Here is a 40,382-nt window from a genome sequence, read left to right on the forward strand (position 1 = left end):
TTCAATTTGGCTCAGCGTTTCAGTAATCAGTGTTTCTGAAGTAGAGATCAGGATGGCCTGGCTATCAGTGCCATGTTCGGCCTGAGCTAAAAGATCGGAAGCGACAAAAGCCGGGTTAGCAGTTTCATCAGCAAAAACCAATACTTCTGAAGGGCCTGCAGGCATATCAATTGCAGTGATTCCTGAAGCCAGTACCTGCTGTTTTGCCTGGGTTACATACCGGTTTCCCGGGCCGAAAATCTTGTAAACTTTAGGTACGGTTGCTGTGCCGAAAGCCATTGCGGCGATCGCTTGTGCACCACCCGCCAGGTAAATCTTTTCTATCCCTAAAAGCTGTGCACAGTAGGCCAGGTAACAATTGGTTTTGCCGTCCTTTTGTGGGGGAGAACATACTACAATTTCCTGGCAGCCTGCCAAAGTTGCGGGGGTAGCCAACATTAAAAAAGTGCTGGGTAAAACTGCCGTTCCGCCCGGGATATACAGACCCACACGTTCTATTGCCCTGGACTCCCGCCAGCAGGAAACTCCCGGCATGGTTTCAACTTTAGCTTCTTTGTAAAGCTGTGCCGCGTGGAATTTTCTGATGTTCGCATAAGCCGTATCAATAGCAGCTTTGGCTTCAGCAGGAATGGTAGAGGCAATCTTTCCAATCTCTTCTTTTTCGATGAAAAGTTGTTCCAGGTTTACCTTGTCAAATTGTACGGCATAGCTTTTCAGGGCTTTATCTCCATCCGCTTTGACCTGTGCAATGATCTCTTTTACGCTTTCTGCAATGCTTGCATCATCAGCGAGTTGTCTCAAACAGAGTTCTTCAATATTCTGTTCAGATAAATCAGTATACTTATAGAGTTTCATCAGTTAAATATTTTTTTTCAATGGTGATGAAGCTTGCATGAGCTTGTGCATTGTTGTTTGGTAGCTGTAAGCTCATGCAGGGTTCAATGTTTTACGTTTTTATGTTAACCAATAGTTAACGTTAAAAAGATATTTATGGATTAAAAGCGTGGCTTAGGAGATGATCTTTTCGATCGGCATCACCACAATTCCTTCAGCACCAGCAGCTTTCAGACTGTTGATCTTTTCCCAGAAATCCTGTTCCGCAATAACCGAGTGCACTGCTACCCAATCTTCTTCGAAAAGAGGTACAATCGTCGGACTTTTAACTCCCGGCAATAAGCTCACCACTTTTTCAAGATTTGATTTTGCAACATTCAGTACCACATATTTTGTTTCCTTGGCACGTAATACCGAACGGATTCTTTGCAGTAATTCAATGACATCTTCATTCAGTTCCATGCCTTTACTGGCAATCAGGACAGCTTCAGATTTCATCACTTCACCGAAAGGTTTCAGACCATTACTTTTTAAAGTTCCGCCTGTAGAAACGATGTCGCAGATTGCGTCACTCAATCCAAGGCCGGGGCCGATTTCTACTGATCCTGAAATAGTGCGGACTACAGCATTTACATTGTTATCATCCAGATATTTCTGAAGAATTACAGGGTAAGAAGTAGCAATTGCTTTACCTTCCAGTCCGCTCACATCAGTGATGTCGCTTTCGTTCGGAACAGCAATTTTAAGGGTACATTTTCCAAAACCTAACTTTTGAAGATAGTTAACATCAGCATTTACTTCTGTGATTACATTTTCACCAACAATACCCAGATCGGCAATGCCATCCTGAACATATTCCGGAATGTCATCGTCTCTCAGAAATAGAATTTCTAAAGGGAAATTAGTAACTGTTGATATCAGGGAGCTTTTGTAGTTTTCGAATGATAGACCACAATTTTTAAGAATCTCTACGGATTTTTCGTTTAGCCTTCCAGATTTCTGGATAGCAATTTTAAGTGTTTTCAATTGATTGAAATTATTGAATGAAACAGGAAAATAATTCGGAAACAAGTTTTGAAGTACAAAACATTACATATCTATCGCCATAACTGGCGATGGTACAAATGTGAGTGATGGTTCAAAATATTGTTCATAATTTATGTCTCTATTCAATAATGCGTTGCACACTGAGTAGCACAAATATATAGATAGAATTGACAAATCAAAAATATATGGCATTTTATTTGATCGACATGGGTATACAGCATAAAAACAAAGCTGAATTTAATTAAAGAACGCTCATTTTGAAAAAAGCAGTAACCCTTATTTTACCCCTTTGCATCTTCTTATCGTCCTGCAACTGGTTTAAAACTACGCCAGAGGTCGGTGTCATCTTATCAGAACATTTTAAGAATAAACTTTATAAAGATTTTGATACCGCGGCTTATCATGTAGTTTTTAACCGTCACCTTGATTCTTTACAGTCTAAATTAAGTAATCCTAAAGTAATTAGTAATTTTTATGCGAATGATGAGCGTAAAAATCTGCTGGTTACCCGTTTTTTTATTAATGGGGAATTAGATACCCTGAAAAATTACCTGGAAAATAGTAAAGCGCATGGATTTAATCCTGAAATATTTAAATATAAAGACCTGGACCAGGCTTTAGCCGCTTTAACTGCCAATAATTTTAAAACTATCAGTGAATTATATCCTGTACTGGCTGATCTGGAGTTGTTTACCGCTTCCTCTTTGCTGAAGTATGATACTTTTATTGGGTATGGCAGTGTCAATCCGAAAAAAGTATTAAACAGGTATTATGTCACGACCAGCAGACCAGACAGCGCGGTAATGAATCAGGTTTTAGAGACAAAAAGTCTGGCTAAACTATTAAAAGATATTCAGCCTGCCGGTGAAAACTATAAAGTATTACAAGCAGCGCTGGCCAGCCTTGAAAAAGATCCTTCCCGTAATGCAGTAGCTATTAAAGCGATTGAAGTGAATATGGAAAGAGCCAGGTGGAAAATTCCCGGATTAAGCTCAGAATATGTAGAAGTTAATATTCCTGATTTTTCCCTGACCTGGTTTAAAGAGAAGGATACAGTAACCCATATGAAGGTTTGTGTAGGTGCCAGACGCGAAAAAGCTTTTGAAGAGAAGCAGAAAATCTATGCAAAAACCCATTCATTGGATGATAAACCAAAAAATCACCAGACACCAATTTTGTTAAGTAAGTTTAGTGCGATTGAGGTGAACCCTGTCTGGAATATCCCGGTGAGCATTGCCAAGAACGAAATTTATAACCAGGCCAGAAGAGATCCATATTATTTATCAAATAATAACATGAAGGTCTATTACAAAGGTAAACTGGTTAATGATACGGATACTATTCAATGGGAAAAGTACTCCAGAGAGAACCTGCCATTCCAATTTAAACAAGGCTCGGGGTCAGGAAATGCACTGGGTAAGTTCAAATTTATGTTTGATAATGGTGCAAGTATCTATTTGCATGATACTAATAATAAATCGGCATTTAACTCAACCAGCCGCGCAATCAGCCATGGTTGTGTGCGGGTAGAAAGACCTTTGGAGTTTGCACAGAAAATGGTACATAATAATGCAGAATATGATCAGTTAAGAATGGAAGTCAACTTACCGCCTGTAGATACTACGAAAATGGGCATTTACAGAAAAAAGCTGGCGAAAAAAGCAGATACCCTGAATGTATTTCAATTGAAACCGAAATGGTTTGGCACCAGGAAAAATATCTCTGTGTTTATCAATTATAAAACTGCCTGGGCCGAAAATGGAAAAATTGAATATCGCAATGATGTTTATGGCCTGGATGACGCATTGTATGCTGCAATGAAAAAATACCTGTAAAATTTACTGAGGAATACTTTACGGCCTGCTTTTATAGCGGGCCGTATATCTGTATAGTAGACTCGTAACCTGGTCAATACCTGTTCATCTATTAGTTCTCCTTTAGGAAAAAGAGCTTTTTTTTGTGCCGGTTCAAATTCTATTCTTTGGAAATTTCTGTTTTTTACCGAATGATTGTAATTAAATTTATACCTTTGGTTTTTAATGAATTTCCTCTACCCAGGTTTTCTTTTTTCACTGCTGGCGGTAGCTATACCTATCCTTATTCATTTATTTAATTTCCGGAAATTTAAAAAGGTATATTTTAGCAATGTGTCTTTCTTAAAGGCTGTTACAGTACAGCATTCTTCCCGCGAAAAACTCCGTAACTTATTGATCCTGGCTTGCCGGGTACTTGCAATCATCTTTTTGGTGCTCGCTTTTGCACGCCCATATTGGTCATCAGGATCAGCAGGTAGCCCTGAAAATGGAAATCTTGTAAATATTTATATTGATAATTCTTACAGCATGGAGGCGGTCAATAAAGAAGGATCTTTATTAGACCAGGCGAAGCGGAAAGCAAAGACCATTGCTAAACAATTCCAGCTTAATGATAAGTTTCAGCTAACCACCAATGATTTTGAAGGCAGGCATCAGCGCCTGGTTAATGCAGAAGAATTGGCAAACCTGGTTGATGAAGTTAAAGTTTCTCCGGTAGAACGTAATTTGCAACAGGTTATTAACAGGCAAAACGCTGCAGACGCAGGGAAAAGAAATCAATATAACTATGTGATTTCTGATTTTCAGCAACAGTTCGTTGGAAAATCAGCCATTCACACAGAAAAAAATAATTCGCTCAACCTCGTCAGGTTAAATGCAAATACCATCCCTAATGTGGCTGTAGATAGTATCTGGTCTTTTTCACCCGCACATAAACCTGGTGATCAGGAGAAATTTGTTGTGCAGCTGCGAAATTATTCAGCTGAAGCCAGTACTGGAATTCCCTTAAAACTGACCATTAACAATCAGCAAAAAGCATTGGCTACTTTAAATATTCCAGCAGGAAAAGCAGTGCGCGATACTTTAAGCTTTAGTGGTTTATCCGCCGGGTGGCAAAAAGGAATGGTCAGCATTAAAGATTTTCCAGTCACTTTTGATGACAACCTTGCTTTCACTTTTAAAGTCAGTACTGAATTAAAAGTTTTACAGATTACCGGAGAGAATTCTGGCAAATATATCAATGCACTGTTCGGTGCAGATCCTTATTTTAAGCTCAGCACCATGCCTGAATCGGCCATAGTTTATGCTGGTTTTCATCCCTATAACCTGATTATAATTGCTGGTTTAAAAGCGCCTTCAAGTGGTTTGGCTCAGGAACTCAAAACTTATATGAAAAATGGGGGTACTGTCGTTATTTTTCCGGATCTGGAAGCTGGTGCGGCTGTTTACGCTTCCTTTTTACAGGCTTTAGCCATTCCACAAACCGTTTCTTTAAGTAAGGATACAGTTACTGTAAATACAATTGCTCTTAAAAACAAGGTATTTAACGATGTATTTGAAGAGATACCTGCAAAATTAGACCTGCCGAAAGTAAATCAGCGTTTTATCTATTCAGGAAATAGCAACAGCGGCAGGGAAGATTTAATGGGACTGCCCTTGAATCAGCCATTTTTCAGCAAATACCGCTCGGGATCAGGGCAATTGTATTTATGTGCCACTTCTTTAGCCACCAAGGACAGTAATTTACCTCAGCACCCGGTATTTGTACCCTTGCTTTATAAAATTGCTTTAACCAGTGTGCAGGAGCAGCCTTTATATTATACGATAGGGAAAAGCAACTACCTGATTTCAGCACCTATTGCCTTAAATCCCAATCAATCACTGCGTTTAATTTCTGGAAAACAGGAAGTTATACCGGAAGTAAGACAAGCACCCGGTCAGACTTTATTGTATGTTGCTGATCAGATTAAAACACCTGGGATTTATGAATTGTATAAAACTGATGCACTGCTCAGTACTTACGCATTTAACCAAAGCCGTGCAGAATCAGATCTGCATTATGCTGATGATAAAGCTCTTCATGCAGTTTTTGGGTCTGAAAAAGTAAATATGACGAAACCTGGGGATGATTCGTCATGGAAGGCTGTGGAAAATAACCACACAGAGTTATGGAAACTTTGCCTAGTTTTGTGTGCTGTTTTTTTAGCCGTTGAAGCCCTATTGATTCGATTTTTTAACAAATTAAAAATATAAAAAGACATGAACCTTCTCCTCACAGGCGTAACCGTTACCGATCCGAATAGTAAGCATAATCAGAAAATCTGTGATGTTCGTGTGGTACAGGGAAAAATCGCTGAGATAGAGCGTACTTTGAAGCCATTCGAAAATGAGCAGGTGATCAATGGTCAGGGTGCTTTTCTGGCACCAGGATTTTTTGACCTGAACTGTTCTATTGGAGATCCTGGTTTTGAAACTAAAGAAGATATTAAAACAGCAACCGCTGCGGCACAGGCAGGAGGATTTACTGGTCTTGCCGTTTTACCGCATACCAAACCTGTGGTGCACTCGAAAGGGGAAGTAGAATATATTATCAATAAAGCTAAAAATAACCTGGTCGATGTTTATCCGCTGGGCGCAATCAGCCATGATCTGGAAGGAAAAGAACTGGCTGAACTTTTTGATATGAAAAATGCAGGTGCAGTCGCTTTTACGGATGGCAATAAACCAATCACAGATGATGGTTTTATGAGCCGTGCATTGCAATACTGCAAAGGAATTGACGGCTTACTGATCGTATATCCTGAAAATAAAGCCATCGCTGGTAAATCGCAGGTGAATGAAAGTAAAACCAGTGTATTGTTAGGGATGAAAGGTGCCCCTGCGCTGGCAGAAGAAATGCACATTTCAAGAGATATTTTCCTGGCTACCTATCACCAGGCACCAGTACATATCACCAGTATTTCTACTGCAGGATCAGTTGCACTGATTAAAAAAGCAAAAAAAGATGGTTTACAGATCTCCTGTGATGTTGCTGCACATCATTTAGTTTTCACAGAAGAACTTTTGAACGACTTCGACAGCAATTATAAAATTAAACCACCATTACGTGGTAAAACAGATATTAAAGCTTTACTGGCGGGGTTAAAGGATGGAACTATTGATGCCATTTCTTCACAACACCGTCCGCATGAACCAGAATTTAAGGATGTGGAGTTTGAGATTGCGGCTTACGGAATCACAGCTTTGCAAACGGTATTGCCTTTATTGGTGAAAGCCGGGCTGGATGCTGCGCAGATTGTAGAGAAGCTTTCCATTAACCCGCGTAAATTACTTAAACTACATGTTCCTGTAATTGCTGCTGGTGAAACTGCGAATTTTGTCGTATTCAACCCGGCAGAAAAATGGGAATACAATAGCACTACTAACTTCTCGAAGTCGAGAAACACCCCTTTATTAAATAGTACCCTGACCGGGAAAGTTCAACTCGTTTATAACAACAATCAATTTCAAGTATATGGATAGTAAAGTACAGAGCGCTCTTGTAGCCTCATTAGATAAATTTGCAGCACTTTCAGGTAATGATTCTTTAACATTACAACAGGATTTACTGGATGTTTTCAATAAGGACCTGGGCTTTTTAGAGAAGGTAGAAGAATTTGATGGCGTATTTGATGAATACCCGGCTTTTGATGAGCTGAGAGAAGTTTATTTTGATTTATTAATGATCAACTTCTTTGCGAGCGATATTAAGAAACTGGAAGAAGATTACCTGGATACTGATGAGTGGGCAGATATTGAAGAAGATACCATTGACCGTGGAACTGAGTTATTAAACTTATTGTTATACATCAATGAGTGTCATGACGAGCAGATCAAACCTGAACTGGGAGATTTCTTAAGAGAATTCTTATTGGTAGAGGAAGATGAGTTCCAGGATGAATTCCATATCTATGAAGATTTGATCAGCAATCAGCAATTAGCGGAAAGCAGCATTGAAGATATTATCAGCCACAAAGGAATGATTGAGCTTGGAGAAGAAATGGAAGAACTGTTTGTTCCTTTCATGAGTTTCTTCAACCAGCCAAAAGCGAATGAGCAGGCGTTTAAAGATTTAGAACAGTTCAGTGCAAATAAAGAATTTGATACTGCTGTATATACTTTGATTGCTGTTTTTAACGAAAAAAACTAAGCTGTTTTATGGAACAACAATTAAGAGAAATAGAGCATAAACCGAATAAAATTGCTTTTCAGGCGGCCATTGTCTTTTCGCTTTATACATTAGCGCTGGTATTTATATTCAAATTATTGAATATTGATACGCAGGATGAACATATCAGTGTACCTACACGGATTATCAGTATGATCTGCAGCTACGTGCCTTATATACTGGCAATTTTGTATGCACAGACCCGGTACAGAACTGAACTTGGTGGTTATATGAGTTTCGGCAAGGCATTTTCTGCCGGATTTAAAGTTGCAGCCTATTCGGGTTTATTTATTGCTTTGTTGTTCGTCTTATATTATAAAGTATTGGATACTTCAGCTTTAGATCATTCTGTAGAAGCAGCCCTTGAAAAGGCTGGTGACGACCCGAAAGCAGTGAAAGGTGTAGAAATGATGAAACCTTATCTGGCTATATTTATAGGATTTGGAGCTGCAATTACTTATACTCTTTTTGGCCTGGTATTAAGCCTTATTGGTGCTGCGGTATTGAAAAAAGAGAACCCTGCTGTTTAGTAGATTGTAATCACAATCTCCTGGCTGATCATCGCCCGAAACAGAAGATAAATACCAAACGTGCAGGTTTTATCATTTTAATTGATAAAATTTGCACGTTATTTTTACTTGAATTTATACTGCATGGACATTTCTGTTGTCATTCCCCTGTTTAACGAAGACGAATCATTGCCCGAACTGACTTCCTGGATCGCCAGGGTAATGTCTGACAATAATTTTTCTTACGAAATCCTTTTTGTTGATGATGGCAGTACGGATACCTCATGGCAAGTAATTGAGGAATTGAAAAAGACTTATCCGGCTGTAAAAGCCATTAAGTTCAGACGTAATTATGGGAAATCTGCCGCACTGAATGTTGCTTTTGAAGCTTCACAGGGCGATGTGATCATTACCATGGATGCAGATTTGCAGGATAGTCCGGACGAGATTCCTGAACTATACCGCAGATTAAGGGAAGAGAAATTCGATATTATCTCCGGATGGAAAAAGAAACGTTACGACCCGATTACCAAAACTATTCCTACTAAGTTATTCAATGCTGCAACCCGTAAAATGTCTGGCATACAGCTGAATGATTTCAACTGTGGCTTAAAGGCATACCGTTCTGATGTAGTGAAAACAATAGAAGTTTACGGTGAAATGCACCGTTATATTCCTGTAATTGCTAAATGGGCAGGATTTAAAAATATTGGAGAGCAGGTTGTAGAACACCGTGCACGTAAATACGGGGTAACCAAATTTGGTTTCAGCCGTTTTATCAATGGTTTCCTGGATTTGCTGTCTATCTTTTTTGTTGGAAAATTCGGTAAAAGACCGATGCACTTTTTTGGTTCGCTGGGTGTATTGAGCTTTATGGTCGGTACAATTATGGCCTTATGGATTATCGGTGAAAAATTATATCACATTTCAATGAACCTGCCAATCAAAAGAGAAGTTACAGATCAACCAGGATTTTATATTGCATTAGTAGCCATTATTGTAGGTTCGCAACTCTTCCTTACTGGATTTGTAGCGGAGCTGGTTACCCGAAATGCACCTGAACGCAATGACTATCTGATAGAAAAAGAAATACTTTAAGCATGTTTTTTTCGATCATTATCCCCTTATATAACCGGCCACAGGAGATAGACGAACTGCTGGCCACCCTTTGTCTGCAAACTTATACGCAATTTGAAGTTCTAGTGATAGAAGACGGATCATCGCTCACTGCAAAAGAAATTGTGGGCAGGTACGCAGATAAACTGGATATTAAATATTTCTTCAAACCCAATGAGGGGCAGGGTTTTGCCAGGAATTACGGTTTTGAAAGAGCTAAAGGTGATTATTTCGTCATCTTTGACTCTGATTGTCTTATTCCTCACGATTACCTGGAAACGGTAAAAGACTATTTATACAACCACCATCTGGATGCTTATGGCGGGCCGGATGCCGCGCATGAAAGTTTTACCCCGGTACAGAAGGCCATTAGTTACGGTATGACCTCAGTTTTTACTACTGGCGGAATCAGAGGGAACGAGAAACATGTAGGACAATTCCATCCGAGAAGCTTTAATATGGGTGTTTCCAGAGAAGTATGGGAAAAAGTTGGCGGTTTTAAACTAACCAGGCTGGGAGAGGATATTGAGTACAGTATCCGTATTCATCAGCATGGATTTAAGATTGGTTTGATTCCCGGAGCTAAGGTTTTTCATAAAAGAAGAACAAGTATGTTCCAGTTTTACAAACAGATCCACTTTTTCGGCCGTGCCCGTATTAATATTTATAAACATTTTCCTTCTGAGCTGAAATTGGTACATTTTTTCCCTGCCGTATTCACTTTAGGGGTCATTGCTGTCTTATTATTGAACATTTTTTATCCGCCTCTGGCTTATCTGGGGAATATATTTCTTCTGGTATACTTTATGCTGATATTTTTTCATTCCCTGGTGCTAAATAAATCGTTGAAAGTTGCATTTTTGAGTATTATTTCCTCATTCATACAATTGACAGCTTACGGATTAGGATTTATACAAGATTTTTTCAAAAGAATAGTACTTAAAAAACAATGATAAACTTTTTAAAGGAAAGCACGTTTATAGTGAATGTGGTGATCCGCAAAGCCTGGGAAGTAACCAAAAGGAATTATTTTTCCATTGCTACTTTATGTTTTCTGATGTTCATCACATCTAACGCATCAAGTTTAATGGCATTTTTCCTGAAAGACGTGAATAAGGGGTTAAGTATATTGATGGCGTTCTTTTTCGCTTTATTATATTTTACCATCAATCTTTCGCTGCTGAAATACATTTTTCACCTGCTGGACAATGAGGAGATCGATGTCAGTATTGTCAGCACGTTGCCAACCCGCCAGCAAATCATCCGCTTTATCGTAGGAATGCTTTATTTTATGCTGGTGATCATCGGCGTTTATGCAGTGGTAATTTTTGTTGCATTTCCTTTCATTTATACGGGGATCAAAATGAATGTAATCACCAATATTGCTGTATCAGTAGGTATTGTGGCCATATTTATTACCTGGGTAAGGATTTCCTTTTTCCCATTCTTTATTATTGATAAAAATCAGCCTCCTTTTGGCTCCTTAAAATTCAGTTTAGCGATCACTAAAGGAAATTTTACTAAAATATTAATGTTATTACTGGTATTGGGCGGATTTCATGTCTTGTATTTATTCCTGAATTACCTGCAATGGCCTGTAATCGCATTTTTTGTTAATATATTAAGTTCATTTATTATTGTTCCTTTATCCAGCGTAGCCTTAACCATCGCCTATAGAATGATGATGGGTGCTTACAAGGGAGACGAAAATGATATTATTCACAACATAGTTTAAAACCAGTTTATGGGAATAAAAGCGGCATTAAGTAAACCGTTTGCAGCCTTTATTGTAAGAGGGGTAACTCGATGGAAAAAAGATGCGGTAGCTGCACAAAAGGAAACTTTCCGGCAGCTGATTGATGCTGCTCAGGATACTGCTTTCGGCAAAGACCATCAATTCTCGTCCATTAAGAACTACGAAGATTTTAAAAAGCAGGTTCCGGTCAGGGACTATGAAGAGCTGCGGCCCTATATTGACCGTGTAGTTGCCGGAGAAAAAGATGTGATGTGGAAGGGGAAACCCGCTTATTTCGCAAAAACGTCCGGTACAACTTCTGGTGCAAAATACATCCCGATTTCTAAAGAATCAATGCCTGAGCATTTGAAGGCAGCACGTAACGCGCTGCTGACTTATATTCATGAAACTGGCAATGCTGATTTTGTAAATGGCAAAATGATCTTTTTGCAGGGAAGCCCTGTAATGACTGAGAAGAATGGTGTCAAATTAGGCCGTTTATCGGGTATTGTAGCGAATCTTGTTCCTGCTTATCTGCAAAAAAACAGGCTGCCATCTTATCAGACCAACTGCATTGAAGACTGGGAAGAGAAAGTTGACGCGATAGTCGAAGAAACTTATCACCAGGATATGACTTTGATTTCGGGGATACCACCCTGGGTACAGATGTATTTTGACCGGTTGATAGAAAAATCTGGCGGTAAACAGATCAAGGATATTTTTAAAAACTTCCAGCTGTTTGTTTACGGCGGGGTAAATTATGAACCTTATCGTTCGAAAATTGAAACCAGTATTGGCAGAAAGATTGATTCGATAGAAACTTATCCTGCTTCGGAAGGATTTATAGCTTATCAGGATAGTCAGCAGGATAAAAGTTTATTGCTGCTGGCTAAAGCGGGAATGTTTTATGAATTTATTCCTGCAGATGAATACTATAATGATAACCCTGCCCGTTTGAGTCTGGAAGAAGTAGAACTGGATAAAAACTATGCTTTGATATTGAATACAAATGCAGGACTTTGGGGTTACAGCATTGGTGACACTGTTAAATTTGTCTCTAAAAACCCCTATAAGATTTTTGTAACCGGCAGGATTAAACATTTTATTTCGGCTTTCGGTGAACATGTGATCGGAGAAGAGGTGGAACAGGCATTATTGAGTGTGGCAAATGAACAAGGGGTTGGAATTACAGAATTTACAGTTGCTCCACAGGTAAACCCCGGAACCGGAGAACTGCCTTACCACGAATGGTTTATTGAGTTTTCCAAAGCTCCTGAAGACCTGGTTGCTTTTAGTAAAAAAGTAGATAAGGCTTTACAAGAAAAAAATATTTACTACTTTGACCTTATTGAAGGCAAAATTTTGCAGCCGCTGGTTATTCGGACCTTACAAAAAGACGCATTTGTTACTTATATGCGATCAGAAGGTAAGCTGGGGGGACAGAATAAAGTTCCCCGTCTGTCTAATGATAGAAAGATTGCAGACAGCCTGATTAATTTGATAAACACGATTTGAAAAATATAGCTATACTGGGGTCCACGGGATCTGTAGGCACCCAAGCCCTTGACGTGATTCGTGCGAATCCTGAATTATACCGGGTTTGTGCATTGACGGCGAATGCGAATGCTGCTTTACTGATTCAGCAGGCGCTTGAATTTAAACCTCAGCTGGTTGTTATTGGTGATGAAAACCAATATGCAGAGGTTAAAAACGCACTTTCTGGCCAGGGGATGAATATTCTTTGCGGGGAAGATGCTTTATGTGAAGCGGCTTCTTTAACAGCTGCCGATTTTGTACTGACAGCCATTATGGGCTCTGTTGGTTTAAGGCCAACTATTGCAGCTATTAAAGCAAAGAAAAAAATTGGACTGGCTAATAAAGAGACTTTAGTAGTGGCAGGAGAGCTGATTACACAGCTGGCTGCTGAAAACGGAGTAACGATTATCCCGGTAGATTCTGAACATTCTGCGATTTTCCAGTGCCTGGTAGGAGAGGAATTGAGTTCGATTGAAAAAATATACATCACAGCTTCTGGCGGCCCTTTCAGAGGGAAAGACCGCGATTTTGTGGCTAAAGTTAAGAAAGAGCAAGCTTTAAAACATCCAAACTGGGTGATGGGAGCGAAGATCACGATTGATTCAGCTTCTTTAATGAACAAAGGTCTTGAAGTGATTGAGGCTAAATGGTTGTTCGATCTTGACATCAGTCAGATAGATGTTATTGTACATCCGCAATCTGTAGTGCATTCTATCGTGCAGTTTAACGATGGATCAATGAAAGCGCAGATGGGCGTTCCGGATATGAAATTGCCTATTCACTATGCAATGGCTTATCCGAAGAGAATACAAAGCCAGTTTCCACGTTTTAACTTCATGGATTATCCTGAGTTGACTTTCTATAAGCCTGATATGGATACTTTCCGTAATCTTCAATTGGCTTATACGGCCTTGGAAAAAGGCGGTAATATGCCTTGTATCATCAATGCGGCGAATGAGATAGTGGTTGAGGCCTTTTTAAATGACCGCATTGGATTCCTCGAAATGAGTGATGTCATTGAGCAATGTATGTCTGATCTGACCTTTATTCAAGTACCCAGCCTGAATAATTATTTAGAAACTGACCATCATACGCGTATATTTGCCCGTCAGTTAGTAACAAAAAAACATTTAGCGATCTAATATTCAAAAGTAAAAACATTATATAAAATATGAACGGATTAATTATGGTTGCCCAATTGTTATTGGGATTATCAATATTAGTAATCTTGCACGAATTAGGACATTTTCTTGCGGCGCGTGCCTTCGGTATTAAAGTTGAGAAATTCTATCTGTTTTTTGACGCATGGGGTGTAAAATTATTCAGTATCAAACGTGGTGATGTAGAGTATGGTATTGGCTGGCTGCCTTTGGGTGGTTATGTTAAAATTGCCGGTATGATTGATGAATCTATGGATAAAGAAGCAATGGCATTGCCTCCGCAGCCCTGGGAATTCAGATCTAAACCAGCATGGCAGCGTTTAATTGTCATGCTTGCAGGTATTTTCGTGAACATCGTCGTAGGTATCTTTATTTTTTGGATGCTTACCTTTAAGTTCGGTGAGACTTTTATCCCAAACAGTTCTGTTAAAAATGGAATTAACCCTGGAAGTATCGGAAGAGAAATCGGTTTGAAACAGGGTGACCATGTGATTGCGGTAAACGGTAAAAAAGTTATCCGTTTTGATGAATTGACAAGCTCAAAGGTATTATTGGATAATACGAATCTTACCATTGTGCGTGAGGGAAAAACTTTAGATATTAAAGTTCCTGATAACCTTTTGAATAAGGTTGCAGATCTTGGTCTGGAAGAATTCATCAGCCGTACACCGCTGTTAAGTACTGTAGTAGATACAGTGGTTGCCGGCCGTTCTGCATTTAAAGTAGGCATGAAAAAAGGTGACAGGATTGTTGCCGTTAACGGAGTACCTGTGAAGTTCGATGCTGACATCCGCAGAGAATTGAAGAAAGAGAAAAATAAGAAACTGATCGTTGAAGCTTACCGCGGAAATGAAAAGCTTAATTTTGAGGTGAGTACAGATAGCGTGGGTACGATCGGAATGGGCTTCAATCCAAATGAAATCAAATTGGAAACGATTAACTATGGTTTCTTTGAAGCTTTACCTATTGGTGTAAACCAGGCATGGATTACTTTTACTGATAATGGTAAAGGGATCTGGAAAGTATTAACTGGTAAAATTAAAGCAAATAAAGCTTTTGCGGGCCCTGTTGCATTGGCACAGAAGGTTTATGGTGGTGTTTGGATCTGGTCGCATTTCTGGGCTTCTACAGCGTTAATTTCAATCGCTCTTGCATTCATGAACTTATTGCCGATACCAGCACTTGATGGTGGGCATGTAGTGTTCCTGATCGTAGAAATGATTAAAGGCAAGCCTGTAAGTGATAAGTTTTTAGAGGGTGCCCAGATGGTAGGTTTCGTAATCTTATTAAGTTTGATGGTCTTTGTGCTCGGTAACGATATATTCAAAGCCTTTATTCAATAGCGTTATATGGACTATTTTAAGTTTTATAAGCTGCCTGTATCTTTTAATCCGGATGTGCAGCTGGTGAAACAGCAATTTTATGCGCTGAGTAAAAAGTATCATCCTGATTTTTATATCAATGAATCTGCTGAAAAGCAGGAGGAGGTTTTAGAGTTATCAACGCTGAATAATAAGGCTTACCAGGTATTGAGTGATCCGCAGAAGCGTCTTCATTATATTCTTGAATTAAAGGGGATACTGGCAGAAGGGGAGAATTATTCTCTTCCTCAGGATTTTCTGATGGAAATGATGGACGTGAACGAGTCTTTGATGGAGTTACAGTTTGAACCGGATGCGGCGAAGCTGGAAGAGATCAGAAAAGAGATTGATAGTATTGCTGTATTAATGCAACAGGAGCTTGATAGATTGATAACTGTTTTTGATACGCAGAATAAGGACACTGAAGCGAATACTTTAGCCGCAATTAAGGATTTGTACTATAGAAAGAAATACTTGAACAGGATCAACGATAGCTTGCTTAAGCTGGGGTAGGTGTCCCGCCAATGTAAAAAATAAAGATAACCGGGCATTGCTGTCCCGGTTTTTCTATTTTTGGACAAATCATGAATTTATGAGCACTTTATCCCTTTTTAGAAAAGTAGCAGTTGCTGAAGGTATTTCCTATATCGCACTGATTTTTATCGCTATGCCATTGAAGTACTTTGCGAACATGCCATTGGCTGTAAAGTATACCGGATGGGCACATGGGGTATTGTTTATGTTTTATGTAGTGATGGTGATCATGTGCTGGATGGAGTATAAATGGAAAATTGGAAAGACAATTTTAGTGTTTTTAGCTTCGTTATTGCCTTTCGCTCCTTTCTATGTAGATAAAAAGTTAAAGGAAGAGCCTGTAGGTCAGGTTAAAGCATAGTATAAAGCATTATTTTGAAAATAAGTCTTGGATATATTAGCTTGAATATATAGATTTGCATCCCCGCTAATAAGGGAACGCCCAGCTGGCGGAATTGGTAGACGCGCTGGTCTCAAACACCTGTGGGAAACCGTACCGGTTCGACTCCGGTGCTGGGTACCAAGCCGGAGTTAGTTCTAATTTTAGTTCTAACTCCGGTTTTTTTATGCCGTAAAGTGTTGTTAATCTGGTAGATAAGTAGTGCTGCTAAATTCACTTTTCCGGTTCGACCTTTGTTTTCTAAAATTGTCCATTTTTCTGGATAGATCGAACCAATAATATAACGTTTTTGTTCAATATTGCCGTTAGAATATAATTCAGACAGCTTTTTAAGTCTTTTTAGAGCTTCATCAACAAGCAAAGAATAATCGACCTTTTTAGATGCCTTATCCTTAATGTCCTTAAGTTCCGCTTCCAGCCTAGTGATCTTTTCTTCACACTTAGATTTCATTATTTTGTAATCATCAATAATTAAGTCATCGCTAAGAAGCATCGCCCTAATTTTTGTAATGATGTTATTTTGATCTGAAATCTCTTCTACCAGCCTTTTACGGTTCGTTTCAAAATTTTCTTTATCATCTACAGTAACGTCACAGATAACCTTTTTGTAAAGCTCTGCCATTCCAGGCTTAGGAACAAACTTGAGCAATTCCCTTTCAAAATCTTTATTTATATCATCAGCCTTAAATCTAACTTTACATGGCGACTTACAATGATAATAGTAATAATATTCACTCCGCCCTTTGGATGGGCTTCCAGTCAATGTTCTGTTGCATATTGGACAATATAGGAACCCTCTTAGCGGTAGATTTAAAGGTGTTTCAGCTTTTACACTTTGAACCTTCCTTCTACCATTCAATATATCTTGAACTTCCCAGAATAACTTTTCACTTATCAGAGGTTCATGTTTTCCATCTGCAAGAAACATCTCAGTATGTTCATCTGGTGGAACAATTATTTTCCCGCAGTAAACTGGATTTCGAACTACCGCCCAAAATGTGTTGCGCTTACATTTCATCCCCCTTAACCTAGCTAAATTCCATGTAACGTCAGTTGCGTAGGTTCCTTCAGCTAAAGTCTCAAAAGCCCACTTAACGTGTGAAGCTTCCGGTTCATGTAGCTCGATATATTTCGTTTTATTTTCCGTTATCCTATTAATATATCCTGCTGGTGCCTTGCCCATCCATCGGCCTTCCAATTTTCCTCTCCTCATTCCTACAACCACATTCAAACCCCGTCTTAAATTTTCGGCTTCGGCCATCGCTATGTATACAGCCAGCATAATTCTGCTTTCTGGAACTTTCAAATCAAGATATTGATCTATAGCGTTAGGTTCAATGTTCAACGCAGTCAAAACGTCAATCATATTATAAGCATTCGCCGTATTTCTGCTGAAACGATCCCACTTGGTGAAAAGGATCATATTACAATTCCTTCCCTTTGTGTTTTTAAGCTCAGTTAGCAATTTCATCCACGCAGGGCGCTTCTTAAATGTTTTAGCAGAATAATCCTCATAAATAACTTTTCCTACCTGTAAATCGTTCCTTTCACAATATTCATGTAGCCGTTGATCTTGATCTCTTTGGGAAAATCCACGGTCAGCCTGTTCATCAGTGCTTACTCTGATATACAGATACGCCACTTTCCTTTGCGGGAGTAATGGATTAGTTGAATTTAGTTTTTGATCAAGCTTATGTGTTCTTCGATCACGATAAACAACCGCTTGAATGTTGTTTTTGGTCTCCATTATTTTTTGATTTTATCATTTGTAACTAATTGATTAACAGCTAATATACAAAATTTATACATAAAATCCAAAATCAATATTGCTTCTTCTTTTGTCACTTTTGTCCCATGCTCTGCTAGCAATTCAATAGCCTGCTCAGGGGTTACATTGCGCTTATCCGATATTCTTCTCATAGAATTGTCTTTAAACACAATAATCATTATTGTTATAATTTCTTTTTGACAACTACCTATCAAGGTGTTAAAATTAATATGATAAAGATCATAGAATATACTTCATCTAGTGATACGAGTGAAATATAAACTTGGTAAGTGAAAAATAAATTCTAGTTCATATCTTTACAAGAAATAGCAATTGATATGGTTGACCCAAATGACTATCCAGAAATTCCAGTAGATGCTCCGCAACCTACAACAACTGAACTGCCGATAGGTACACGATAAGAATATAGCAAATTAAGCCAAAGATTGCTGTTATGCTGGTGTAAAGTAATATATGTCTAAAGAGCAATATCCTGGAATCATTTTGTTTCCGGTTATAATCGATTTTGTACTGATAATTCTTTATTTCGTTAAGTTTATATATCATTAATTTATCCTCGTTACTACGATCGGCTAACTGAAGAATTTGATCAACAACCAATTGTTTTGGCTCTCTGCCCATTGCCATAGTATTACGAGGGAGCATAAGCTTCACAACGAAAATAAGTGCTACTATGCAGACGATCAGTAAATAGGCCAGCAATATTGTTTCGGATGAAATCAATGTTTTATTTTGTCTAACAGAATTTATTAAAAAACCTACGATGGTAGATGTTATTGGCAAAAAGATTAAAAGCAAAGTTATTGATTTCGATGTCGTTTTATCAGCAACCTCAATAGAGTATTTAAGAGATTTTTCCCCTTGCTCAATAATATAATTGGCAATGTCTTTATCTATTTTAGCCTTGTTGTCCGTTGAAATGTTCCAAACTTCGTTATCCATAGGTACTATATTAATAAAAATCATTTAAAAAACAACGCAAGAAGTGTAGACAGAAGCTTAATTTACAAAAAGTATGGCCAAGACACCTATTTCAATGAATTGTAATAGGTGTCTTGGCTCATCATCATGGCTGTCTGGGATAATAATGTATCCGCAATACATAAGATTACGGTTTAATTTCCAAAAGTTATTCCTGCCAATTTTGTGACATATCGTATAAACTTGCTTACGTATCTGTTTTAGGAGTTATCCGATTGACGTTTAAGGCGTTTATTCCTAGACTTTGCAAGAAGTGCAATATCTATTAAATCAAATACACTCCATCGATTTAAAAAGGGAAATATTGTACTACATTTGTTGTGTGGTCAAATCCAGAGTTACTACCGTTAGCCTCTAAAATCATCCATAAAATATGCGTAAAGAATCAATTTACAGTGAATTAGGATATACAGGCTTCCTGACGGATAATTCCGAAGTTGTAGCCCGCTACCCCGATTACGCAGAAATCATAAAGATCGGGGCGGATAAAATCTATTTTTCTGGCAATCATCCGGCTATACTTTTTGTTGAAGTTGATTCATTTACCGATGTTGAATTGAAACGTATAGCTACAATTCAACATAAAGCTTGGAACTACAGAAAAGTTATATTACTATTCGCCTTATCTTCAACTGAGATTAGGATATATAACTGCTATGAAAAGCCCCTATATATCAATAGCCTTGATGATCCTAGCAGTAAATTAAATCCCGCACAATTATTTGATTATAACACACAGAATAAAGATGCCGATGCGCTTAGCATTTTACTGGAAATATTTTCAAGAATTGGTGTGGATAATGGACTTTTATGGACTGAGCAGCTCGAAATAAGGAAGAAAATAAATCTTCAAAATCGAATTGATGCCTATCTGGTTAAGTGTCTTTTTGATACTGCTAAAGCCCTGGAAAAAAATGGACTTGGCAGGGAAATCATTCATGGATTATTAATGCGCTCCTTATTTATTCTCTTTTTAGAGGATAAAGGTGCGGCTAATGAAGCGGGGTTATATGAAAGAATAAAACCGGGCAGCAGTAGCTATTTTGATATTTTGGAAGATAAAGAGGCTACATATCAATTATTTGATGAAGTGCAGCTTCATTTTAATGGAAATGTATCTCCAGTTCTAAAGAATGAAAAAGATGCCGTAACTGAGCAACATCTTAAATTTATTCAAAGATGTTTCATAGATGGCGATATTTCTGGAAATAGTACGCTCTTCGACGACTGGCGTATATTTAACTTTGAAATTATCCAGATAGAGGTATTAAGTGAAATCTACGAGAACTTCTTAGGGGAATTTAAGCATGAGCGTGGGCAGTTCTACACTCCACACAATTTAGTGGAACTAATCCTTTCAGATAAACTTGCTGTAAATGATTCTAACTTCAATTTGAAGATATTGGATCCGGCTTGTGGATCAGGCATTTTCCTTGTTGAAAGTTACAGAAGACTGATTAAAAGATGGAAGAAAGCACATAACGAAAGTAGAATTGCCTTTGAAGACTTAAGGTCTTTGCTAGTGGATAATATATTTGGAATCGAAATCGACCAGACAGCCATTAAAGTTGCAGCATTTAGCCTTTACATTGCATTAGTAGATGAACTGGATCCGAAAACTCTTTGGATAGAAACCAATTACCAGTTGCCTTACCTTATATTCGATCCTGATGATTCTTCAATTGAGCATCAGGGAAGTAATTTATGGAGGCGGGATACCATCGGGGAAGTTGATACTGAAACGTTTCCTAAAGTGGATCTAATTGTCGGGAACCCGCCTTTCGGAACGAAAAAACTTCCGTCAGCAATCACTACATACTGCACCAAACATAAATTTGCTAACGAATATGTATTGCCATTTTTGCATAAATCGGCCCAGTTTTCAAATAATGGTGATATAGCATTGATTTTTAATTCTAAAGTCCTGACAAATACGCAAAAGCCGTATCAAAATTTCAGGAAATGGCTGTTTAATGATAACCATGTCGAGAAGATATATAATCTTTCGATTTTTAGGAAAGTTCCAAAACATTTTGGAGGTCAGTTATTTACATCCGCTGTAGGTCCGGTAAGCATTGTATACTTCAATCCATTAAAACCTGAAAATATTTCTGAAACTATCGGATATTGGGCTCCTAAGACGTATGTCAAATCTAGCCTTGTAGACGGAGTGGTTATAGACCCGACTGATATAAAAAATTTACCGAGGATTGAGTGCCAGAATCCTAACTCTAAGATATGGAAGATAGCATTCTGGGGGAATTTTCAAGGCTTCCGATTACTCCAACGCTTACAAAGATCTACACTTAAGAATTACTTCGACAAGAATAAAAATTGGAAATCTGGTAGAGGCTTAAACGCAGATAGCCAAAATCCCGACTTTATACCTGAATCGATGATAATTACCGAAAGTATCGAAAGATATTGTACGGATGAAAAAACGAGTACCAAACCAAATACTAAGTATTACCGGAAAAATGATGAGGATTTATTTAATCCTCCCTTTATCCTATTTAAGGAAGGACAACATCAAACAGAAATTGCTTGTTCTTTATTTTATGGTAAGGCCTATTGCACCACTGGCGCATTTCCAATCAACAATATTGATAATGATATTGATGATAAAAAATATCTTGTTTCTTATCTAAATTCAGACTTAGCAAAATTCATCTTATTTTTGACAGCTTCATCATGGGGAATAGAAAGAGAACGCGTCTTATTGAATGAGCTTATGGAATTGCCTTCGCCGTTCCCGATTTCTAATGTGGAATCAAGAAATAAGATTGTAGATGCTTTCGATAAGATAGTTTTATTACGTAAACAGCCCCTGCAGGATAATATCGAAATCCAGAGTCTTGAAGAATTGATTTTTGAAGAATTTAAAAAGCAGTTCTCCTTAACCGCTAGGGATATCATGTTGATTGAGGACACCATGCGATTTAACCTTGGGCTTTTTAAAGATGGACAAAATTCTGTTGGTTTTCACAGGACAACAGTTGCTGAAAACCAAGCTTATTCCGAAATGCTGTGTCAAGACATTAATATCTTTCTCGGGTCATCTAAAACCAAGGTTTCTGCTACAGTTTTTGATCTAAAGGCTAGCGATCCTTTAAATTTAATAATAATCCGTTTCTACTCTGATGGTGAGAAAACGGATGTTCAGCTTAACGATGTTTCTGCCCTAAGAACTCAGCTAAGAGAGTTAGATAAGTATACTATTCAGCAAAAAGTGCATAGTATTTATGTTCAGAAACATTTTAAATATTATGATAAGGATTCTATACATATTATAAAACCAAACCAAAAAAGATTTTGGTCACGTGCCCAGGCTATGGAAGACGCTTCTGCATTAATCGGCGAAATTTTAAATATGGCTACGAAATAATATGGTAGGACAACTGGATATTGCACTTATAAGTGAATTTGAGAATTGCTTTCAAAACAACTGCCTGGTGTTAGTTGGTGAGGCATATAAATGGCTGTATGAAAATGGGAACGTCACAATAGATTGGGATGAAGAAACCATATCTGCAAATATTTTTACCTTTATTGATGAAAGTGAAAAAGCAATAAGTTATAATATTTCAATTTCTGATGAGTGCCGATTATATAACAAGGACATTCTCCAAAATAAAAAGAAGGCAAAGGCCGCTCCCAGAATTGATTTGAAGTTGGCAACTAATTGGATTGAAGGACGTAAGAGAATCTGCTTATACGTAGAAGCAAAGAACTTGATCGAGAACAATTGCCATAAAGCTAACCGGAAATCTAAGATAGACGCAGTGAGGGTTAGGTCAAGGTACATAGCTACCGGAATCGACAATTTTCTGTCAGGAGAATATCCTCAGAACGGCCTTATGCTCGGGTACATATTAGAAGGGACACCAGATAATATTATTGACTACATAAATTTAACTCTGGTCGGTTCTTCACGGCAAAATGAACAATTAAAGAAAGTACAGATTGACGTTCCATACTTGGAAAACTCCTACGTTTCCCAACATAACGATGGCTTTTTGTTATCCCATTATTTCCTTAACTTCTCTGGAGAAAAACAATATTATAATTAGTATCAAAAATCATCATTAATTCCAGCTTCGATAGCTAATTTGACTTAGCAGTTAGAAAACAGCAGTTGTTTATCAATTAATGCTTAGCTATTTATTTCATGCCTATCATAGTATCGGTATACTAAAAAAATCTAGCAACTACCCTAAACGTTGTCAAAGACTTATTTTTTGGCAACTCAATTTTGGCTTTGAATTAAATAACAAAGTCATGAAAAAGACCCACAAAAAAACACCTTTCAAGGCCAGCGATTTTTTAGGCAACTTTCAGCCAAAGATCAAACGAATCAAAGTTGAACCCCGTCATAGGATAAGGCAACTATTAAGGTCATCAGTGCCATTGAGCCTGGTCAAAAACCCTACTCGATTTGAGGATCTCCTTAGTACCTAAGTCAAGTCATCCCATCAAGAATTTTAAAGATTATTAACTCATTCCGAAGGTCACAGCAGACGTCGGGTGATCTGCATCGAAGCTCGCGTGAGCTTAGCAAAGATGTATTTTCGTATACGAAAATCTCTTTGCCGTCCATTCGGACGGGCGGATCACTCGAAACTCGTGATCCTAAAGTCAATGATAAGTGTAGCCTATGTCAAGGAAAAAAGCCACAGATCAGGACAGCATATTAAGTCATCCCATAATCGTCAGGCTTACTGAAAATCAGTTTAAGAAACTTGAAAAGATCCGCAAGGAAAGTGATATTAAAACGATTGGTGAAGTCGTACGAAAGATCCTAAACAACCGCCCTATTAAACTTCTTCATAAGGACATTACCATGAATCAGCCGATGGAAGAAATGGCTCTGATCCGAAAGGAGATCAAAAGTATTGGGGTAAATATTAATCAGCAGACGCATCGCTTCCACATTAGTCAGAGCAATACAGAAAAATCTTTCCATGCCATTAAGACGTCCGAGACGTACAAATCAATGGAGCCGAAAATTGACCGCCTTCTATCCATCATATCTAAACTAGCTCAAAAATGGTTGCAAGAATAAAGATTGGTACGAACATTAGAGGTATCCTTCATTATAATGAGAATAAAGTGGCTGAAGGAGAAGCCAAGCTGATACTGTCGAGTGGTTTTGCCGGGGAAATTGAACAAATGACGTTTATGAATAAGCTTAAACGGTTTGAGCATCTAAATGAACTGAAACCAACAGTTAAGACCAATGCCCTGCATATCTCCCTAAACTTTCACTCATCCGAGCAAATCAGCAGTTCCAAAATGCAGGAAATCGCCATAGCGTATATGGAGAAAATCGGATTTGGTGATCAACCTTTTTTAGTTTACAGGCACAATGATGCCGGACACCAGCACCTTCATATTGCAACGACAAGTATCCAGCGGGATGGGGCAGCAATCTCCCTTCATAACATTGGCGGAAATTTATCTGAACCAGCAAGGAAATCAATTGAGAAGGAATTTGATCTCGTTGTGGCAGAGTCAAGGAAATTTAAACAGGAAATAGTAATTAAACCTGCCAATCTGGAAAAGGCAAAATACGGCAGGTTATCTACTAAGAGGCAAATTAGTAACGTCTTAGCCGCAGTAGTTGGAGAGTATAAATACACTTCGATTGCCGAATTAAATGCAGTCCTTAACCAATTTAATGTCACGGCAGACAGAGGAAAAGAGGATACAGAAATGTTTGCCAAAAAAGGATTGATCTATTCGCTAATTGATAAAAACGGTAACAAAGTCGGAGTACCAATTAAAGCAAGCTCATTTTACAGCAAACCAACGTTCAGGATTCTGGAAAAAAAGTTCGACAAAAATAAAGAAAAGCGTATACCATTTAGACAAGATTTAATCAAGCAAATAAATAAGGTCTTCTCAAATTACGAACGCTTTACTGTTGAAACACTTAAATCTGAACTTAAAAAGGGGCATATAGATTTGGTATTGAGGAAGAATGATCAAGGACGTATTTACGGAGCAACCTATATTGACCATAAAAATAAAGCGGTTTTCAATGGCAGTGATTTAGGCAAGCTTTACAGTGCAAATTCCTTAGCCACAAAAATTGGGTCGTCAGACTTATTGAGGACATATTTAAAGCCTAATAATACACCTATTAGCTATCTAAAACCCGAATCAGATAAGCCTGCGAAGGCTTACCTGGAACCAGCTTCCACAACAGATTTTCTTAACGAATTACTTGGTAAATCTCAACCCGATTATATGCCAGGAATACGACGGAAAAAGAAAAAAAGAAACAGAGGATTAACTCTTTAAACGCATTTTTATGAATACAGGTGAAGACACACAGGGCTTGCGCAAAATTATAGATTTTACGAGGCTAATCAGCATTTTTATACTGTCCATCCATTTTTATATATGTTGTTACGCAGCATTTAAAGAATGGGGATGGACGGCAGATGTTACTAACAAAATTATCTACAACATTTCCAAGACAGGATTATTTGATGATCTGCTTAAACCCAAACTGGCTGCATTATTATTACTGATAATTTCTCTTTTTGGAGTTAAAGGAAAAAAAGATGAGAAACTACATAAGAACTCTATAGTAGCTTATTTATTAACAGGTCTGTTATTGTACTTTATCAGTGTTTTATGCCTGATATTACCTTTGAACTTATTGCTTATTGCTACTTTATACATAGGTATAACTTCAACTGGCTACATGCTTATACTAACCGGTGGAGGATTATTATCGAGGTTGATAAAAGACAAGCTTAATACGGACACGTTTAACACCGAAAACGAAACTTTCCCTCAAGAGGAACGCCTATTGGAAAATGAGTATTCGATAAACTTACCTGCGAAATATAGATTAAAAAATAAAGTTAGAAATAGCTGGATTAATATTATCAACCCATTCAGAGGAATATTAGTAGCAGGAACACCTGGAGCAGGTAAGTCTTATTTTGTAATCAGGCATATTATTGAGCAACATATTAAAAAGGGTTTCTCAATGTTCCTTTACGATTATAAGTATGACGATCTTTCTCGCATCGTCTACAATGCATTGTTAAAATATCAAGGAAATTATAAGATTAAACCTACTTTTTGGGTTATTGACTTTGAAAATATCCTTCATAGGTGTAATCCTTTGCATCCTGAAAGTATGGAGGACATAACTGATGCTACTGAATCTTCCAGAACTATAATGATGGGACTAAATCGCGAATGGCTAAAAAAGAATGGAGATTTCTTCGTGGAGTCTCCAATTAATTTCTTAACAGCAGTGATTTGGTATCTTCGTAAATATGAAAATGGAAAGTTCTGCACACTTCCCCACGTGATTGAATTGATGCAGGCCGACTATGACAAGCTGTTTGCTGTATTACAGGAAGAAGATGAGATCAAGGTTTTAATCAATCCATTTATTTCAGCTTATCAGAATAAAGCTATGGCGCAATTAGAGGGACAAATTGCGTCTGCCAAGATTGGTTTGGCGAGATTATCGTCACCCCAGCTTTATTATGTGTTAAGTGGCAACGATTTTACACTTGACATCAATAACCCTGAAGAGCCAAAAATAGTTTGCGTAGGCAATAACCCACAAAAGCAACAGGTGTATGGGGCCGTATTATCATTATATATTTCAAGGATGATCAAGCTGGTCAATCGAAAAAACCAAATGAAAAGCAGTTTGATATTTGACGAATTTCCAACTATTTTCTTTAATAATATGGACGGATTGATCGCTACGGCAAGAAGTAATAAAGTTGCCACTACTTTGGCTGTTCAGGACTTTAGCCAATTAAAAAAGGATTATGGATCAGAACAAGCAGATGTGATCGTAGGAATTATCGGCAATGTAATCAGTGGACAAGTCACAGGAGATACGGCCAAAAAATTAAGCGAGAATTTTGGTAAGATTATGCAAGACCGTGAAAGTAAGAGCATAAATAGCTCTGATATTTCCATTTCAAAATCTACCCAAATGGATTATGCGATACCTGCTTCAAAGATTGCTTCCCTCTCATCAGGTGAGTTTGTTGGCTTAGTTGCAGATAATCCAGAGCAGAAAATCAAACTAAAAATGTTTCATAACGAAATACAGAACGATCACGATTCAATTGCTAAAGAAGAACAGTCCTATAAGCCTATTCCCAAGGTAGAAAAGGTCACTTACGGTGACATTATAGAAAATTACATGAGAATCAAGGAAGATATAGATCAGTTATTTGAAATAGAATTGGAAAAAATTCTAGCCAGAAAGCCCAAAGAGGAAGAACCAGAACCTGAAAAAGCCGAAAGCGCTGAAAATAATGAAGAGGAAGAAGAAGCAGAAAAGGGCATTTCCCGTTAAATAGAAACTATTGTTGTATTTAAAATATTGCTAAGGGAATGGTTTTATTATGAACTTCTGGTGTCTTAATTGCAACGATTTCATTTTCGATTTCTAATTGCTCTTTAAGTACTCGTATTTCTTCATTGACCCATTTATCCAATACTAAAATAAAGACAGTTAGTAATGAGACAGAGAAGATAATGAACAAAACTAAATCCAAGATCGTGATGTCTGTTCTTATTGGTGGATCTTGAAAAATATACATTTCAGGATAGAACTGAAAATTTGTATCCGCATTTATTTGGGAGTCCATAAGCTAAAATAATTAGGGAGGTAGAGATTTTATTTATCTCCCTTAAACGATTTCTCCTGTATATCTGAATCTAGAGCACCTTTAAAGCTTATGAGTACCATATCTGAATTTTTATCGAATTTTACAACTTGTTTTTCATTCAACCTTGAAATGACTAGTACATAATGAATTAAAGTCCGTTCAATTTCTAGAATCTCACCTAAATTGGCGACTACATCGCCGATTTCTACTTCTGATATATGCTTAATATTAAGCATATCAACTTTTATATTGGGATTAGACATAAGCATACGAACGCCCATAATAGTTTGATAAATGAATAATGGCGCGAGCTGTACCATCATAAATTTTTAGTTGATGCACTCCTCTAAGTACAGAAGAACATCCTTAAGGCAAATGGCGGAGGTAATCCAATGGATAGCACCCCCGCACATTAACGCTCTCGTGAGCAAATCTACAGAATAAATTTAATATGCTAAACTGTTGAATGGGTGTAAAATACACCCTTAATGAAAAGGATTATTGAAGCGGTTAGGTATTTAATCTTTCTAAATGCCGATTAATTCACCATTTGGCCGTTAGAAGCGCATCGATTTCATTGAAGTGCCTATCTCTTGTTACCAGCGTAAGCTGATATTGCTTAGCGATAGTGGCGATCCAAATATCATTTTCAGGAATTGGCTTTCCTTTTTTTCTTAAGGAGGCTTTTATTTCGCCATAGATTGACGCTGTCTCCTGATTGCTATTTAAAACTTCATAAGTTTGTACCAGTCTGTTAATATTATCGATATTTTTCTGAACGTTGGTAGAGTACCGAGCGCCATAATATAATTCACCCAAGACAATAACAGGAATGTAAACCTCGTCTGCGTTATCAATACGATCAGCTATTGTTTTCTCTCCCTTAAACAGGGCTGAAATGATATTCGTGTCGAGCAGAAAATTACTACTTCCAGTCATCATCGTTTATTTGCTCACAACCATCTTCGATGGCTGCATTCATTAGCTTGATGTCCTTTTTGGAAATAATTCCCAAAAAATCATGGGCAGAAGTTTTTTTCAATCTACTAATTGTCATGCTCTTTTTCACTACTGCTTCGATTTCAGTAAGCACTGCATCACTTTTGATTTTAATTACTTCCTCTATTAAATGTAGTTTTCTAGCTTCTGAATACATAATGGTTCATTTATTAGGTATAAGCAAAAATTATTCCTTATCCGGCACTCACCTTTCTAAGAGGGGTAGTAACGCTTTCAGTCTTTGTTTTTGAACGGCTTGGTTTCTGTTTTGCTAACTGTTCCTTTAGCCTTTCTATTTCCTCATCCTTTTTTGCAAGTTTAAGTTCAAAATATTCTAAGATGTCCTTATTAACAGAATTGAAATGATTTACCTGGTTTTCGTTGATGATGTTGGTTTGGAAAACTGCCTTGTTTTCATCAAAATCCTTTAAAGCTTCTAAATTTGTACCCAATATTTTAGCGGCAAGTTCAAGTTGTTCGTCTGGTATGTTTGTTTTCTTTTCCATTTTTGATACATTTTGCTGGGCGATGCCCAATTCTTTGGCAAAGGTTGCCTGTTTCATGCCCCTAAGCAAACGAATTTTTTTAATATTCTCTCCGATATGATTGGTTTTAAGCGCACTCATCAGTTAATAAGCATTTAAGCTCAAATATACTCAAAAATTAAGACTAAAAAACTTTGGCTAAATAGGTATTGTTCCGGCTATTAAAGCCCATCAGATCACATTTGATGTGAATCAGCTTAAAAATGAAATTTTGTGAAAAAGAATTTTACAATTTTTAATGAGTTATAACTGGCGCACATAAAAGGCCAGTTATAACTCTTAAAGGTTATTTTGCGGAATTGCGATTTGCGGCTTCGCTTACAAGCAGGCGCTCATAAAGCTCTACAACTTTGTCAAGTGGATTAAAGTTACAATGGTATAAGTTACTAGCAACATTGCCTATGCTTGAATCATTAAAGGTGTTGCTGAAGAAATTATTTACAGCCTTTTCATCATATTTTTCAATCATTTCCGGTGTTACGTTTAATATTTCTGCAACCTGCTTTAGCAGGTCCTCTTCAATGGATTCCCTGCCTTCCATTACGGACACTTTACTTTGATTCCAATCGCTACCCAATTCCAACGCCAAGGTTTCTTGCTTTATACCTTTGATCTCTCTAATACGCTTGATATTTTGTCCTATGTGGACACTTTTTGTATTATCAGTAGTTTCCATTTCGCAAATTTAGTTTTTCTTCGATAGCTAAGATACGTCTAATCCAAATAAAACATTTGTATGGCCCATATATTTTATTTGGAATTTAAATATTATATCAGCCAAAATAATTAATTATTGATTTGCCGGATTCTTTTATTTGCTAATAAATCAGATGATTATGCAAGAACAAGGAAACAAAAAACCAGAGGACAAAAATGAGGTAACTGTAATACTTGATTTACCAGATGACTTTTTGTGTTTATGTGAGTACTCAAATATTACCCCAAAGCATGCCCTCGAAACGTATATCATAAATATAAAGGTTTATAACTACCTCATTAATGAAGGTTGCGGGGTAAATTTTTTAGCTACTTCGATTTTTAAAAAATATAAAGATGCCCATTTTAAAAGTAAAGGTACTAGAGTAGCCATGTTCCACGAGTTACATATTGCGCCCATCAAACAGATCCTAAAACTTGGAATGGCAGATGTAGGATCTAACTCTCCGCAATATGCAGATATAATAAACAAATGGTACCAAATCATTACTGGTAAAATGTGAATATGGTAAAACAACTTATTATAACAGTACCAAAAGACTTTCAAATATTGTGTATGGTACTTACGTGTGACATTGATGATGTCCTTCAAGATTATATTAACAGGATTTCATTGCCGAGACTGTTGAGCAGGCATCCAGATGACCCTTTGGGTCTTGACATGCAGCTTTTTCTCACTAAGGCAAAGAGTCAAGACCCAAAGAAAATAGGCCGCGAGATCGAGAATTTTCTTAAAAAAGATTATCAAAAGGAACTGGAAGAATTGTTAAAACTTAAATTAGAACAAGCTGAATGTGAAGTGAGGGTCAGACTAATCATGGAAAAATGGCTTCCAAAAGTCAGGGCACTAAGAAAGGATTTGAGAAAAAAATCAGGTATTAATTTTATGATAACAGGCTATGACAATTAACCCGCCTATGCGGTGTTTAATGAGCGTTACCCGCCTGTACAATAGGTGCGGTAACGATTCTGTAATTGACGTAAACCTGAAAAAGGGAAAACTTAAACTTTAAACAATGAAAAAGCAAAAGCTGAAAAATTTACCTATGCAATCTGAACCGACAATTGGAGAAGCACACATGAAAGAGATCACTGCCCAAATTGTGGAGCAGTATAAATTTGAAAAGATAGTCTGTTTCGGAAGCCAAGTGAACATTGTCCAAAAGGAAAGCTGTTTTGTGGACAATGACAATCAAACATTAATACCATCTGAATTGAACAGTTATTATCTGTTGTTAGTACCTTCAAAGGATGAAAAATGTGCAGATATAAAAATACAGCAGCGGCTGGAAGAGCAATTTAAGTCCGTCGCATCTGTAACTATTCTGATCCATAGAATGGATGAGTTCAATAATGCTTTACAAAACGGCAGTTCATTTTTCAAGTCCATTTATAAAAAAGGCATCATACTGCACGATAACAACGAAGAACAATTTGTTTCTCCAGGTGAAGGAGCACCTATTAATAAGCGCATTACCCTAAGAGAAGAATATTGGGTTCAGTGGTATAAATTATCTCTTGATTTTGTTAAAGGAGGAAAGTTTTATATAGGTGATGAGTGCAATGGACTGGCTGTTTTTATGTTGCACCAAGCATTACAACACTGTTATTCTGCTATGATCAGGGTTTTAACGGGATACAGAATCAACAGTAACAGTCTGCGTAGACTGTTAAAACTTGTAGACCTTGCCTTACCAGATTCTTCATTTGTAACCCCACATAAAGCGACTCCCGAAGATACTAGGTTAACAGGGATATTGTTAAAAGGCTTTAGTGATGCGCGGTATGATGACGCTTTTATTGTTACGAAAGATGACTTAACTGCTCTGTTAAACAGAATAACCTTGATCATTGACAATGCAAATAAAGTTTGCTCACAGCGTATTGCCGATCTAAAAGATGGAAAAGCAATGTATAGCGCCTAATTTAAACACATAGAATAGCGTTATGGATGAATTTGAAAAAGACCTTTCAATCTGCTTAAAAAAGAAAAGTTATTGTGGTTATTTGGATCAGAATGAATTTACTCAAAGATATTTGTTAATAAAAAACCGTGTCAATAATTCTTTGACCAGAGAGGAATTAGCCTTCCTGTTAGGAAGAACCCCTTACTTTATCATCGACTACGAAGAATTATCGCTGGCCGCTAAGTTGGATCTTGTTGACGTTGATCTATTATGTCTGATCCTGATTAGGGACAGATTTGAATCGCTAACCCTTGATAAGAAGGATGGCCAGCATGACATATCTCATGAGAAAAGAATGGTCAGAGTGACTATGCATGAATACCGTGAAAAGCTTGTTTATCAATTTAATCATCGCTGGAATGTTAATGGAGAAAACAAACCCTTGAAAATAACAGAACCAATATTTCAAACTTCTACCTTGGGAGATGAGCCGATCAAACTCATTAATGTTGAAATAACTAAGCTTTTATCAGAGGGGTATTTTAATACCAAAAGATCTCCGCTAGAGATTCGTGAAGTTGTATGGAGAGCCTATAAGTATAAGTCCAGTGCTTGGTCTATTATCTTTCTGAAAAACATAATCTACGAGTTTATTAGAGATAATAAATTGGTTATGGGATATGACAAAGGGCACTTTACCTATCAAATCAAAAATAATTTATAATTCGACACCTTGAATACCCAGGAAGAACGGTTGGCATCTGCCAAACCGTTTCTTTTTATGGCGAATATTTATTTTACTGTATTTATAGTCTAACTAATTTTGCAATTAGGTTGATGTCGGATGCGTCTACATACAGCTTTACTCCTGACGGGTATTCTAATGTGACTTCTTTCTGTAAAAGCTTATTGCGGGGTTCAAAATTGGTATGGTCTACCGGATCTGCCTCTTTTTCGATCCAGTAGTCTGTTTTGAATACATCATTATTTTTCTCTACGGAATGTTCTTTTTTTACTTGTAAACTATGCTGACGATCATATAATGCTTCTTCCTTATTTTCCTCTACGATTCCACTTTCCGTAATTGACAGTTCAGAAAGTACATCTGTTTTGCCATTTGTTAAACGCCAATAATTTGAAAAGGGTCGCGGGTGGAAGTCCATTAGCCAGGCAAGAAGCTCAATAGTTTTTTCACGGGTTTTAATTCCTTTCTGTAGAAAGTTGCAGAGCGACTTGAACTTCTCAGTGTCACATTTTTTGACGGTTAAGTCAGTAAGTTCTTTATCGAATGGTATTTCAAGAAATTCTTTAAGAATCCGTTTATCTTCATTATTGCACCGTGTGTTATATAGTAACCGGAACTCATTGCGAATATTGGCGCAAGTTGGATGCATTAGATTCATTGAAAGCTTGCCGGACGCTTTTTTTTTTTCATAGAAGCTTAGTAGCTCTGATCTGTATTCTTCTATCATTTTTCATAAATTTAGAATATAAATCTACAGAATTTCCAAAACCAGAAACTTATCATAAGATTGATCAACTTGTTTGATCTATTTCTTTTCATTATTCTTTAATGAATTGTACTTAGCAAGGAGCGCATTGTGTTTATTCTCAAGCTCAGCGTATTTCTCAGCATTCCGTTCAATCATTAGTTGGTTCTTCTCCAACAGAGCAGTATATTTTCTCTGTAAATCAAGATATGCTTTGCTCTCCTTTTCTGCTTGCTCTACAGAGTTATCAGGTTGAAAGCTTAATATTTCGGGATATTGAATGGAAAAATCATGTTTAATAGCCTTTGCATAACGAGCCATTATTTTAAAGTCGAGAAATTCCTGCTTTACATGAGTATAAAATGTATTTTCTTTATACAATGCGCGCTCCGCGGCATCCTTATTACTGAACCCGCTTTGAGAAACGGCCACATATAAGCTCTTTCCTCTACCTTTCAATTTACTGACGTCTATAGATCCTGATTTCATTGATACTAAAGTAGGTCTATATGACTTCAAATTATATTTGAATTATGGTTTGATTTGGTTTGAAAATACCTATATTTGATCTATTGTTTAATTTATTAAAATCGAATTTGAAAAAAATATAATAAAAATATAAGAGTTGAACAGTTAATTGTTTCAATGGTGTAATTTAAAGAGTCTCACTTCCACTCGTCTGACAATAAAATCGAACGTGAGAACGATAGATTATGCCTGCATTTCTTAAATATGCTATATTTGCGTCTTTAAGGATGTGGGCACTATCGTTTATGCTAAGTTCGAAGGCGTCAGACCCGGTGGAATAAAGCTATGCGGAGTGCCCCTCCTTATTTCATAGTGAGGCTCGCAATCAATACGAGCTATGAAAAAAAATAATAAACTTATCAAATGCACTCACTTTAAGGAAGGATTTTATCCACCTTAACTCTATTAAGCCTTCATTAGTCGATACTTTTCCTTGACCGCCCCTGCCAAGAATGCGAGAATTTAGGAAACAGTTTAGACCATGCCTAAATGAGCATGGTGCTTCACTCGTTATTTCAATCCAGGCAGGGGCGGGTAATGGGTGTAAGCCCTGCCCATTTAAGGTTTACCAACCCGTTACATAACCGAGTTTCTAATCAATTATGTACGGATAAAATATGAATATTTATCTAATCCATCAGTTTATAGAACAGATTTACACATTACCAATTGATGTTCATAATAAAATGCCCTTAGACTCAACGACAAGGGTAGATCATAAATACCTCTTCCAGAAGAAATACAAATTTCTTGAAGCATTATACGAAAACATTGTTAAGCCGCCAGTTTAGCTGATTTGGGTTAAAATCATCCCATAAATTCTTAAAAATCAACTAAACCAATTAACATGAAAAAAATAACGATATACATCGTAATGGCCACGCTTTGCCTTTTTTTAGAGGTAGATGCCCAGAATCAAACCAGCTTACTTAAGCCGCTAAAAATTGGAGATACCATTCCAGAAGCTATTTGGAACCTGCCATTGCAAGTGGTCAATCATCCCAATGCCAAGCAGATGATTACATTAAATGACTATAGGGGCAAATTAATCATTTTAGATTTTTGGGCTACATGGTGCAGTTCCTGCATTGAAGCAATGCCCAAGATGATGCATTTGCAGGAAGGCTTCGGTAATCAAATACAAATATTTCCGATAACATTTCAAAGCAAAAGTATTGTGCATACTTTTCTACAGAAGAACGCCACTGGAAAGTCTTTAAAACTACCAATTATAAACGGGGATACAATTCTGTCAAAAGTATTTCCACATAAATTAATTTCTCACTTAGTGTGGATTGATCCATCTGGTATTTTGAAGGCAACAACATGGTCTGAAAATGCAAAAAAGGAAAACATACAATCCGTTTTAAACAATGAAAGTCTTAGCTGGACAATGAAGAAGGATATGGGATCATTCGACAAGAATGTGTCTTTATTATCCTTTTCAGATAATGGTGCTCCATTACCAAAAACAGTTTTTTATTCTGCTTTTACTAGCCATTTGAACGGTGTTAATCCAACAGCTGGAATTTTCACTGACAGTTTAAAGGGAGCTACAAGATACTATAACATTAATGCAACTGCCACATCTCTATGCGTAATTGCGTGGGGTAAGCCAATTCCCGAACTTTCGCCTAAGCAGTATATTTTCCTAAATAGTGCATCAAAATATAAACGTACAGATCGCATTTATAGAGAAGATTGGAATCGACTATACACTTACTGTTATGATGCAGTAATGCCAATACATTACACTGAAGGACAATTTGCCGCTTTGCTCAAAGAAGATCTTAAGCGGATTATAAAGTTGGAGGGATCTCTTGAAAAAACAAATGTCAAATGTATTATCGTAAAGAGTATTGAAGATGGAAAAATCAAAAGAGCTAAGTCGAGTAAATCAATTTTGCTATCGGATTTTATCTGGTTTATCAATAATAAAATTGGTTCATTCCCTTATGCAATAAATGAAACAGGGAATCAAAACCTTCGTACAGACTTGATACGGAAGAATTATAAGGATTTCCAAAATCTGGCCGTCGAGTTAGCAAAAGACGGCCTCAAAGCCACATTGGAGGATCGCGAAATTGAAACATTCATTATTAAAGAAATCAACTAAGAAGATGAAATTACTTATAACATTCTTTATAGTTCTATCAGTCACTTATGTATCCCATGCACAACAACAAATATCTGGAAGGGTAATGGACAAATCATTCAACCACCCGTTAGCTGGAGCAATAGTAGCAATAGGTCAGAACGGTGAGAAAACACTTACAGACAGCAATGGATATTTTATGTTAAAGACTAATATATCCGTCTCTGTTCTCATCATATCATATATAGGCTATAAAAAACAAGAAATCAGTTTTAAGTTGCCATTGAAAGAACAATTAACTGTTTTTCTTTCACAGGATGAGCAAACTTTGCAAGAGGTGACAATTAATACTGGGTACGAAACTGTTCCTAAAGAACGTTCCACGGGTTCTTTTGAACAAATAGACAATCAATTGTTAAACCGTCGGGTTAGTTCAAATATCCTTTCCAGATTGGATGGAGTGACGAACAGCCTATTATTTGACAAACGTGATCCCAACAACACTAAACTACAGGTCAGAGGAGTTAGTACACTGTTCGCATCCACAACTCCTTTAATAATTGTTGACAATTTCCCTTATGAAGGAGATATCAACAACATCAATCCAAACGATATAGAATCGGTTTCCGTTCTTAAAGATGCTGCTGCTGCTTCTATTTGGGGCGCCAGAGCTGGTAACGGAGTTATTGTAATCACAACAAAAAAGGGCAGGTACAATCAACCTTTGCAAATCAGCATAAATACTAACTTTACTATAGCACAAAAACCAAACCTCTTTAATATTCCTGAAATGTCAGCTTCTGATTATATAAGTGCACAAAGATATTTGTTCAATAACAATTTTTATGAAGATGATTTGAATAATACACAGACTTATCCACCATTAGGAGATGTTGTTGAATTACTGGCAAAACAGCGAAACCTACCACAGACAGATGTTGAGGGAAGAGCTTTGATTAACCAACAGATAAGTGAATTTCAGAGGTACGATGTACGTAATGATTTTCAAAAATATATCTATCAGCCTTCTATAAGCCTCCAACATTCTTTAAGTATAAGTAGCGGAACTGAAAAAGCAAAATATATCCTTACTGCTGGATATGATAAGAACATTCCAGAATTAAAAGGCAACGAATCTGAACGGCTTACTTTGCGGTTTAATCATACACAAACACTTTTCAAAAATCTGGAGATCCAAACAAATATTGCTTTCACTAGTAATTCATCCAAGATGAATAGTACAGGCGGGTATTTTGGAAATTATAATAGTGGAAACAGAAATCTCTATCCATATTCAAGATTTGCTGATGGTATAGGTTTACCATTGGCAATTGAAAGGAATCTACGCAAATCATTCGTAGATCAAGCATTAAGTAATGGACTTTTGGACTGGTCATATAAGCCACTGGATGAACTTAGCCTTTCGGATAACAGCACCGTTGGTCAGGATATTCGTATTAATAGTGCCGCCATTTACAAAGTTTCTTCTGCTTTTAAGGTAGAGATTAGGTATCAATACGGTTCATACAATTTGAACGGAAAAAATTATCATAAGCAGGAATCTTATTTCACCCGTGATCTCATCAACAGATTTACAGATGTGTCATCTGGAACATTAATACGAAATATTCCAGTCGGCGGAATTTTAGATGAAAGCACAACGAGATTATCTGATAATTCAATAAGGGGACAACTTAATTTCAACAAGCAATGGGGTAAGGATCATCAGCTATCCGCAATTGGTGGGATAGAGGCAAGACAGACGAATACTGAAAGCAGAACATTCAGGAATTACGGTTATGATGATGATCTTTTGACTTATCTACCAGTAGATTATCTCAGAGAATTTCCTACGTATAACAATATGTTTGGATCATCAAGAATTGATGGAAACGTCAACCTTGGTTCGCTACTAAATCGCTTTTTTTCTATTTATTCCAATGCAGCCTATAGTTTTAAAAATAGATACACCTTATCACTAAGTGCTAGAAAGGATGCATCAAATCTTTTTGGCGTAGAAGCAAACAGGAAGGGAATACCTCTCTGGTCAACAGGCGCCTCATGGAACATATCCGACGAGCCATTCTATAAAATCAATTTAATCCCTGTAATGCGGGCAAGATTAACCTATGGCTTTAGCGGTAATCTGCCAACAGATCAATCCGCACTAACCATCATTTCTTATTCTACAGCAACGGATAATAGTATTAGGTTGCCCTTTGCTAATATTACTAACCCTCCCAATCCTTTGCTAAGATGGGAAAAGGTTGGGATGATAAATGCGGGAATTGATTTTGGATTCAAGAATAATCGTTTATATGGTAGTATTGAGTATTTCTCCAAGAAAGTAAAAGATATGCTTGGAAATGAGACCACCGATGCAACAAAAGGATTTTCAGGAATAGTTACAAATAGTGCAAATATGGAAGGTCAAGGAATTGACTTATCATTAAATTCAATTAATACCACGGGACATTTGAAATGGAGAACCACATTCCTTTTTAGTTATGTCAAAAATAAGTTAACGAAATACCTTTCTGAACCCTCACTTTATGCTAATATGTATATTGGTGATGGCAATGCATTAATCCCATTGACGGGTAAGATGCCGTACATGGTTGTGAGCTATAAATGGTTAGGATTAGAAGGACTCAACGGTAATCCCCAGGGATTATACAATGGAATAACTAGCACTGACTACTACAACATAACTAACAGCACATTACTTGGAGATGCTGTTTTCCATGGCTCGCCCCTACCTCTTTATTTTGGTTCAATAAGAAACGGAGTTTCGTGGAAGAATTGGTCACTTTCAGTTAATATTGGATATAAATTGGACTATTATTTTAGAAGGAGCTCAATTGGATATTATACTTTAGGGAATCTTGGAAGGGGTCATTCCGACTTTAGTAAACGTTGGCAGAATCAAGGTGATGAAAAAAACACAACTGTACCTTCGTTTACCTATCCATTGGATATTTACAGGGATGCGTTCTATTTGAACTCAGAAGCTACTGTAGAAAAAGCCGACAATATCAAGATACAAGATATTCAAATGGACTACACTTTTCAGAGCAAACCAAACCGTCACAATTTCTTTAGACAAATACAGTTTTATTCTTACCTCAACAATCTAAACTTATTAGTTTGGAAAGCAAATAAATTAGGAATTGACCCTGATTTTATCAATGGACTTAAGACGCCTATTAGTTTGTCTTTAGGCTTAAAAGCAACCTTTTAATCTAAAATTATGAAAAAATACACAATCATTTTGATTTTACTTGGCACCTTAAGCGCATTTGGTTGCAAAGACTATCTTGACGCAAAGCCAGATAAAAAACTAGCAGTACCAAATAAAATTAGCGATTTATGGGCTTTACTTGATAACTATACCATAATGAACCGCGCGTCACCAGTAGCAGGGGAAGATTACACAGATAATTACTATTTAATCGAGACGAGCCTCAATGCCATCGCTAATGTTAATACCCGTAATAACTATACATGGGATGACAAAGGAGAACGTATTGGTGATTGGTCAAATCCTTATAGAGCAATCTTTTATGCAAATGTTGTATTGGATGAACTAGATCACGTGAAAAAAAATGATCCATCAAAACAGGAAGATCTTAAAGCTGTACAAGGCAGTGCACTTTTTTTTCGATCCTTTTTGTTTTATGAGGTAGCGCAAATATTTGCTCCACAATATTCTGATGACAACTTATTACTTCCATGTATACCGTTAAGATTAAATTCTGATCCCAATGATTTATCTTTTAGGTCTACTGTTCAAGAAACCTATGATAGGATTATAAATGATCTTAAATTAGCTTCGAGACTACTTCCCGAAACTTCATCACCAAAAAATAGACCAACAAAGGCTGCCGCATTTGGCCTGCTTGGAAGGGTTTACTTAAATACCGGAGATTATCAAAATGCCGCCCTTTATGCAGATTCATGTCTTTCTATTTACAGAACCTTAATCGACTATAATTCTTTAAACAAAACAACTGCTATACCAATTGCAAGATTTAATGATGAAGTTATATTTGCGAGCAGGTCATATACTGAATCTGGTCTATTTGGAGTTGCTATATTTGAGTAGACACAGAGTTAAGAGGATTTACATATCTTAACAGAATATTATGTCACGAGAGAGAAAAGCATACCCGAAGGAGTTCAAGCTGATGAGCGTTGAACTGAGTAACACCCGTACAGATCTAATTGCACTTGCGAAAGAACTGGATATCAATGTGACTTTATTATATAGATGGCGTAAGGAATTCACCAGCAAGCAAGGCAGCAGTTTTCCTGGGAATGGAAAGGTTATCCTCAGCGCAGCTGAGCAAGAGGTGGCTAATTTGAAAAAAGAACTGCGTGAAACGCAGATGGAACGGGATATATTAAAAAAGGCC

At 37.2% G+C, this 40,382-nt stretch carries 39 protein-coding genes and 1 tRNA gene (1 of these 40 only partly in view); 27 read left to right on the forward strand and 13 right to left on the reverse strand.

The window, feature by feature from the left end; genetic code table 11:
* Together hisD and hisG are read right to left on the reverse strand one after the other, a co-directional pair.
* Positions 1–855 carry the 5' portion of a histidinol dehydrogenase gene (gene hisD, locus LY11_RS10865; protein ID WP_211321525.1) on the reverse strand. It extends 444 nt beyond the left edge of the window, so the window shows 855 of its 1,299 coding nt (coding positions 1–855); it begins with the start codon at positions 853–855; its stop codon lies beyond the left edge, outside the window.
* A 153-nt stretch (positions 856–1,008) separates the two neighbouring features.
* The gene (gene hisG / locus LY11_RS10870; RefSeq protein ID WP_111633765.1) at positions 1,009–1,860 is read right to left on the reverse strand and encodes an ATP phosphoribosyltransferase; all 852 of its coding nucleotides are present in this window, start codon (positions 1,858–1,860) and stop codon (positions 1,009–1,011) included.
* Between the two features lie 278 nt (positions 1,861–2,138).
* Here hisG and LY11_RS10875 point away from each other — a divergent pair, with 278 nt between their 5' ends.
* The 14 genes from LY11_RS10875 (at position 2,139) to LY11_RS10940 (ending at position 16,376) form a co-directional block, all read left to right on the forward strand.
* Positions 2,139–3,716, forward strand: a complete 1,578-nt coding sequence (locus tag LY11_RS10875) for a L,D-transpeptidase family protein (protein WP_111633729.1) — start codon at positions 2,139–2,141, stop codon at positions 3,714–3,716.
* A gap of 204 nt (positions 3,717–3,920) precedes the next feature.
* Positions 3,921–5,948, forward strand: a complete 2,028-nt coding sequence (locus tag LY11_RS10880) for a BatA domain-containing protein (protein WP_111633730.1) — start codon at positions 3,921–3,923, stop codon at positions 5,946–5,948.
* A 6-nt stretch (positions 5,949–5,954) separates the two neighbouring features.
* Positions 5,955–7,217, forward strand: coding sequence for a dihydroorotase (locus tag LY11_RS10885; protein ID WP_111633731.1), 1,263 nt, complete (start codon positions 5,955–5,957; stop codon positions 7,215–7,217).
* Positions 7,210–7,884, forward strand: coding sequence for a hypothetical protein (locus tag LY11_RS10890; protein WP_068395201.1), 675 nt, complete (start codon positions 7,210–7,212; stop codon positions 7,882–7,884). Before LY11_RS10885 ends, LY11_RS10890 begins: the two co-directional genes overlap by 8 nt.
* 8 nt (positions 7,885–7,892) lie before the next feature.
* Positions 7,893–8,432 (forward strand): DUF4199 domain-containing protein, encoded by a 540-nt coding sequence (locus LY11_RS10895; RefSeq protein ID WP_111633732.1) that lies wholly within the window; start codon positions 7,893–7,895, stop codon positions 8,430–8,432.
* A 123-nt stretch (positions 8,433–8,555) separates the two neighbouring features.
* Positions 8,556–9,509, forward strand: a complete 954-nt coding sequence (locus tag LY11_RS10900; RefSeq protein ID WP_111633733.1) for a glycosyltransferase family 2 protein — start codon at positions 8,556–8,558, stop codon at positions 9,507–9,509.
* A gap of 2 nt (positions 9,510–9,511) precedes the next feature.
* Positions 9,512–10,480 (forward strand): glycosyltransferase, encoded by a 969-nt coding sequence (locus LY11_RS10905; RefSeq protein WP_111633734.1) that lies wholly within the window; start codon positions 9,512–9,514, stop codon positions 10,478–10,480.
* Positions 10,477–11,262, forward strand: a complete 786-nt coding sequence (locus LY11_RS10910; RefSeq protein WP_111633735.1) for a hypothetical protein — start codon at positions 10,477–10,479, stop codon at positions 11,260–11,262. Before LY11_RS10905 ends, LY11_RS10910 begins: the two co-directional genes overlap by 4 nt.
* A 9-nt stretch (positions 11,263–11,271) precedes the next feature.
* Positions 11,272–12,777, forward strand: coding sequence for a GH3 auxin-responsive promoter family protein (locus LY11_RS10915; RefSeq protein WP_111633736.1), 1,506 nt, complete (start codon positions 11,272–11,274; stop codon positions 12,775–12,777).
* Positions 12,774–13,940, forward strand: coding sequence for a 1-deoxy-D-xylulose-5-phosphate reductoisomerase (locus tag LY11_RS10920; protein ID WP_111633737.1), 1,167 nt, complete (start codon positions 12,774–12,776; stop codon positions 13,938–13,940). Before LY11_RS10915 ends, LY11_RS10920 begins: the two co-directional genes overlap by 4 nt.
* Positions 13,941–13,969: 29 nt before the next feature.
* Entirely contained in the window at positions 13,970–15,301 is a 1,332-nt protein-coding gene (gene rseP, locus LY11_RS10925) for an RIP metalloprotease RseP (RefSeq protein ID WP_111633738.1), read from the forward strand.
* A gap of 6 nt (positions 15,302–15,307) precedes the next feature.
* Entirely contained in the window at positions 15,308–15,832 is a 525-nt protein-coding gene (gene hscB / locus LY11_RS10930; RefSeq protein WP_111633739.1) for a Fe-S protein assembly co-chaperone HscB, read from the forward strand.
* A 79-nt stretch (positions 15,833–15,911) separates the two neighbouring features.
* Entirely contained in the window at positions 15,912–16,214 is a 303-nt protein-coding gene (locus LY11_RS10935) for a DUF3817 domain-containing protein (protein WP_068395218.1), read from the forward strand.
* A gap of 79 nt (positions 16,215–16,293) precedes the next feature.
* A tRNA-Leu gene (locus LY11_RS10940) sits at positions 16,294–16,376 on the forward strand.
* On the opposite strand, the gene LY11_RS27285 is transcribed toward LY11_RS10940, so the two are convergent.
* The 3 genes from LY11_RS27285 to LY11_RS10955 form a co-directional block, all read right to left on the reverse strand.
* Complete coding sequence (locus LY11_RS27285) at positions 16,327–18,000, reverse strand: recombinase family protein (RefSeq protein ID WP_394340912.1); 1,674 nt, start codon at positions 17,998–18,000, stop codon at positions 16,327–16,329. The two genes, LY11_RS10940 and LY11_RS27285, sit on opposite strands and share 50 nt — an antisense overlap.
* Complete coding sequence (locus LY11_RS26685) at positions 18,000–18,173, reverse strand: hypothetical protein (protein ID WP_170132667.1); 174 nt, start codon at positions 18,171–18,173, stop codon at positions 18,000–18,002. The genes LY11_RS27285 and LY11_RS26685 overlap by 1 nt, the downstream gene beginning before the upstream one ends.
* A gap of 235 nt (positions 18,174–18,408) precedes the next feature.
* Positions 18,409–18,984: a hypothetical protein gene (locus tag LY11_RS10955; RefSeq protein WP_111633741.1), complete on the reverse strand. Its 576-nt coding sequence runs from the start codon at positions 18,982–18,984 to the stop codon at positions 18,409–18,411.
* Positions 18,985–19,396: 412 nt separating this feature from the next.
* On the opposite strand from LY11_RS10955, the gene LY11_RS10960 reads away from it, so the two are divergent.
* The 5 genes from LY11_RS10960 to mobC all read left to right on the forward strand — a co-directional run bounded on the left by LY11_RS10960 (position 19,397) and on the right by mobC (position 27,370).
* The gene (locus LY11_RS10960; protein WP_111633742.1) at positions 19,397–22,408 is read left to right on the forward strand and encodes an HsdM family class I SAM-dependent methyltransferase; all 3,012 of its coding nucleotides are present in this window, start codon (positions 19,397–19,399) and stop codon (positions 22,406–22,408) included.
* Position 22,409: 1 nt separating this feature from the next.
* On the forward strand, positions 22,410–23,093 hold the full coding sequence (locus LY11_RS10965; protein ID WP_111633743.1) for a hypothetical protein: 684 nt from the start codon (positions 22,410–22,412) through the stop codon (positions 23,091–23,093).
* A 584-nt stretch (positions 23,094–23,677) separates the two neighbouring features.
* Positions 23,678–24,085 (forward strand): mobilization protein, encoded by a 408-nt coding sequence (locus tag LY11_RS10975; RefSeq protein WP_111633745.1) that lies wholly within the window; start codon positions 23,678–23,680, stop codon positions 24,083–24,085.
* Positions 24,070–25,326 (forward strand): relaxase/mobilization nuclease domain-containing protein, encoded by a 1,257-nt coding sequence (locus LY11_RS10980; RefSeq protein WP_111633746.1) that lies wholly within the window; start codon positions 24,070–24,072, stop codon positions 25,324–25,326. Before LY11_RS10975 ends, LY11_RS10980 begins: the two co-directional genes overlap by 16 nt.
* Positions 25,327–25,336: 10 nt before the next feature.
* Complete coding sequence (mobC, locus tag LY11_RS10985) at positions 25,337–27,370, forward strand: conjugal transfer protein MobC (protein ID WP_111633747.1); 2,034 nt, start codon at positions 25,337–25,339, stop codon at positions 27,368–27,370.
* 19 nt (positions 27,371–27,389) lie between these two features.
* Here the strand turns inward: mobC and LY11_RS10990 are convergent, their stop codons facing one another.
* From LY11_RS10990 to LY11_RS11015, 6 genes are all read right to left on the reverse strand, one after another.
* Positions 27,390–27,665: a hypothetical protein gene (locus LY11_RS10990; protein WP_111633748.1), complete on the reverse strand. Its 276-nt coding sequence runs from the start codon at positions 27,663–27,665 to the stop codon at positions 27,390–27,392.
* Between the two features lie 29 nt (positions 27,666–27,694).
* Positions 27,695–28,009 (reverse strand): hypothetical protein, encoded by a 315-nt coding sequence (locus LY11_RS10995; protein ID WP_146610835.1) that lies wholly within the window; start codon positions 28,007–28,009, stop codon positions 27,695–27,697.
* A 220-nt stretch (positions 28,010–28,229) separates the two neighbouring features.
* Positions 28,230–28,628 (reverse strand): type II toxin-antitoxin system VapC family toxin, encoded by a 399-nt coding sequence (locus tag LY11_RS11000; protein WP_245952707.1) that lies wholly within the window; start codon positions 28,626–28,628, stop codon positions 28,230–28,232.
* On the reverse strand, positions 28,612–28,842 hold the full coding sequence (locus LY11_RS11005) for a hypothetical protein (RefSeq protein WP_111633751.1): 231 nt from the start codon (positions 28,840–28,842) through the stop codon (positions 28,612–28,614). The genes LY11_RS11000 and LY11_RS11005 overlap by 17 nt, the downstream gene beginning before the upstream one ends.
* A gap of 37 nt (positions 28,843–28,879) precedes the next feature.
* Entirely contained in the window at positions 28,880–29,311 is a 432-nt protein-coding gene (locus LY11_RS11010; RefSeq protein WP_111633752.1) for a helix-turn-helix domain-containing protein, read from the reverse strand.
* A gap of 205 nt (positions 29,312–29,516) precedes the next feature.
* A complete protein-coding gene (locus LY11_RS11015) occupies positions 29,517–29,906 on the reverse strand; it encodes a helix-turn-helix domain-containing protein (RefSeq protein WP_111633753.1) in 390 nt (129 codons plus the stop codon).
* 160 nt (positions 29,907–30,066) lie between these two features.
* Here LY11_RS11015 and LY11_RS11020 point away from each other — a divergent pair, with 160 nt between their 5' ends.
* The 4 genes from LY11_RS11020 to LY11_RS11035 all read left to right on the forward strand — a co-directional run bounded on the left by LY11_RS11020 (position 30,067) and on the right by LY11_RS11035 (position 32,578).
* The gene (locus tag LY11_RS11020) at positions 30,067–30,450 is read left to right on the forward strand and encodes a hypothetical protein (RefSeq protein WP_111633754.1); all 384 of its coding nucleotides are present in this window, start codon (positions 30,067–30,069) and stop codon (positions 30,448–30,450) included.
* A 2-nt stretch (positions 30,451–30,452) separates the two neighbouring features.
* Positions 30,453–30,857, forward strand: coding sequence for a hypothetical protein (locus LY11_RS11025; protein ID WP_111633755.1), 405 nt, complete (start codon positions 30,453–30,455; stop codon positions 30,855–30,857).
* A gap of 106 nt (positions 30,858–30,963) precedes the next feature.
* Positions 30,964–31,872 carry a HEPN domain-containing protein gene (locus tag LY11_RS11030; protein WP_111633756.1) on the forward strand — a complete coding sequence of 303 codons (909 nt, stop codon included), beginning with the start codon at positions 30,964–30,966 and terminating at the stop codon, positions 31,870–31,872.
* A gap of 22 nt (positions 31,873–31,894) precedes the next feature.
* Positions 31,895–32,578, forward strand: coding sequence for a hypothetical protein (locus LY11_RS11035; RefSeq protein ID WP_111633757.1), 684 nt, complete (start codon positions 31,895–31,897; stop codon positions 32,576–32,578).
* Positions 32,579–32,660: 82 nt separating this feature from the next.
* Here the strand turns inward: LY11_RS11035 and LY11_RS11040 are convergent, their stop codons facing one another.
* Together LY11_RS11040 and LY11_RS11045 are read right to left on the reverse strand one after the other, a co-directional pair.
* Entirely contained in the window at positions 32,661–33,326 is a 666-nt protein-coding gene (locus LY11_RS11040) for a hypothetical protein (RefSeq protein WP_111633758.1), read from the reverse strand.
* A gap of 78 nt (positions 33,327–33,404) precedes the next feature.
* Entirely contained in the window at positions 33,405–33,833 is a 429-nt protein-coding gene (locus LY11_RS11045) for a hypothetical protein (protein ID WP_111633759.1), read from the reverse strand.
* An 886-nt stretch (positions 33,834–34,719) separates the two neighbouring features.
* Here LY11_RS11045 and LY11_RS11050 point away from each other — a divergent pair.
* The 4 genes from LY11_RS11050 to LY11_RS11065 form a co-directional block, all read left to right on the forward strand.
* Entirely contained in the window at positions 34,720–35,988 is a 1,269-nt protein-coding gene (locus tag LY11_RS11050) for a TlpA family protein disulfide reductase (RefSeq protein WP_111633760.1), read from the forward strand.
* Between the two features lie 4 nt (positions 35,989–35,992).
* Entirely contained in the window at positions 35,993–39,208 is a 3,216-nt protein-coding gene (locus LY11_RS11055) for a SusC/RagA family TonB-linked outer membrane protein (protein WP_111633761.1), read from the forward strand.
* A gap of 9 nt (positions 39,209–39,217) precedes the next feature.
* Positions 39,218–40,072, forward strand: coding sequence for a RagB/SusD family nutrient uptake outer membrane protein (locus LY11_RS11060; protein WP_111633762.1), 855 nt, complete (start codon positions 39,218–39,220; stop codon positions 40,070–40,072).
* Positions 40,073–40,112: 40 nt separating this feature from the next.
* Positions 40,113–40,382, forward strand: a 270-nt coding sequence (locus LY11_RS11065; protein WP_146610836.1) for a transposase, incomplete at its 3' end; no start/stop codon positions are given.

It is taken from the genome of Pedobacter cryoconitis, from assembly GCF_003259615.1.
GTDB lineage: Bacteria > Bacteroidota > Bacteroidia > Sphingobacteriales > Sphingobacteriaceae > Pedobacter > Pedobacter cryoconitis.

What these genes read in the sequence shown, in the direction of transcription:
- LY11_RS10880 (WP_111633730.1), top strand. Translation starts at nt 3,921, where the DNA reads ATGAATTTCCTCTACCCAGGTTTTCTTTTTTCACTGCTGGCGGTAGCT.
- LY11_RS10885 (WP_111633731.1), top strand. Translation starts at nt 5,955, where the DNA reads ATGAACCTTCTCCTCACAGGCGTAACCGTTACCGATCCGAATAGTAAG.
- LY11_RS10890 (WP_068395201.1), top strand. Translation starts at nt 7,210, where the DNA reads ATGGATAGTAAAGTACAGAGCGCTCTTGTAGCCTCATTAGATAAATTT.
- LY11_RS10895 (WP_111633732.1), top strand. Translation starts at nt 7,893, where the DNA reads ATGGAACAACAATTAAGAGAAATAGAGCATAAACCGAATAAAATTGCT.
- LY11_RS10900 (WP_111633733.1), top strand. Translation starts at nt 8,556, where the DNA reads ATGGACATTTCTGTTGTCATTCCCCTGTTTAACGAAGACGAATCATTG.
- LY11_RS10905 (WP_111633734.1), top strand. Translation starts at nt 9,512, where the DNA reads ATGTTTTTTTCGATCATTATCCCCTTATATAACCGGCCACAGGAGATA.
- LY11_RS10910 (WP_111633735.1), top strand. Translation starts at nt 10,477, where the DNA reads ATGATAAACTTTTTAAAGGAAAGCACGTTTATAGTGAATGTGGTGATC.
- LY11_RS10915 (WP_111633736.1), top strand. Translation starts at nt 11,272, where the DNA reads ATGGGAATAAAAGCGGCATTAAGTAAACCGTTTGCAGCCTTTATTGTA.
- rseP (WP_111633738.1), top strand. Translation starts at nt 13,970, where the DNA reads ATGAACGGATTAATTATGGTTGCCCAATTGTTATTGGGATTATCAATA.
- hscB (WP_111633739.1), top strand. Translation starts at nt 15,308, where the DNA reads ATGGACTATTTTAAGTTTTATAAGCTGCCTGTATCTTTTAATCCGGAT.
- LY11_RS10935 (WP_068395218.1), top strand. Translation starts at nt 15,912, where the DNA reads ATGAGCACTTTATCCCTTTTTAGAAAAGTAGCAGTTGCTGAAGGTATT.
- LY11_RS27285 (WP_394340912.1), bottom strand. Translation starts at nt 18,000, where the DNA reads ATGGAGACCAAAAACAACATTCAAGCGGTTGTTTATCGTGATCGAAGA.
- LY11_RS26685 (WP_170132667.1), bottom strand. Translation starts at nt 18,173, where the DNA reads ATGAGAAGAATATCGGATAAGCGCAATGTAACCCCTGAGCAGGCTATT.
- LY11_RS10955 (WP_111633741.1), bottom strand. Translation starts at nt 18,984, where the DNA reads ATGGATAACGAAGTTTGGAACATTTCAACGGACAACAAGGCTAAAATA.
- LY11_RS10960 (WP_111633742.1), top strand. Translation starts at nt 19,397, where the DNA reads ATGCGTAAAGAATCAATTTACAGTGAATTAGGATATACAGGCTTCCTG.
- LY11_RS10965 (WP_111633743.1), top strand. Translation starts at nt 22,410, where the DNA reads ATGGTAGGACAACTGGATATTGCACTTATAAGTGAATTTGAGAATTGC.
- LY11_RS10975 (WP_111633745.1), top strand. Translation starts at nt 23,678, where the DNA reads ATGTCAAGGAAAAAAGCCACAGATCAGGACAGCATATTAAGTCATCCC.
- LY11_RS10980 (WP_111633746.1), top strand. Translation starts at nt 24,070, where the DNA reads ATGGTTGCAAGAATAAAGATTGGTACGAACATTAGAGGTATCCTTCAT.
- mobC (WP_111633747.1), top strand. Translation starts at nt 25,337, where the DNA reads ATGAATACAGGTGAAGACACACAGGGCTTGCGCAAAATTATAGATTTT.
- LY11_RS10990 (WP_111633748.1), bottom strand. Translation starts at nt 27,665, where the DNA reads ATGGACTCCCAAATAAATGCGGATACAAATTTTCAGTTCTATCCTGAA.
- LY11_RS10995 (WP_146610835.1), bottom strand. Translation starts at nt 28,009, where the DNA reads ATGATGGTACAGCTCGCGCCATTATTCATTTATCAAACTATTATGGGC.
- LY11_RS11000 (WP_245952707.1), bottom strand. Translation starts at nt 28,628, where the DNA reads ATGATGACTGGAAGTAGTAATTTTCTGCTCGACACGAATATCATTTCA.
- LY11_RS11005 (WP_111633751.1), bottom strand. Translation starts at nt 28,842, where the DNA reads ATGTATTCAGAAGCTAGAAAACTACATTTAATAGAGGAAGTAATTAAA.
- LY11_RS11010 (WP_111633752.1), bottom strand. Translation starts at nt 29,311, where the DNA reads ATGAGTGCGCTTAAAACCAATCATATCGGAGAGAATATTAAAAAAATT.
- LY11_RS11015 (WP_111633753.1), bottom strand. Translation starts at nt 29,906, where the DNA reads ATGGAAACTACTGATAATACAAAAAGTGTCCACATAGGACAAAATATC.
- LY11_RS11020 (WP_111633754.1), top strand. Translation starts at nt 30,067, where the DNA reads ATGCAAGAACAAGGAAACAAAAAACCAGAGGACAAAAATGAGGTAACT.
- LY11_RS11025 (WP_111633755.1), top strand. Translation starts at nt 30,453, where the DNA reads ATGGTAAAACAACTTATTATAACAGTACCAAAAGACTTTCAAATATTG.
- LY11_RS11030 (WP_111633756.1), top strand. Translation starts at nt 30,964, where the DNA reads ATGAAAAAGCAAAAGCTGAAAAATTTACCTATGCAATCTGAACCGACA.
- LY11_RS11035 (WP_111633757.1), top strand. Translation starts at nt 31,895, where the DNA reads ATGGATGAATTTGAAAAAGACCTTTCAATCTGCTTAAAAAAGAAAAGT.
- LY11_RS11040 (WP_111633758.1), bottom strand. Translation starts at nt 33,326, where the DNA reads ATGATAGAAGAATACAGATCAGAGCTACTAAGCTTCTATGAAAAAAAA.
- LY11_RS11045 (WP_111633759.1), bottom strand. Translation starts at nt 33,833, where the DNA reads ATGAAATCAGGATCTATAGACGTCAGTAAATTGAAAGGTAGAGGAAAG.
- LY11_RS11050 (WP_111633760.1), top strand. Translation starts at nt 34,720, where the DNA reads ATGAAAAAAATAACGATATACATCGTAATGGCCACGCTTTGCCTTTTT.
- LY11_RS11055 (WP_111633761.1), top strand. Translation starts at nt 35,993, where the DNA reads ATGAAATTACTTATAACATTCTTTATAGTTCTATCAGTCACTTATGTA.
- LY11_RS11060 (WP_111633762.1), top strand. Translation starts at nt 39,218, where the DNA reads ATGAAAAAATACACAATCATTTTGATTTTACTTGGCACCTTAAGCGCA.